The organism is Nocardia pseudovaccinii NBRC 100343 (assembly GCF_001613225.1).
GTDB lineage: Bacteria > Actinomycetota > Actinomycetes > Mycobacteriales > Mycobacteriaceae > Nocardia > Nocardia pseudovaccinii.
In genome coordinates this window covers 1-55004 of sequence record NZ_BDBY01000100.1, presented here as the reverse complement: position 1 = coordinate 55004, position 55004 = coordinate 1, and the positions used below count along the sequence as shown (strand labels likewise).

The 55004-nt window shown below is 66.2% G+C and carries 48 protein-coding genes, 1 tRNA gene and 1 pseudogene; 30 read left to right on the top strand and 20 right to left on the bottom strand.

Annotation, left to right across the window (positions count from 1 at the left end; translation table 11 throughout):
• Window positions 1–221 precede the first annotated feature (221 nt).
• From NP3_RS11455 to NP3_RS11450, 3 genes are all read left to right on the top strand, one after another.
• Window positions 222–2024 carry a serine/threonine-protein kinase PknD gene (locus NP3_RS11455; protein ID WP_063040476.1) on the top strand — a complete coding sequence of 601 codons (1803 nt, stop codon included), beginning with the start codon at window positions 222–224 and terminating at the stop codon, window positions 2022–2024.
• A 98-nt stretch (window positions 2025–2122) separates the two neighbouring features.
• On the top strand, window positions 2123–2368 hold the full coding sequence (locus NP3_RS47835) for a hypothetical protein (RefSeq protein ID WP_157124261.1): 246 nt from the start codon (window positions 2123–2125) through the stop codon (window positions 2366–2368).
• 234 nt (window positions 2369–2602) lie between these two features.
• Entirely contained in the window at window positions 2603–3034 is a 432-nt protein-coding gene (locus NP3_RS11450) for a hypothetical protein (RefSeq protein ID WP_063040474.1), read from the top strand.
• A 55-nt stretch (window positions 3035–3089) separates the two neighbouring features.
• Here the strand turns inward: NP3_RS11450 and NP3_RS11445 are convergent.
• The 4 genes from NP3_RS11445 to NP3_RS11430 all read right to left on the bottom strand — a co-directional run bounded on the left by NP3_RS11445 (window position 3090) and on the right by NP3_RS11430 (window position 4884).
• A tRNA-Val gene (locus tag NP3_RS11445) sits at window positions 3090–3161 on the bottom strand.
• A 32-nt stretch (window positions 3162–3193) separates the two neighbouring features.
• Window positions 3194–3673 (bottom strand): peroxiredoxin, encoded by a 480-nt coding sequence (locus tag NP3_RS11440; RefSeq protein WP_063040472.1) that lies wholly within the window; start codon window positions 3671–3673, stop codon window positions 3194–3196.
• Between the two features lie 71 nt (window positions 3674–3744).
• Window positions 3745–4167, bottom strand: coding sequence for a DUF3052 domain-containing protein (locus NP3_RS11435; protein WP_040688342.1), 423 nt, complete (start codon window positions 4165–4167; stop codon window positions 3745–3747).
• A gap of 159 nt (window positions 4168–4326) precedes the next feature.
• Complete coding sequence (locus tag NP3_RS11430; RefSeq protein WP_063040470.1) at window positions 4327–4884, bottom strand: Rv2240c family protein; 558 nt, start codon at window positions 4882–4884, stop codon at window positions 4327–4329.
• Between the two features lie 297 nt (window positions 4885–5181).
• On the opposite strand from NP3_RS11430, the gene aceE reads away from it, so the two are divergent.
• From aceE to NP3_RS11390, 8 genes are all read left to right on the top strand, one after another.
• On the top strand, window positions 5182–8001 hold the full coding sequence (aceE, locus tag NP3_RS11425) for a pyruvate dehydrogenase (acetyl-transferring), homodimeric type (RefSeq protein WP_373864741.1): 2820 nt from the start codon (window positions 5182–5184) through the stop codon (window positions 7999–8001).
• An 11-nt stretch (window positions 8002–8012) separates the two neighbouring features.
• Window positions 8013–9347, top strand: a complete 1335-nt coding sequence (locus NP3_RS11420) for a PucR family transcriptional regulator (RefSeq protein ID WP_063040466.1) — start codon at window positions 8013–8015, stop codon at window positions 9345–9347.
• A 128-nt stretch (window positions 9348–9475) separates the two neighbouring features.
• Window positions 9476–10390 (top strand): ACP S-malonyltransferase, encoded by a 915-nt coding sequence (locus tag NP3_RS11415; protein WP_063040464.1) that lies wholly within the window; start codon window positions 9476–9478, stop codon window positions 10388–10390.
• 123 nt (window positions 10391–10513) lie between these two features.
• Entirely contained in the window at window positions 10514–10813 is a 300-nt protein-coding gene (gene acpM, locus NP3_RS11410) for a meromycolate extension acyl carrier protein AcpM (protein WP_063040462.1), read from the top strand.
• A 10-nt stretch (window positions 10814–10823) separates the two neighbouring features.
• The gene (locus tag NP3_RS11405; protein ID WP_063040460.1) at window positions 10824–12074 is read left to right on the top strand and encodes a KasA/KasB family beta-ketoacyl-ACP synthase; all 1251 of its coding nucleotides are present in this window, start codon (window positions 10824–10826) and stop codon (window positions 12072–12074) included.
• A gap of 126 nt (window positions 12075–12200) precedes the next feature.
• Window positions 12201–13634: an acyl-CoA carboxylase subunit beta gene (locus NP3_RS11400; protein ID WP_063040458.1), complete on the top strand. Its 1434-nt coding sequence runs from the start codon at window positions 12201–12203 to the stop codon at window positions 13632–13634.
• A gap of 159 nt (window positions 13635–13793) precedes the next feature.
• Window positions 13794–15203, top strand: coding sequence for a C4-dicarboxylate transporter DctA (dctA, locus tag NP3_RS11395; RefSeq protein WP_063040456.1), 1410 nt, complete (start codon window positions 13794–13796; stop codon window positions 15201–15203).
• Window positions 15204–15262: 59 nt separating this feature from the next.
• Window positions 15263–15733 (top strand): winged helix-turn-helix transcriptional regulator, encoded by a 471-nt coding sequence (locus NP3_RS11390; RefSeq protein ID WP_063040454.1) that lies wholly within the window; start codon window positions 15263–15265, stop codon window positions 15731–15733.
• Window positions 15734–15748: 15 nt separating this feature from the next.
• Here the strand turns inward: NP3_RS11390 and NP3_RS49040 are convergent, their stop codons facing one another.
• Both NP3_RS49040 and NP3_RS11380 read right to left on the bottom strand, forming a co-directional pair.
• Window positions 15749–16231 carry a hypothetical protein gene (locus tag NP3_RS49040; RefSeq protein WP_063040452.1) on the bottom strand — a complete coding sequence of 161 codons (483 nt, stop codon included), beginning with the start codon at window positions 16229–16231 and terminating at the stop codon, window positions 15749–15751.
• A gap of 222 nt (window positions 16232–16453) precedes the next feature.
• Window positions 16454–17149, bottom strand: coding sequence for a nitroreductase (locus NP3_RS11380; protein ID WP_063040448.1), 696 nt, complete (start codon window positions 17147–17149; stop codon window positions 16454–16456).
• A 447-nt stretch (window positions 17150–17596) separates the two neighbouring features.
• Between NP3_RS11380 and NP3_RS47830 the strand changes: the two genes are divergently transcribed.
• Genes NP3_RS47830 through NP3_RS46635 form a run of 4 tightly spaced genes read left to right on the top strand, consistent with a single transcriptional unit; the run spans window position 17597 to window position 22038 of the window.
• The gene (locus NP3_RS47830; RefSeq protein WP_157124260.1) at window positions 17597–17824 is read left to right on the top strand and encodes a hypothetical protein; all 228 of its coding nucleotides are present in this window, start codon (window positions 17597–17599) and stop codon (window positions 17822–17824) included.
• A gap of 15 nt (window positions 17825–17839) precedes the next feature.
• A complete protein-coding gene (locus NP3_RS46640; RefSeq protein WP_084508455.1) occupies window positions 17840–18760 on the top strand; it encodes an SGNH/GDSL hydrolase family protein in 921 nt (306 codons plus the stop codon).
• On the top strand, window positions 18757–20019 hold the full coding sequence (locus tag NP3_RS11370; protein WP_245720895.1) for an acyltransferase family protein: 1263 nt from the start codon (window positions 18757–18759) through the stop codon (window positions 20017–20019). Before NP3_RS46640 ends, NP3_RS11370 begins: the two co-directional genes overlap by 4 nt.
• 18 nt (window positions 20020–20037) lie before the next feature.
• A complete protein-coding gene (locus NP3_RS46635; protein WP_063040445.1) occupies window positions 20038–22038 on the top strand; it encodes an Eco57I restriction-modification methylase domain-containing protein in 2001 nt (666 codons plus the stop codon).
• A 1-nt stretch (window position 22039) separates the two neighbouring features.
• Here the strand turns inward: NP3_RS46635 and NP3_RS11360 are convergent, their stop codons facing one another.
• The 4 genes from NP3_RS11360 to NP3_RS11345 form a co-directional block, all read right to left on the bottom strand.
• The gene (locus tag NP3_RS11360; RefSeq protein ID WP_063040440.1) at window positions 22040–22660 is read right to left on the bottom strand and encodes a TetR/AcrR family transcriptional regulator; all 621 of its coding nucleotides are present in this window, start codon (window positions 22658–22660) and stop codon (window positions 22040–22042) included.
• A gap of 148 nt (window positions 22661–22808) precedes the next feature.
• Window positions 22809–22985, bottom strand: coding sequence for a hypothetical protein (locus NP3_RS11355; RefSeq protein ID WP_245720894.1), 177 nt, complete (start codon window positions 22983–22985; stop codon window positions 22809–22811).
• A gap of 174 nt (window positions 22986–23159) precedes the next feature.
• Window positions 23160–23675: a gamma carbonic anhydrase family protein gene (locus tag NP3_RS11350; RefSeq protein WP_063040438.1), complete on the bottom strand. Its 516-nt coding sequence runs from the start codon at window positions 23673–23675 to the stop codon at window positions 23160–23162.
• 66 nt (window positions 23676–23741) lie between these two features.
• The gene (locus NP3_RS11345; protein ID WP_063040436.1) at window positions 23742–24701 is read right to left on the bottom strand and encodes a GlxA family transcriptional regulator; all 960 of its coding nucleotides are present in this window, start codon (window positions 24699–24701) and stop codon (window positions 23742–23744) included.
• A gap of 154 nt (window positions 24702–24855) precedes the next feature.
• Between NP3_RS11345 and NP3_RS11340 the strand changes: the two genes are divergently transcribed.
• The 3 genes from NP3_RS11340 to NP3_RS11330 all read left to right on the top strand — a co-directional run bounded on the left by NP3_RS11340 (window position 24856) and on the right by NP3_RS11330 (window position 28293).
• Window positions 24856–25539, top strand: a complete 684-nt coding sequence (locus NP3_RS11340; protein ID WP_245720893.1) for an MBL fold metallo-hydrolase — start codon at window positions 24856–24858, stop codon at window positions 25537–25539.
• Window positions 25540–25616: 77 nt separating this feature from the next.
• Window positions 25617–26732: an alanine dehydrogenase gene (ald, locus tag NP3_RS11335; RefSeq protein WP_063040484.1), complete on the top strand. Its 1116-nt coding sequence runs from the start codon at window positions 25617–25619 to the stop codon at window positions 26730–26732.
• Window positions 26733–26763: 31 nt separating this feature from the next.
• Window positions 26764–28293 carry a serine hydrolase domain-containing protein gene (locus tag NP3_RS11330; RefSeq protein WP_063824743.1) on the top strand — a complete coding sequence of 510 codons (1530 nt, stop codon included), beginning with the start codon at window positions 26764–26766 and terminating at the stop codon, window positions 28291–28293.
• Window positions 28294–28334: 41 nt separating this feature from the next.
• Here NP3_RS11330 and sigJ read toward each other — a convergent pair whose 3' ends face one another.
• Complete coding sequence (gene sigJ, locus NP3_RS11325; RefSeq protein WP_063040435.1) at window positions 28335–29282, bottom strand: RNA polymerase sigma factor SigJ; 948 nt, start codon at window positions 29280–29282, stop codon at window positions 28335–28337.
• 301 nt (window positions 29283–29583) lie between these two features.
• Between sigJ and NP3_RS11320 the strand changes: the two genes are divergently transcribed.
• Window positions 29584–30495: a cobalamin biosynthesis protein gene (locus NP3_RS11320; RefSeq protein ID WP_063040434.1), complete on the top strand. Its 912-nt coding sequence runs from the start codon at window positions 29584–29586 to the stop codon at window positions 30493–30495.
• A gap of 153 nt (window positions 30496–30648) precedes the next feature.
• Here NP3_RS11320 and NP3_RS11315 read toward each other — a convergent pair whose 3' ends face one another.
• Together NP3_RS11315 and NP3_RS11310 are read right to left on the bottom strand one after the other, a co-directional pair.
• On the bottom strand, window positions 30649–31509 hold the full coding sequence (locus NP3_RS11315; protein ID WP_063040433.1) for an SURF1 family cytochrome oxidase biogenesis protein: 861 nt from the start codon (window positions 31507–31509) through the stop codon (window positions 30649–30651).
• Between the two features lie 215 nt (window positions 31510–31724).
• A pseudogene (locus NP3_RS11310) lies at window positions 31725–32186 on the bottom strand (low molecular weight protein-tyrosine-phosphatase); the annotation flags it as partial.
• Window positions 32187–32230: 44 nt separating this feature from the next.
• Here NP3_RS11310 and cobC point away from each other — a divergent pair.
• The 8 genes from cobC to NP3_RS11270 all read left to right on the top strand — a co-directional run bounded on the left by cobC (window position 32231) and on the right by NP3_RS11270 (window position 48880).
• Window positions 32231–33268: an Rv2231c family histidinol phosphate aminotransferase CobC gene (cobC, locus tag NP3_RS11305; RefSeq protein ID WP_063040432.1), complete on the top strand. Its 1038-nt coding sequence runs from the start codon at window positions 32231–32233 to the stop codon at window positions 33266–33268.
• A gap of 142 nt (window positions 33269–33410) precedes the next feature.
• The gene (locus NP3_RS11300; protein ID WP_063040431.1) at window positions 33411–34532 is read left to right on the top strand and encodes a Nif3-like dinuclear metal center hexameric protein; all 1122 of its coding nucleotides are present in this window, start codon (window positions 33411–33413) and stop codon (window positions 34530–34532) included.
• 104 nt (window positions 34533–34636) lie between these two features.
• The gene (locus NP3_RS11295; protein WP_063040430.1) at window positions 34637–35281 is read left to right on the top strand and encodes a hypothetical protein; all 645 of its coding nucleotides are present in this window, start codon (window positions 34637–34639) and stop codon (window positions 35279–35281) included.
• Between the two features lie 416 nt (window positions 35282–35697).
• The gene (locus NP3_RS11290; RefSeq protein ID WP_063040482.1) at window positions 35698–36435 is read left to right on the top strand and encodes a zinc ribbon domain-containing protein; all 738 of its coding nucleotides are present in this window, start codon (window positions 35698–35700) and stop codon (window positions 36433–36435) included.
• Between the two features lie 82 nt (window positions 36436–36517).
• Complete coding sequence (locus NP3_RS11285) at window positions 36518–37783, top strand: bifunctional RNase H/acid phosphatase (protein WP_063040429.1); 1266 nt, start codon at window positions 36518–36520, stop codon at window positions 37781–37783.
• A gap of 315 nt (window positions 37784–38098) precedes the next feature.
• Window positions 38099–40573, top strand: coding sequence for an FAD-dependent monooxygenase (locus NP3_RS46155; RefSeq protein WP_084508451.1), 2475 nt, complete (start codon window positions 38099–38101; stop codon window positions 40571–40573).
• Window positions 40574–40801: 228 nt separating this feature from the next.
• A complete protein-coding gene (locus NP3_RS11275; RefSeq protein WP_245720892.1) occupies window positions 40802–47977 on the top strand; it encodes a non-ribosomal peptide synthetase in 7176 nt (2391 codons plus the stop codon).
• A gap of 204 nt (window positions 47978–48181) precedes the next feature.
• Window positions 48182–48880, top strand: coding sequence for a S1 family peptidase (locus tag NP3_RS11270; RefSeq protein ID WP_063824741.1), 699 nt, complete (start codon window positions 48182–48184; stop codon window positions 48878–48880).
• Here the strand turns inward: NP3_RS11270 and NP3_RS11265 are convergent.
• Window positions 48829–49701 carry a helix-turn-helix domain-containing protein gene (locus tag NP3_RS11265; protein WP_063040427.1) on the bottom strand — a complete coding sequence of 291 codons (873 nt, stop codon included), beginning with the start codon at window positions 49699–49701 and terminating at the stop codon, window positions 48829–48831. The two genes, NP3_RS11270 and NP3_RS11265, sit on opposite strands and share 52 nt — an antisense overlap.
• A 127-nt stretch (window positions 49702–49828) precedes the next feature.
• On the opposite strand from NP3_RS11265, the gene NP3_RS11260 reads away from it, so the two are divergent.
• Window positions 49829–50212 (top strand): hypothetical protein, encoded by a 384-nt coding sequence (locus tag NP3_RS11260; protein WP_063040478.1) that lies wholly within the window; start codon window positions 49829–49831, stop codon window positions 50210–50212.
• Between the two features lie 20 nt (window positions 50213–50232).
• On the opposite strand, the gene NP3_RS49035 is transcribed toward NP3_RS11260, so the two are convergent.
• Entirely contained in the window at window positions 50233–50730 is a 498-nt protein-coding gene (locus tag NP3_RS49035) for a GNAT family N-acetyltransferase (RefSeq protein WP_169814481.1), read from the bottom strand.
• A gap of 234 nt (window positions 50731–50964) precedes the next feature.
• Between NP3_RS49035 and NP3_RS49030 the strand changes: the two genes are divergently transcribed.
• A complete protein-coding gene (locus tag NP3_RS49030; protein ID WP_169814480.1) occupies window positions 50965–51312 on the top strand; it encodes a hypothetical protein in 348 nt (115 codons plus the stop codon).
• 9 nt (window positions 51313–51321) lie between these two features.
• Here NP3_RS49030 and NP3_RS11245 read toward each other — a convergent pair whose 3' ends face one another.
• Window positions 51322–51729, bottom strand: a complete 408-nt coding sequence (locus NP3_RS11245) for a hypothetical protein (protein ID WP_063040422.1) — start codon at window positions 51727–51729, stop codon at window positions 51322–51324.
• Between the two features lie 232 nt (window positions 51730–51961).
• Between NP3_RS11245 and NP3_RS11240 the strand changes: the two genes are divergently transcribed.
• Window positions 51962–52381 carry a pyridoxamine 5'-phosphate oxidase family protein gene (locus NP3_RS11240; RefSeq protein WP_063040418.1) on the top strand — a complete coding sequence of 140 codons (420 nt, stop codon included), beginning with the start codon at window positions 51962–51964 and terminating at the stop codon, window positions 52379–52381.
• 4 nt (window positions 52382–52385) lie between these two features.
• On the opposite strand, the gene NP3_RS11235 is transcribed toward NP3_RS11240, so the two are convergent.
• The 4 genes from NP3_RS11235 to NP3_RS11220 are packed head-to-tail and all read right to left on the bottom strand — an operon-like array spanning window position 52386 to window position 54861.
• Complete coding sequence (locus NP3_RS11235; RefSeq protein WP_063040415.1) at window positions 52386–52964, bottom strand: NUDIX domain-containing protein; 579 nt, start codon at window positions 52962–52964, stop codon at window positions 52386–52388.
• 36 nt (window positions 52965–53000) lie between these two features.
• Window positions 53001–53285, bottom strand: coding sequence for a hypothetical protein (locus NP3_RS11230; protein WP_063040413.1), 285 nt, complete (start codon window positions 53283–53285; stop codon window positions 53001–53003).
• Window positions 53286–53327: 42 nt separating this feature from the next.
• Complete coding sequence (locus tag NP3_RS11225) at window positions 53328–54320, bottom strand: YncE family protein (RefSeq protein ID WP_063040411.1); 993 nt, start codon at window positions 54318–54320, stop codon at window positions 53328–53330.
• 37 nt (window positions 54321–54357) lie between these two features.
• Window positions 54358–54861: a TrmH family RNA methyltransferase gene (locus tag NP3_RS11220; protein WP_281197370.1), complete on the bottom strand. Its 504-nt coding sequence runs from the start codon at window positions 54859–54861 to the stop codon at window positions 54358–54360.
• Window positions 54862–55004 lie beyond the last annotated feature (143 nt).

Sequence of the window (55004 nt, the reverse complement as noted above, 5' to 3'; positions counted from 1 at the left end):
GATGTTGTAGCGGTTCGACCACTCGCGGGCGTAGTCGAGGACTCCGTTCACGACGTCTTGTCGGTGGTCGGGACCATGCTGGTTGTGCACCGACGATAGCGCCTGACTATTGAGCATCTGGCTGGCTGAATCAACTAGGGTGGACCTACCTGCTCGCGGGCGCGGGTTGGATGCAAGCGAGTACGGCCGTTAGCCAGACAAGTGGTCACGGGATGGCACCAATGGATGACATACCAGTGCACGGCGGGGACACCGTCCGGGGGTCGGCGAATGCGTTCGGGCGTTATCGACTGTTGTCGCTGCTCGGTCAGGGTGGCATGGGCCAGGTGTGGCGGGCGCATGATTCGCTGACCGACCGGGTGGTGGCGCTTAAAGTGTTGCCCGAGCGCTTCGCCGATGACGAAGAGCTGCGCGAGCGGTTCCGCCGGGAGTGCCGGGCGGTGGCGCATTTGACCGAGCCGCATGTGATCCCCATCCACGACTTCGGCGACATCGACGGTCGGCTCTATCTGAATATGCGCTTGATCGAGGGCACCGACCTGCGCAAGGTGATCACGCGAGAAGGTGCCTTGTCGCCGCGGCGGGCAGTGGCGATCATCGCGCAGGTGGCCGGCGCGCTGCAGGCGGCCCACGACGCCGGGCTGGTTCATCGCGATGTCAAACCCACCAACATCCTGCTAGGGGCCGATGAGTTCGCCTACCTGATCGACTTCGGGATCGCCCACGCCGCCGACGACCGTACGCTGACCACGACCGGCGAGACCATTGGCACCGTCGCCTACATGGCGCCGGAGGAGATCGGCTCGGAGGTCAAGGCCGATGCCCGAGTGGACGTGTACGCGTTGACGTGCGTGCTGCATGAGTGCCTGACCGGCCGACCGCCGTTTGCGAGCACCTTGGGGATGCAGGGTGTGATGGCCCATCACCTGCACACCCCGCCGCCGCGTCCCAGCACGACTACACCCGATGTACCGACTGCGTTCGATGCGGTCATCGCCAAGGGAATGGCCAAAGATCCCGACGATCGTTACCAGACCGTGCGCGAGCTGGCCGCGGCGGTCTCCGCCGCGGTGGGCGATTCCGTGGTCAGCACCACCGGGGGCGTGGCTGCGCGCCTTGGGCGTCGAATCAGATTGTCGCCCAAGACCGCCGGGCTCCTCGCCGCCGCAGTCGTGGTCGCGGTCGTGTCCGCTGTAGCTGTGGTCGTTGGTGTCCAACGGGAATCCGGCGGCGGTGGCAACGCGCCCACACCTATCACCGGGGCCTATTCGCGACAGACTCCTCTGCCGTTCACCGACGTACCCCTACCCACTGGTGTGGCGGTCGACACGGCAGGCAACGTCTACGTCACCGACATGGGTAACGATCAAGTGATGAAGTTGGCGGCAGGCGCGTCGGCGCCGACCCCGCTGCCGTTCACCGGCCTGAAGAATCCCCAGGATGTGGCGGTCGACAGTGCGGGCAACGTATACGTCAGCGACACGAGTAACGATCGGGTGCTGAAGTTGGCGGCGGGCGCGTCGGTGCCGACCCCGCTGCCGTTCACCGGGCTGAAGGATCCCCATGGTGTGGCGGTCGACGGTGCGGGAGACGTATACGTCGCTGACCGGGGTAACGATCGAGTGTTGAAACTCGCGGCGGGCGCGGCGGCGCCGACGGCGCTGCCGTTGGCAGGGCTCCAAGGTCCCGATGGTGTGGCGGTCGACAGTGCAGGCAACGTATACGTCACCGAATTGGGTACCGAGCAGGTGACGAGGTTGGCGGTGGGCGCGTCGGCGCCGACCCCGCTGCCGTTCACCGGGCTCAAAGATCCCCAGGCTTTGGCGGTCGACAAAGCGGGAGACGTGTACGTCGTCGACTGGGGTAACAAATGGGTGGTGATGTTGGCGACGGGCGCGTCGACGCCGACCCCGCTGCCGTTCACCGGCCTGAAGAATCCCCAGGGTGTGGCGGTTGACACGGCGGGAGACGTGTACGTCACCGACCTGGGCCCCAATCCGGTGGTGAAACTCCCGGTCGGCTGAACGACCCGGACCGGCCTATTCATCGACGAGTACCGCCGGGTCTGCAGTGTCGAGTCGATCTGCCGTGCACTGTCGGCGTACGGGATTCGGATCGCGCCATGACCTGCCGCAAAGCCCGCCACCTGTCGGCCTCGCAACGAGACATTGCAGATGCCTACGCGGAGAACAATCTACGCAGAACCTGCGGCCGCCAAGGCCATGAGGTCGCGTTCTGCACCGTGGACCGGACCACGCGGGAACTCGGCATGAACGGCGTTGCCAGAGGTCGAAGGCTGCGCACCACTATTCCGGCCAAGGCCGGGCGGGCGCCGGTAGCAAGCTCAACCGCGACTTCAGCGCCGTGACGTTCGTGCCGTCTGCTCCCGCGCGATCGTCGGCTGGAACGCAGCCAGCTCGAAAAACGACCGCGCTGGTGTCAAAGGCACTCAGCACGGCCGTGTGGCGCCTGTTGTCGTGCATCGAAGGGCGACCCATGGGTAGGCGATGCTCACCCATGGGTTGCTATCGCCGACCGCGCACGTGACCGAATCTATTCAGGCAAGCCGACGAACTCTCACGTGAGGAATAGACAGCACCCAATGCAGCTCATCCCGTTCATTGTGATCATTTCAATCATTTCGATCATCGCCGTGCTCGTGGTGGCGCTCGTTCGGTATATGCGCCCTGTCCGAGAGTTCGAATCGGCCGAAAAACGTTCGAACCGCGAAATCAGCCGCGCATTGAAAGCCCGCGAGCTACCCGCAGACGCGACCGCCGAATCATGGATCCCGCGTCTCGAACAGGCGCAGAATGCAGCCTCGCGTCAGCGCGTGACTTTCTCCGGGCTCACCGCGCTGTTCACCGTGTTGCTCGCCGTCCGTCTCGGAGACGGTCTGCACCCGACAGAGTGGTGGCCGTACACATATACCGCGTCGATCGTCTGTTGGGCATGGATCGCGTATGTCGCACACCGCAATACACGCACCGCCGATCGACTGTTGCACCAACTAGGTGCCCTCCGTCTGACGTAGCGGCGGGGGCAAACGGAGTTGGCAGCTATGCCACTGTCTACCTGTACTTCTTCGGTGGGCGCAGAGGGGTTCGAACCCCCGACCGCTGGTGTGTAAAACCAGAGCTCTACCACTGAGCTATACGCCCGGGATCCGTCGGTGGGTGACCGACGGGCCGGTCTAGGACTCTAGCGCGGCGAGCGCTTTCTCCCAAGCCGCCTGGTCACGGGGCTCTCCGGGGCCGTTCATTTCGGCGAAGCGGATGACGCCGTCGCGGTCCACGACGAAGGTACCGCGGTTGGGGTAGCCGGATTTCTGGTTGAAGACGCCGAAGGATTGGGCGACGGCGCCGTGCGGCCAGAAGTCGGACAGCAGCGGGAAGACGTAGCCCTGTTCGGCGGCCCAGATCTTGTGGGTGGGCGGCGGGCCGACCGAGATGGCGATGATTTCCGCGGCGTCGTTCTGGAATTTGGGTAACTCGTCGCGGACCTTGCACAGCTCGCCCTGGCAGATGCCGGTGAAGGCGAGCGGATAGAACACGATCAGCACGTTCTTCTTACCGCGGTAATCCGAGAGCGTGACGTCCTGGTTGTTCTGATCCTTGAGTGTGAAATCCGGCGCGAGCGTGCCGACTTCCAGCGGGCCAACCTCGACTGGCATCACTGATCCTCCATCGTGTCGGGCTACACCGGGCGGTGAAACACCGCCCGGCGAAACCATAGCGAAAGCGGTCAGCGCTGTTTCGAGGGTGCCTTGGGCTGCACGAGGCGGCTGCCGGACCAGGCACCGAGGCTGATCGCCGAGGTTTGCGTCAAACCCGCGGTGGGTGCCGCTTCGGCGATATCGCTCGGATCGACATGACCAGGTTGCCCGGTCTTGGGAGTGAGCACCCAGATGAAGCCTTCGTCGGCCAGCGGACTGATGACTTCCATCAGTTCATCCGCCAGATCGCCGTCGCCTTCTCGCCACCACAGTAGGACAGCGTCGACAACCTCGTCGGAGTCTTCGTCGACCATCTCCCCACCGCTGGCCTCTTCGACATCGGCCCGCAGGTCGTCGTCGGTGTCCTCGTCCCAGCCCAGCTCCTGGACAACCATGCCGTGTGTAATGCCAAGCTTCTGAGCGTAGTTCTGCGCGTCCGCCGCGGCGACCACGGTGGTGTCCTCCTCAACTCCAGACAATAGGTAGTTGCAAGCGAACATGGTTATCGCCTCGAGCGCAAGCTGATCGGACGAAATACCCATGGAATGTCGCATTGCAACCTCGTGTCATTGGCCGATTTTCGCCACCCGACCCCGGTTCATGGGACGAATTCAGCGTTTCGGGCAAGCGTCCTTCACCGCATTGCGCGCGTCGTTGACCCGCTTGCTCGCCTCGTTGAGTGCGCCGACCGGGGCGGTGTAGGTCATCTTGCGGGTCTCCGCGGCGAGCTGGCGTGCGGCGGCGACGTATTCGGCGAACTTGGCCTGCAGATCGGTGGGCAGTGCGCCGTTGGCGTTGTTCACTCCGGTCTCGACCTTGGTCGCCGCGTCCTCGAGCGTCTTGGCGGCGGTATCGCGCTTGGCGTTGTAGTCCGCGGCGTTCGCGTCGTGCGCGTCTACGAATTCGTTGTACTTCGAAACGCCGACGCCTGTAGTCGTGGGGAATTGACCGCAGTTGTCGCTGATCGCCTGCGCCTGGGCCGCGGCCTTGCGCGAGGAGGTCGCCGCGGCGGAGGAAGCGGCCGCCTCGGTCTTGTAGGCGGCTAGCTCCGAGGCATTCGGATTGGCAACGCCGTCAACGTGTTTCGCGCATCCCGCGATGGTCAGCCCGACCACGACCGCCGCTGCCGCGCACACCGCTCCGAACCCGCGTGGGTCCAGCACCTTCATCGTCCTCCGTGCCTCTCTGTGTCATCGGCGGTCCTCGACTCACGTTCCCTGCGGAACCGTACTGCAGATGCCCCTGACATGATGACCTGGGCCACAACTTCCGCAAGGATGGAGGTGCGCCCGAACCTTTCGTAAAACGGGTGGTCCGCCAACCAAGTGTGCCGCCCGGGGAAACAGACGCCTATCAGCTTGTCCACCCCTGTACGAGGAGCAGATTTGACCGACCTGATCCACTCTTCCGCGCCAGCGAAATCCGCCGGCACCGATTCCGCGCCGCGTGATCCGAACGGATCACAGGTGCCGCCTACGGGCGGGCGGGTGCGGGTTATCCGCGAAGGGGTGGCGTCCTATCTACCGGACATCGACCCGGAGGAAACCTCCGAATGGCTCGAATCGTTCGATAACATGCTCGACCGGGAAGGTCCGGGCCGCGCGCGTTACCTCATGCTCCGGCTGTTGGAACGCGCCGGTGAGCGTAGGGTCGCCATTCCATCCCTGACTTCCACCGACTACGTCAACACCATCCCCACCGAGAACGAGCCGTGGTTCCCCGGCGACGAAGAGGTGGAGCGGCGCTTCCGGGCCTGGATCCGCTGGAACGCGGCGATCATGGTGCACCGGGCGCAGCGTCCCGGCATCGGTGTCGGCGGCCATATCTCGACCTACGCGTCCTCTGCGGCGCTCTACGAGGTCGGCTTCAACCACTTCTTCCGCGGTAAGGACCATTCCGGCGGCGGCGATTCGATCTTCATCCAGGGTCACGCCTCGCCCGGCATCTACGCCCGCGCCTTCCTCGAGGGCCGGTTGAGCACCGACCGGATGGACGGTTTCCGGCAGGAGTACAGCCATGGCGGTCCGGGCCACGGCCTGCCCTCGTATCCGCATCCGCGGTTGATGAACGACTTCTGGGAATTCCCGACGGTGTCCATGGGCCTGGGCCCGATGAACGCCATCTACCAGGCGCGGTTCAACCACTACCTGCACGATCGCGGTATCAAGGACACCTCCGATCAGCACGTCTGGGCGTTCCTGGGCGACGGTGAGATGGACGAGCCGGAATCGCGCGGCCTGATCCAGGTTGCCGCCAACGAGGGGCTGGACAACCTGACCTTCGTGATCAACTGCAACCTGCAGCGTCTCGACGGCCCGGTGCGCGGTAACGGCAAGATCATCCAGGAGTTGGAGTCGTTCTTCCGTGGCGCGGGCTGGAACGTCATCAAGGTGATCTGGGGCCGGGAGTGGGACGCGCTGCTCGGCGCCGACCGCGACGGCGCGCTGGTGAACCTGATGAACACCACCGCTGACGGTGACTACCAGACCTACAAGGCCAATGACGGCGCCTACGTGCGCGACCACTTCTTCGGTCGCGACCCGCGCACCAAGGCCCTGGTTCAGGATCTTTCGGATCAGGAGATCTGGAACCTCAAGCGCGGCGGTCACGACTACCGCAAGGTCTATGCCGCCTACGCGGCCGCGATGGCGCACAAGGGCCAGCCGACGGTGATCCTGGCCAAGACCATCAAGGGCTACACCCTCGGCAAGCACTTCGAGGGCCGAAATGCCACGCACCAGATGAAGAAGCTGACCCTGCAGGATCTCAAGGACTTCCGTGACCTGCAGCGGATTCCGATCTCCGACGCCGAACTGGAGAAGGATCCCTACCTGCCCCCGTACTACCACCCGGGCATGCAGGCGCGCGAAATCCAGTACATGCTCGACCGCCGCAAGGCGCTCGGCGGTTTCCTGCCCGAACGGCGCGCCGCGGCAAAGCCGCTGCAACTGCCCGGCGACGAGGCGTACAAGTCGGTGCGCAAGGGTTCGGGCAAGCAGAACGTGGCCACCACCATGGCCCTGGTTCGGCTGATGAAGGAGTTGCTGCGGGACAAGGAGATCGGCAAGCGGATCGTGCCGATCATTCCGGACGAGGCCCGTACCTTCGGTATGGACTCGTGGTTCCCTTCGTTGAAGATCTACAACCGCCTCGGGCAGTTGTACACCTCCGTCGACGCGGAATTGATGCTTGCCTACAAAGAGAGTGCCGTCGGGCAGATTCTGCACGAGGGCATCAACGAGGCCGGATCGACCGCATCGTTCACCGCGGCGGGCACCTCGTACGCCACGCACGGTGAGCCGATGATCCCGCTCTACATCTTCTACTCGATGTTCGGTTTCCAGCGCACCGGCGACGGATTGTGGGCGGCGGCGGACCAATTGGCGCGCGGCTTCGTGCTCGGGGCAACCGCCGGGCGAACCACGCTGACTGGCGAGGGACTGCAGCACAACGACGGCCACTCGCTGCTGCTCGCTTCCACCAACCCGGCCGTGGTCACCTACGATCCGGCGTTCTCCTTCGAGATCGCGCACATCGTGCGGGACGGTCTGCGTCGCATGTACGGCGGCGGCACACCGCAGCCCGGTCCCGGCGCACTGCCCGGCACGCATCCGCACGGATCCGCGGGCGGATTCGGCGGCGAGGACATCTTCTACTACATCACCCTCTACAACGAGCCGTATGTACAGCCCGCCGAGCCCGACGATCTCGATATCGCCGGACTGCTCGAGGGCCTCTATCTGTACAAGCGGGGCGGCGAGGGCAATGTGCGCGCACAGATCCTGGTCTCGGGTGTCACGGTGCCCGACGGTGTGCGGGCCCAGGCGCTGCTCGCCGAGGAGTGGGGCGTGCAGGCCGATGTCTGGTCGGTGACCTCGTGGGGTGAGCTCCGCAAGGAGGCACTCGACAAGGAGGTCGCTCAGCTGCGCAACCCGGGCACCGATGCGGGCGTCCCGTACGTCACCCAGGCGCTGGCCCGGGTCGAGGGTCCGTATGTGGCCGCGACGGACTGGATGCGCGCGGTGCCGGATCAGGTGCGCAAGTGGGTGCCCGGCGACTTCACCACGCTCGGCACGGACGGTTTCGGCTTCTCCGATACCCGGCCTGCCGCGCGCCGCGTCTACAACGTGGACGCGCAGTCGATCGTGGTCGCGGCTCTGGCCGCACTCGGCCGCACCGGCAAGATCGATCCGGCCAAGGCCGTCGAGGCCGCGGCCCGATACCGCATCGATGACGTCGCCGCCGCGCCGAAGTCGGCTCCCGGCACCGAAGATGAACTCGCATAGCGGACGATTGGATGGTGGAACGTAAACCGCCGCGGCCGCGTCGGATCTCCGAAGGCTCCTCCGAGCACGAGGTGTATCTGCCGACGGGCGCGCTCTCCCCGAACCGGCAAACCCGCGACCCGCTGCCGGACACGCTGCTCAAACGCGTGAAGCAGTTCTCCGGACGCCTCTCCACCGAGGCGGTCGGGTCGATGCAGGATCGGTTGCCGTTCTTCGCCGATCTGGACGCCGCGCAGCGCGCGGGCGTGCAGATGCTGGTGCAGACCGCGGTGGTGAACTTCCTGGAGTGGCTACAGGATCCCGATAGCGATATCCGGTTCAGCCTGGATGCCTTCCAAGTGATCCCGCAGGATCTGGCGCGGCGGCTGACGCTGCGCCAGACCGTGGACATGGTCCGCGTGGCCATGGAGTTCTTCGAACAGTGGCTGCCCGCGCTCGCGCGCAATGACCGGCAGCTGGTCGCACTCACCGAGGCGGTGTTGCGCTACGGGCGTGAGCTCGGATTCGCCGCCGCCTCGGTGTACGCGAGCGCCGCGGAATCCCGCGGCGCATGGGATACCCGCCTCGAGGCGCTGGTCGTGGACGCCGTCGTCCGCGGCGACACCGGTCCGGACATGCTGTCGCGGGCCGCGACCCTGAACTGGGACGCCACCGCACCGGCGACGGTGCTGGTCGGCACGCCGCCGGGGGATCAGGGCGTCTCGATGGTCGGCTCGGTGCACACGATCGCCGCGCGGCACGGTCGCGCGGCGCTGGCCGTTGTCCAAGGTTCACGACTGGTGATGGTGGTCAGCGGGAATCTGGGCGATACCTCCTATGCCTCCCCTTTTCTCGCGGATCTACTGGCCGAGGTGTTTTCCGACGGTCCGGTGGTGATCGGCCCGACCATGCGCACCCTCGGCGCGGCGCATGCCAGCGCGGTGGAGGCACTGGCCGGAATGGAGGCCGTTGTCGGCTGGCGCGGGGCCCCGCGACCGGTGCACGCTGCGGAATTGTTACCCGAGCGAGCCCTTTTGGGTGACCGGGCTGCAATCGACGCGTTGAACGAGTACCTTGTCCTACCGTTGGCCGCCGCCGGATCGGCGCTGGCCGACACTCTCGAGGCCTATCTGGATTGCGGTGGCGCGGTCGAGACGTGCGCGCGTCAGCTGTACGTTCATCCAAATACCGTGCGCTATCGCCTCAAACGGATAGCGGAGATAACGGGCCGTGATCCGATGAATCCGCGGGATGCGTACGTGCTCCGGATCGCCGCCACAGTAGGTCGTTTGACACGAACCCGTAACGAATCGTCAACTCCTACCCCAGAAGTCACTCAATTCCCGGTGAGTCACGAGGGCATGTAACGGATCCAGCGAAACGGTCGATCGGCGGAACCCACATGCGCTTTTGTGGGACCCCCACAAAAGCGCTCCGCAAGGTTCATTCGCGTCGACATCTCCTGCGGCGTACCTCACAGTGTTTTCTTAGAGGTGTGATCGCGTTGTTCGCCCCTGGACAGGGGTCCCAGACACCCGGCATGCTCGCGCCTTGGCTCGACCTTCCCGGCGCGACTGATCGCCTCGCCATCTGGTCCAAGGCCTCCGGCCTGGATCTGGTTCGACTCGGCACCACCGCAACGGCGGAGGAGATCACCGATACTGCCGTTACCCAGCCGCTTGTCGTCGCCGCCGCACTGCTGGCCTTCGCGGAAATCGAGCCGGATGCACTTCCGGCCGATACTATCGTGGCCGGACATTCGGTCGGTGAATTCGCCGCCGCCGCGGTCGCCGGAGTCATCTCCGCCGACGATGCGGTGCGGCTGGCCGCCATCCGCGGTGCGGAGATGGCCAAAGCATGTGCTCTCGAGCCGACTGGTATGTCCGCGGTGCTCGGTGGCGATGAGGCCGCCGTGCTCGCCCGGCTCGAAGAGCTCGAACTCGTCCCGGCCAACCGCAATGCCGCGGGTCAGATCGTGGCCGCCGGACGTTTGACCGCCCTGGCGGAACTCGCCGCCGATGCGCCCGAGAAAGCGCGGGTGCGTGCGCTGCCCGTCGCGGGTGCGTTCCACACCGCGTTCATGGCCCCGGCCCAGGACGCTGTGACGGACGCCATATCCAAGATCACACCGAACGAGCCGACCAGGACCCTGCTTTCGAACTTCGACGGCAAGGCGGTTACCTCCGGAGCCGATGCTGTCGCTAAGCTCGCGGCGCAGGTCACCCGGCCCGTCCGGTGGGACCTGTGCACCGAGACCGTCCGGCAAGCGGCGGTCTCGGCAGTGGCGGAGCTGCCGCCGGCGGGCACGCTCGTCGGCATTGCAAAACGGGAACTGAAAGGCACGCCAACACTGGCCCTGAAGACCCCCGAAGACCTCCCCGCGTTGGCCGGGTTCACCACTTCCGGCTAGCTTTCCCCCCGCGACCGTGTAACCCAATACGCGATCGTGACCGAGCGGACGGTAACCATCGGCTCGCTCGATTCGAAAAACAACAGTGAAGCCCTACAAAGTAGATAAGAAGGGAGCCACGAAGTGGCCGCTCTGACCCAGGAACAAATCGTCGAGGAACTCGGCAAGATCATCGAAGAGGTGACCGGTATCGAGCCCTCCGAGGTAACGATCGAGAAGTCCTTTGTCGATGACCTGGACATCGACTCGCTGTCCATGGTCGAGATCGCGGTGCAGACCGAGGACAAGTACGGCGTGAAGATCCCGGATGAGGATCTGGCCAGCCTGAAGACGGTCGGCGACGCTGTCGGCTACATCCAGAAGCTCGAGGCCGAGAACGCTGAGGCGGCCGCGGAGCTCAAGGCCAAGTTCGACGCCGAGTAGGGCCGACACCGTGACCACTCCTTCCACCTTGAATGGGAATTTCCCCAATGTCGTCGTCACGAGTATGGCGGCGACCACGTCGATCGCTGGTGATGTCGATGCGACGTGGAAGGGACTCCTCAACGGCGAGAGCGGAATCGACGTTCTCGAGGACCCCTTCGTCGAGGAGTACGACCTTCCGGTCCGCATCGGCGGTCACCTGAAGGTCCGGCCAGAGACCCTGCTGAGCCGTGTCGAATGTCGGCGCATGGCCTACGTCGAGCAGCTCGCGACCGTACTCGGTCGCGAGGTCTGGCAGAACGCGGGCAGCCCCGAGGTCGACCCGGAGCGTCTGGGTGTGGCGATCGGTACCGGGCTCGGTGGCGGTGATGCGCTCATCGACTCGGTCGACAAGCTGAAGAACGGTGGCTATCGCAAGATTTCGCCGCTGGCTGTTCAGATGGTCATGCCGAATGGTCCGTCGGCCGTCGTCGGTCTCGAATTGAAGGCCAGGGCAGGAGTGGTCACTCCGGTCTCGGCATGCTCATCGGGCTCCGAGGCCATCGCCAATGCGTGGCGAATGATCGTCATGGGTGACGCCGATATGGTCGTCACCGGTGGCGTCGAGGGTTTCATCGACGCGGTGCCGATCGCGGCATTCACCATGATGCGCGCGATGAGTACCCGCAATGACAATCCGAAGGGCGCCTCGCGTCCCTTCGACAAGGATCGTGACGGTTTCGTCTTCGGTGAGGCCGGTGCGCTGATGGTCCTCGAGACAGAGGAGCACGCCAAGGCTCGTGGCGCGACGATCCACGCGCGCCTGCTCGGCGCCGGTATCACCTCCGATGGCTTCCACCTGGTCGCACCAGATCCCACGGGTGACGGTGCCGCCCGGGCGATGACCAGGGCGATGCAGACCGCGGGTCTGACGCCCAAGGACATCACCCACATCAACGCGCACGCGACCGCGACCCCCATCGGCGACACCGCCGAGGCGAACGCGATCAACAAGGCCGTGGGCAACCACGCTTCGGTGTACGCGCCGAAGTCGGCACTCGGTCACTCGATCGGCGCCGTCGGTGCGCTCGAATCGGTGCTCACCGTGCTCAGCATCCGCGACGGCCTCGTCCCGCCGACGCTGAACCTGGAGAACCAGGATCCGGAGATCGATCTGGATGTGGTGCACGGCGAGGCCCGCCGCCAGGAGATCGAGTACGCCATCAACAACTCGTTCGGTTTCGGTGGGCACAATGTCGCGCTCGCCTTCGGTCGGGCATAGCCGCCTTATCGACTGCACAACGATCACCGGTGGGGTCGACCAACGCCAAAGTCGGTCGACCCCACCGGTGTTCGACATACGCAGCCGCAGTAGCGGCGCACTTCCTTGAGGTGAGGAGAAAACGCGATGACGATTGTGGCTCCCGCGTTCCGACCAGAAACTGCCACCGATCCGCGTGACCCGCTCGGGCGGCTCCAGCGCTTCTTCGATCCCGGAACCGTGCTACCGCTGCACCCGCGCGACAAGTCCGGTGTGCTCGCCGCGATCGGTGAGGTGGACGGTGTCCGCACGGTTGCCTACTGCTCCGACGCCACCGTCATGGGTGGCGCGATGGGTGTGGAGGGTTGCAAGCACATCGTCGACGCGATCGACACCGCCATCGATTCCGCGATTCCGGTGGTCGGCATCTGGCATTCCGGCGGCGCTCGCCTGGCCGAGGGTGTCGAGGCGCTGCACGCGGTCGGTCTGGTCTTCGAGGCCATGGTTCGCGCGTCCGGCCTGGTGCCGCAGATTTCGGTGGTGCTCGGCTTCGCGGCCGGTGGCGCCGCCTACGGTCCGGCGCTGACCGACATCGTGATCATGGCGCCGGAGGGGCGGGTCTTCGTGACCGGTCCCGATGTGGTGCGCAGTGTGACCGGTGAGCAGGTCGATATGGCCACCCTGGGCGGTCCGGAGACACACGGCAAGAAGTCCGGTGTCACCCACATCGTCGCCAATGACGAGGCCGATGCGCTGCACCGTGGTCGGCGCCTGGTGTCGATGTTCGCCGAGCAGGGCGAATTCGATCTGGTCGCGGCCGCGCACGGTGATGTCGATCTGAAGGCGATGATGCCGGAATCGGCCAAGCGCGCCTATGACGTGAAGCCGATCGTCCACGAGTTGCTCGACAACGTCGACGGCGAGTCCTCGTTCGAGGAGCTGCAGGGCGGTTACGCGCGCAGCATCGTCACCGGTCTCGGACGGCTCGGCGGGCGCACCGTGGGCGTGCTCGCCAACAATCCGATCCGCCTCGGTGGCTGCCTGAACTCCGAAAGTGCCGAGAAGGCCGCGCGTTTCGTGCGGTTGTGCGACGCGTTCGGCATTCCGCTCGTGGTGCTCACCGATGTGCCCGGGTACCTGCCCGGTGTCAGCATGGAGTGGGAGGGTGTGGTGCGGCGCGGCGCGAAGCTGCTGCACGCATTCGCCGAGGCCCGGGTGCCGCGGGTCACGCTGGTCACCCGCAAGATCTACGGTGGCGCCTACATCGCGATGAATGCCCGTTCGCTCGGTGCGACCGCGGTGTACGCCTGGCCCGGTTCCGAGGTCGCCGTGATGGGCGCCAAGGCCGCGGTTGGCATCCTGCACAAGAAGGCCCTCGCGGCCGCGCCGGAGGAAGAGCGTGAGGCGCTGCACGAGCGTTTGACGGTCGAGCACGAGCGCATCGCCGGTGGTGTCGAGCGGGCCATCGCGATCGGTGTCGTCGACGAGGTCATCGATCCGGCCAAGACCCGCAGCACCATTGCCGCGGCATTGGCGGCGGCGCCGGTGCGCAAGAGTCACCACAAGAACATTCCGCTGTAAATCCAGCGGCGAAAGCGGGCTTCGGGATTTCCCGGGGCCCGCTTTTGGTTCGTATTGTTCTCGATATCGGACCTGGGGTGACGGGCATATATCGATCGGGTTTCCGCGCGGCAATGTAGTTGAAACTTTGGTGATACGAATAACTCGTACGTTGCGCGCATGAGCGTGACGATCGAATCCACCGCAGCAACCGACCTGGTGCGCAAACCGCCCTGGTATCGATCGCTATTCCTGCAACTGCTGGTGGCGATCGTGGCCGGAATTCTGGTCGGCAAGCTGTGGCCCGACTTCGGGGCGGATCTCAAACCGCTGGCCGACGGATTCATCAAGCTGATCAAAATGGTGATCGCGCCGATCATCTTCTGCACGGTGGTGCTGGGCATCGCCCATGTCGGCGATATGAAGTCGGTGGGCCGGATCGGTGTGAAGGCGCTGATCTACTTCGAGGTGATCACCACCTTCGCACTGCTCTTCGGTTTGCTGGTCGGCAACCTGGTGCGACCGGGTGCGGGCTTTCATGTCGACGCGCAGACCCTGGCGACCGGTGCCGAGAAGATCGCCAAGTCCACCAAGAACGGCGAGCTGCCGCATACCGTCGACTTCTTGCTGAATATCATTCCGGCATCGGTGATTTCGGCATTCGCGGAGAATGCGCTGCTACAGGTTTTGTTCTTCGCGGTGCTGTTCGGCTTGGCGTTGGCGAAGTTCGGCGAACACCGGGGGACGGCAGCCGGCGGAGCCGGTGGGGTGGGTAAGAATAGCCCGCCGGTCATTCTGGAGGCGGTCGATCACATCGGGAAGATCTTCTTCACGATCATCGGCTGGATCATGAAATTGGCGCCCCTTGGTGCGTTCGGCGCGATGGCCTACATCGTTGGGCAGTACGGACTTTCCGCGCTCAGCAGCTATGGCAAGCTGATCGCCTGTTGCTATGGGGCGGCCGTGTTGTTCCTGCTGGTGCTCGCGGTGGTCGTGCGGGTTTTCGCGGGGGTGAGCCTGTGGAAGCTCCTCAGATACATCAAGGACGAACTGTTTCTCGCGCTCGGCACCGCGTCGACCGAGGTGGTGCTGCCGCGGATCATGATCAAGCTGACCGAAGCCGGTTGCTCACGAGCCACTACCGGGCTGGTGATACCGACCGGATATTCGTTCAATCTCGACGGTGCGACGCTGTATCTGTCCATCTGCGTGCTGTTCTTGGCGCAGGCGCTCGGGGTGGATCTGAGTCTCGGCGAGCAGATCACGGCCGTCGGCGTGCTGATGTTGACCTCGAAAGGTATGGCGGGCGTGCCGGGTTCGTCATTCCTGGCGCTGTCGGCGACGATCACCGCGATCGGGCACGGATCGATTCCGGTGGCTGCGGTCGCACTGCTGCTCGGGGCGGATCGGCTGATGGATTCGATGCGGGTCACGGTGAATCTGCTCGGCAATTGCGTCGCGACATTTGTGGTCGCGAAGTGGGAGGGGCAGTTGGATTCGGAGCGGATGCGCAAGGTGCTGGACGGGGAGGAGGTGCCGCCGTTGGAAGACAAGGATCCGATGGTCGCCTACACCGCTGAAGAAGCTTGACCTCGGTGCCCGGCGGGCAAAGCCGCCGCCGGGCGCCGCGGGCTCGGTAGCATCGACAGGTGCGCTACGAGGAACTTGCCGATGAGCCGTGTTCGATCACACGGCCGCTGGTGATCCTGGGCGATCGCTGGACCCTGGTGATCCTGAAATATTCGTTCGCGGGCGTCCGGCGGTTCAACGCGTTCCAGAGCGCGCTCGGCATCTCCCGGAGCCGGTTGCAGGATCGGCTCGATCGGCTGATCGAGCACGGGATTCTGGTCAAACAGAAGGCGTCCGTCGGCACGCACGAGGAGTACCGGCTGACGCCGAAGGGACACGATATCTACCCGATCCTGATGGCGATCCGGGATTGGGGCGATACCTACATGGCACCCGACGGTCCGCCGGTGCACTACCGTCATTCGGACTGCACCGGCGAAGGACATATCAAACTCGAATGTGACTCCTGCGGAACCGAACTCACCGCACGCGACATCTCCGCCGAGCCGGGTCCCGGCTTTACCTCCGAAGACGGACGTCAGGCTGGCTGACCGGCGGCGGCCCGATTATGAACCGAGGCGGGCCTTTTCGGAGGGGTTGTCGCGGCTGACGCACTCCTGGTACGGGTTCGGGGTGCCGATGTGCTCCTGGCAGTCCCAGGTGCTGGTGCCGACCGTGATGGGGATGACGAAGCCGACGTCCCACAGATCCGATTGCACGGCATAGGCATTGGTGACCGCGATGGCGGTGGGGCAGGCGGCGTCGCCCCTGGTGGTGACGGCCGAGACGGCCAGGTCGAAGGGGCCCGCGCCGCAGGAGATCGTGGTGGGCTCGGCGACCGGTGGGGTGGTCGGCGGCGAGGTGGTGATTGTGGTCGGCGGCTCGGTGGTCGGGGTTGCCGCATAGGTGGTGGTGGGGTGTGTGGTTGTCGCACGCGCGGTGGTGCTCGTGGCCTTGGCGCTGTTGTTGTTCTCCTTGTCGCAGGCCGCCAGGCCGAGCATGAGAACCGCGGCCGCGATGACTGTCGAGAGTGCACTGATGGAACGCATAAAAGCCGACCTCCTCGTTGTGCAATCAACGGCAGGGGGTTGCCGAACCCACCCCCGATTCGTTCCGCCACCCTAGCGCGGTGGGCAAGCGCACGGGCGATGTTCCGTCGGGGTGCCGATCAGGGGTACAGGTCGGGCGGCCCAGCCCGGTCGGAGGTCTCCGATCGGTGGGTACGTGGGGGATACACGATGTCGGGGGCCTGCGAAACAACGATCGCGGCGTCAGGCGCTGTGCCAGGTTGCGACCTGGTCCAGGTCTTCGCGGGCGGTGCGGAAGGCATTGACCGGGTGGTCCGGGTCCGGATAGCCGAAGGAGATCGCGGCGACCACTCGGCGGTTTTCGGGCAGGTCGAAGTAGGTGCGCAGGAAAGGGGAGTAGGAGGCGAGGGCGGCTTGGGGTGCGGCACCGAGGCCGAGGCTCTGGGCCGCGAGCAGGAAGGTGCCGATGTAGAGGCCGCAGTCGATGGCGCCGTAGACGCCGAGGTCGGCTTCGGTGGTGACGATCGCGACGTGCGGGGCGTCGAAGAGTTCGAAGTTGCGCATGGCTTGGCGCATGGTGCCTGCCTGATCTCCCTTCACGATGCCGACGCTGTCGTAGAGCTGTAGGCCGCATGCGCGTCGACGGTCGCGGTAGGCGCCGGTGTACCGCGCGGGAAAGGCGAAATCCGGTTCCGGTGCGGCGATTGCGACGTGTTCGAGGAGTTCCTTGCGGAATCGGTCGGTGCCCGCGCCCTCGGTGAGGACGATCTGCCAGGGCTGGGTATTGCACCAGGACGGGGTGCGCTGAGCCAGTCGCAGTAGCGCCTCGATGGTGTCGCGGGGGACCCGGTCGGATTTGAACTGACGGCAGGTCGATCTGGTGTCGAGGATGTGGCTCAATGCCGTGAACTCGTCGGTCTGCAGGCTGGTCGGGCTCATGGGCACCCTCTCGAATTGGTCTTATTTCGAGACTGAACGCTAGCATCTGTGGTCTCGTTTTGGAACCGGCGAGGGGGGATCATCGGGCGTATGGTGTTGGCTGCCGAAGTTAATATGGCGGTTACATTCGTGGAACCGGTTGGGGTGCATAAGCATTGACCGGGCTCGAAAGCGAAAATGCTTGGCCCACTTCGGGATACGCGGCGCACCGAGCGCCGGAAGCGAGGTTCGGGCGGTCGGGGTAATTCGGTGAAAGGTGCCACGCGGGTCCGATTCGGCTCGTAGTCTCCCGGCTAGACTGAAAAGCAAATGCTCCTGATTTATACTGGAACGGGGATTGTCTTGAAGGTTCGTCTTGCGGCCGTGTTCGCCTGCGGTGCAGTGCTTCTCGGTGTCACCGGATGCAGCGGGGGTACCCAATCGCATGGCGATCACACCCCAACCAGTGTGCCGGTTGAGACCAGTGCACCGGCGCCGACCAGCGCCGCGCTCCAGTCGACCATCGCATCCGAAGCCCCGGCTCCGCCCGCGCCGGAAGCGACATCGGTAGCGCCGCCGCCCGCCGCGGCACCGGAACCGCAAGCGCCACCGGCTGTGCAGGCGCCGCAGCCCGAACCCGCCAAGCCCGCACCGACATTGACCGCCCCCGGATTCGAACCGCGCGCGGGCTACTGACAGCGGAGGAACACCGTGAACAGCAAGCTCTCTCGTCGTTGTGCCAGATGGCTCGGGGTGGTGACGGCGACCGTGGCGGCTGTGGCCGGATTGCCCGCGGCGGAGGCGGCTCCGCCCGCCGCGCCGGGTAGCGCCCTGGTGGTGCTCGGCGATTCATTCGCCGCCAATGGGTTTCGCTGGGAAGCCGATGCGAAGGAGTGTCTGCGCGGACCGACTTCGTGGCCGACACAGCTGAGCCGATTGATGGGTGTCGCGGGTGGCTCCGACTTCGTGGACGTGTCGTGCTCCGGCGCGGCGATCGAGACCGAGCGGGGTTATTCGCTGGTACAGGAGGCGATCAACGCCGATAAGGCGGGGGCATTCGGGCCGCGAACCAAGTTGATCGCAGTGCAGTTCGGGCTCAACGACACCTGGGGAGCGAATCCGGCCACACTGTGGACCTCGCTGGTTCCGTGCATCTTCAATGTCGCCGAGGGGTGTGGGTTGGAGGCCGCCGCACAGGGGCGGATCACCGACTATCGGGGTGTATCGGGTGCGCAGTATGCCGAACGCATCCGCGCGGTGGTCGAATATCTGCGGTACTACGCGCCGCAGGCGAAGGTCGTGTTGGTCGGCTATCCCGAATTGTTCCCGGCCGGGCAGAGTTTCACCTGCGTCAGCGTGCTCGGCGTCGGGCAGTACGTGCAGCCGCGGGGTGCCGGGCTGGTCGAATATCTGGATCGCATCGATGCGGCGCAGCGGGACGCGGCGACGCAGCTCGGAATCGAATACTTCGACTCCAGGGCGCTGACGGCCGGTCACGGATTGTGTTCGGCGCAGCCATGGTTGAACGGTGTGCTCGATCCGCGCGCGGATCCGGTCGGGATTCCGTTTCATCCATCGGCGCACGGGGATTCGGTGATCGCTGGAGCGCTGTACGAGCGGTACGGCAAGTGAGGACCGAGCCCACGGCGGACCCCGCCGAGGCACGGCCCGCACTCCCTTCGCTGACCGGTGCGCGATGGTGGGCCGCGTTCGCGGTATTCCTGTTGCACGCCTTGGTTTTTCTGCCGGTCTATCCATTTCAGAAGTCCGAGTTGTTCCGGCAGATCCACCAGGTGATGCCGATGCAGCTGGGCGCGGCCGGGGTCACGTTCTTCTTCGTGCTGTCCGGGTTCATCATCTATTGGTCGTTCCGGCCCGGAAATTCGGTGCCGCGCTTCTATTGGCGGCGGGTGCTGAAGATCTATCCGACGCATCTGGTTGCGACGGTGGCCTTCATCGTGGTCGCGAGTGTGCCACTGTCGCGGCTGGTGGTGTGGGCACCGAATGTGCTGCTGATCCACACCTGGGTGCCGAAGTGGACGACGGTGGGCGGGCTCAATGTGCCGTCCTGGTCGCTGGGTGCGGAAATGCTTTTCTACCTGAGCTTTCCGCTCGCCTTGCCGCTGGTGCGGCGCATTCGCGGGGAGCGCGTGTGGTGGGTGATCGCCGGTTTGCTCGTGCTGATCCTCGCGCTGCATACGGCGTACTTCCTGTGGGTACCGGGTCCGAAGGGCATCGCGAATGCCTTTGCGCCACGGCTCGTTCCGGGAGACGTGTCCCCGTACTTCGAGTTGCACGCGTCACCGGCCTGGTTCGCGCAGCCGGATATCCCGGTGGCGCCGTCCTATTGGCTCAGCTACACATTTCCGGCGTCGCGGCTGCCCGAATTCTTCCTCGGGGTACTCGCCGCGCGGCTGGTGCTGGAGGGGCGCTGGCGCAACACCCGTCTGGATCGGCCGCTGCTGGCCTTGGCCGTCGCCTTCGCGGCCACCTGGGTGGTGCCGGTGAACTACAAGATGTCGGCCCTGCTGCTGGCACCGATGACCGCGGTGGTAGCGACGCTCGCGGCACGGGATCTGGCTGGTCTGCGCGGCCTGAACGCCTCGCCCAGGATGGTGTGGCTCGGCAATATTTCCTTCGCCTTCTATCTGATCCAGTTCCCGGTCATGGTGCTGATCACCCGGCTGTTCATCGGCGGACGACAGTTCGGCCCACTCGGCTGGCTCGGGTTCGCCGGGCTGAGCCTGATCGTCGCGATAGCGGCTGCGGCCGCGATCTACCGCTGGGTAGACGAACCGCTGATGCGTCGCTTCGCTGGCCGCCGCGCGGTGCGTCTGCCCGCGACGCCGCGAGATCCGGTCGACCGCGTTACCGCCTCGGTTCGGCCGTGACGAGGCAGAATCCCAGGCATGACTCCCGGCGAGCCCGCCGCGCGCGACCGCAAACGGCACGGTAGGCACTACACGCCACCCGCCCTGGCGCGCTTTCTCGCGCAGCGGCTGCTCGCACATGCGCCGCCGCCACTTGACGTCGGGACGTCGGGAGCCGCTCATGTTGTGGCGCCGGACGTGCGGGCGGCAGTGCCGGGACCTCATCAGCAGGCGCGACGGGCCGCGTTGTCCGGGGCCGGGACGTCCGATGGAGAGGTGCGGGACACGACAGCCCTCGGCGCTGGAGTGTCGGCCCCGAGCGCAGGGGTGCTACGGGTGCTCGATCCGGCCTGCGGGGACGGCGAGCTGCTGCTGGCGCTGGATCAGGTTGCGCGGGAGTTGGTGCCGGGGGTGCGGGTGGAATTGGTGGGGTATGACCTGGATGCGGCCGGGGTGGCGGTGGCCCGGGAACGGGCGGCGGCCGCGGGGGTCGCGATCGAGTGGCATATCGGGGATTTCCTGACCGAATCGGCGGGGATCGCGGCGGGGTCGTTCGATGCGATCATCACCAATCCGCCTTATGTGCGGACTCAGCAGTTGGGTGGGCCGACCGCGCAGCTGCTCAGCAAGCAGTTCGGGTTGCAGGGGCGGATCGATCTCACGCACCCGTTCGTCGCGGTCGCGCCGCGGCTGCTGCGGTCGGGTGGGGTGCTCGGGTTGCTGTGTGCCAATCGGTTTCTCACCACAAAGGCCGGTGCGAATATTCGGAGTCTGCTGCGCACCGAGTTGGCTCCGGTCGAGCTGTACGACCTCGGTGATACGAAGTTGTTCGAGGCGGCGGTGCTGCCCGCGGTCACCATCGCCACCCGGACGGCAGCCCGCGCGGTCTGCCGCTATGTTTCGGCCTACGAGGTCGATGCCGCCGAAATCGTCGGCGGAACAGATCTTTTCGAGGCGCTGGCGGCCGAACACAGTCACTGTGTCGAGCACTGCGGGCGCACTTTCGCGGTCGAGGTCGGTACGTTGGCGACGGGCGATCAGGCGGTGATTCGTTGGGCATCCGGTGATGGGAAAACGGGTGATCGAGCAAACCGAAGCGATCCGGTGGTATCGGGCCCGGTGGTCGCTTGGCGGGTTGCCGATTCCGGTCGTGGTGACGACGTGGACGCGGCGGAATCCGTTGCTCGTGACGCGGACGGGAACAGCGGCGCGTGGCGAATGTCCCGGCCGGAGGTCGACAGGTGGTTGGCCGAGGTGGAGGCGGGGACCTGGCGGACCTTCGGCGCCGTGGGGCGGATTCGGGTGGGGATCAAGACAACTGCGGATCGGGTGTTCATTTCCGATCGGTGGGCGCAGGTGCGGCCGCGGCCGGAGGGGGAGTTGCTATTCGATTTGATCACCCATCAGGATGTCGATCCGTGGCGGATCTCGCGTGCGCGTGACGTACAGGTGCTGTATCCGTACGACCCTGCGCAACCCGCACGGATGCCGGTTGACCTGCGAGAATTTCCCCGGGCCGCGGCATATTTGGAGTCGCATCGGGAGACCTTGGCAGGCCGGAAGTATCTGACCGACAGCGGCAGACAGTGGTTCGAGATCTGGGTGCCGCAGCGACCGCATCTATGGCGGGTGCCGAAGGTGGTCTTTCCCGACATCAGCGAGCGGCCGCGATTCGCCCTGGATCGGTCCGGGGCGGTGGTGAACGGGGATTGCTATTGGATATCGCTGGCCGATCTCGGTGTGGACGGCGCCGCGGAGCGGTTGGCGTATTTGCTGATGGGCGTCGCGAATTCGGCGTTGGGCCTGCGGTTCTACGATGCGGTGTGCGGGAATCGGCTGTATTCGGGTCGGCGGCGGTGGATCACCCAGTATGTGTCGCGGCTGCCGCTGCCGGATCCGACCACGATGCGGGCGGGTGGCGTCGTCGAACTGGTGCGGGAATTCGTCGACGACGGCAGGGAGCCCGACGCGAATTCGCTCCGCCTGCTCGATGAATGGGTGGCGGCGGCCTTCGGCACCCGGATGTTCGAAATGCGTTGAGTTATGCGGTGGCCCGGACACCGACCATCGGCAGCAACGTGCGTCGCGCGAAATCTCGACCCGCCGCCACATCATCGATCGGAATGAGCCCGTCGGGCGTCAATGCCAGCGACAGGGCCAGCCGCGCCATGATCTCGGCGACGAGTTCGAAGTCGAAATCGTCATCCGCACCGCTGCGGAGTTCGCGCAGTTTCTCCGCCAGATAGCTGCGCCCGACTGCGATGATCGGTCCGGCCTCGGTGGTCAGTCGGGGCAGGATGAGATCGGGTTCGGTGCGCAGCAGTCGCCGCAACAACTCGTTGCCCGCGATCTCGGTGATGACCGCGACGAAGATCTCGATCAACTGTTCCTCGACGCCGTCGACCTTCTGCACCCGCTTATCGATCTCGGCGACGAAACGCTGCGCCTCGCGCACGCTGACAGCCTCAACCAGATCGTTCTTCGATTCGAAGCGGCGATACAGGGTGGCCGGGCTGATTCCGGCGCGCCGGGCGATCTCGCCCATGCTGGTGCGTTTGATGCCGAAGTCCAGGAACGCCGACAGCGCGCTCTCCAGCAGCTTCTCACCGTCGCTGACGGGCTTTTCCAGGATGCGCTGCAGGATGGGCGGAACGGTCGGCATCGAAGCTCCAGTCGAATCGGCTCGCCGACGCCGATGGTGTCTGGGCGTCGCGACGGTGCGGGTGCGTGCCGTTCATTATTTCACCGGGTCGCGGCGGTTCGACCGCGGATCGGCACCAGAGCTCGACCGACGACAGGCAGACGCGCGACTATGTGCGCGGCAGATCCAGTTCCGCCATCTCCTTTTCGATCGCATTGGCGGCGAAATCCACCCCGCTGGAGCGCAACTCGTGCACTCGCCGCTGTAGCGCCTCGATCCCACCCGGCTGGGCCGCGATATCGGCCACGCTGATCCGCCCCGACGGCCGGTGCATACTCTGCTGCACGTACGCCACCGTGTTACCTCCTGCCTGCACGCCCTGCGGCCACCATCCCGGTGGGCTCGCCTCCGCGCTACAGGCCACTCGACAGCTGTGTCGGCGGGAGACCCCGGGATACCGGGCACGCTGGCAGAATGCTATCAGCGATTTAGTTTGGTCAATTGATCAGTGTGCTCTGTCTCACACCTGTTTCGCGTCTCGGTGGTTGGCCATGTTGTGTAGGTACACAGCGCTGTTGATTCGGATCCCGTCCTGCTCGGCCTCGCTCAACTCGCGACGCACCTTGCCGGGCACCCCCGCGACCAGCGAGCCGGGCGGAATCTGCGCACCCTCCGGAATCAGGGCATTGGCGGCGATCAGGCTGCCCGCGCCGATGACCGCGCCATTGAGCACCGTGGCGCCCATGCCGACGAGCACATCGTCGCCGACGGTGCAGCCGTGCAGGATCGCATTGTGTCCCACCGAAACTCCGGTGCCGACGGTGAGCGGGAAGCCGGGGTCGGCGTGCAGTACGCACCCGTCCTGAATATTGGTGCGCGCGCCGACGCTGATCGCCTCGAGGTCACCGCGCAGTACCGCGCTGTACCAGATGCTCACCTCGGCGGCGAGTTGCACGCGTCCGATTACGGTGGCGTTCGGTGCGATCCACGCGGTCTCGTCGATTTCGGGCGTATGTCCGCTTACCTCGATCCTCATGCCGAAAACATAAGGGGACCGAAAGCGGCGGACCCGACGGGGGTGGGCGAACGCGGCTGGAGCTGGCTACTCCGCCGGGACCGGTGTGCCCGAGAACAGCGCCCGGTGCGCGGCCGGGCTGGTGCCGAGAATGCGGTGGAAGTGGTGGCGCAGGCTGACCGCGGTGCCGAAGCCGGTCTCGGCGGCAATGCGATCCATGGTGTCGGTGGTGGATTCCAGGAGCAGCCGGGCGCGGTCGGCGCGTTGTTGCAGCAACCATTGCTGCGGGCTGTTGCCGGTGCGTTCGCGGAAGCGGCGGGTGAAGGTGCGTCGCGACATGAGCGCGATGCGAGCCCAATTGTCCAGGTCGATCGGTTCGCCGAGATTCGTTCGCGCCCAGACCATTGCGCGTTCGATCGGATCGTCGTCGGCGGCTTCGGGCACGGCGACCGGTATGTACTGGGCCTGGGAGCCGCTGCGGTGCGGTGCGGTCACGAGCGACCTGGCCAGTTCGGTGGCGGCCCGGCTGCCGAGGTCGTCGCGGACCAGGTGCAGGCAGCAGTCGAGGGCGGCGGCGACGCCCGCGGAGGTGACGATGTCGCCGAGGTCGGTCCAGAGGGTGTCGGCGCGGACTCGGACCTTCGGATAGGTCGCCGCCAAATCGGCGGCCGCGGCCCAGTGCGTGGTGATTTCCCGACCGTCCGCCAGACCGCTCGCCGCCACCGCGAAGGAACCCAGGCACAGGCCGACGATCCGGGCACCCCTGGCGTGAGCTCGATGCAGTGCGTCGCGCAGTTCCGCCGAGATGCCCATATCGCGCTGCCAGCTCGGTATCACCACCATGTCGGCGCGCTCGAAGGCGTCGAGTCCGGTCTGCACGACGATGTCGAAACCGGCCGGGGTCCGCAGGGTGCCGGGATTTTCGGCGCACACCTCGACGCGGTAGTCGGGTGTGCCCTCGGTGCCGACCCGGCCGAAGACCAGCGTCGGTACCGACAGGTGGAAGGGGATAACCCCGTCGAAGGCCAGGGCGGCGACGGAACGCATGGCCCGATCTTATCGCTAAGCGGCTCACGGGCCACTATTGATCGAATATCGGGACGACAAGTATTGATCCCATGACCGAGACGATTGCACGCACCACCATCGAAGCCCTGCACATCGGCGGGCCGACCCTGCGCTTCCGGTACGGCACCCTGACTTGGCTGACCGATCCCACCTTCGACGCCCTGGCGACTACCCCGGCCCGATCACGCTGCACAAGCTCACCGGCCCTGCCGTTTCGGTGGACCAGGTGGGGCCGGTGGACGTCGTGCTGCTGTCGCACGACCAGCACGACGACAATTTGGACCACTCCGGCCGTGAATTCCTCTCGACCGTGCCGACCGTCTTGTCGACGCCGGATGCGGCCGATCGCATCGAAGGTGTTCGGGGACTGGCGAATTGGGAGACCGTCACGTTGGGTGACGTGCGCGTGACGGCTGTGCCCGCACTGCACGGGCCCGAGGGGTGCGAGTCGCAGACCGGCGTGGTGACCGGGTTCGTATTGCAGGCCGAGGGGCTGCCGACCGTGTACGTGTCGGGTGACAATGCCTCGGTCGAGGTCGTCGAGCAGATCGTGGCGCGGATCGGCCGGATCGATATCGCGATCCTGTTCACCGGTGCCGCGAATGTCGGCCGGTTCGGCGATATCGATCTCACGCTGAACGCTCGTACCGCGGTGCAGGCCGCCGAGGCGTTGGGTGATGCGGTGATCGTGCCGGTGCATGCGGAGGGATGGGCGCATTTCAGTGAGACGCTCGAGCGCCTGGAGCGGATTTTCGGATACGCCGGGCGGGGCGCGCAGCTGCGCATTCCGAAGCTGGGTGAGACGTTCGCTGTGTGAGCGTCCTCGGAAAAACCGGCGGTGCGCTCAGCGCGGCGGTCATGGCGCCGGGACCGTCGGTGGTCCACGATGGCGATATGAGGATCGCAGTTCCGCGGGAGGTCAAGGAGCAGGAGTTTCGAGTGGCGCTGACCCCGGCCGGTGCCGGGGAACTGGTGCGGCACGGGCACGAAGTGCTGATCCAGGCCGGTGCGGGGGTGGGGTCCGGATTTTCGGATGCCGATTATGTCGCCGCCGGTGCCCGGACGGTGCCCGCCGCCGAGCAGGTGTGGTGGGAGGGCGAGTTGGTTCTGAAGGTCAAGGAGCCGATGGCCCTGGAGTATCCGAGGCTGCGGCGGGAGCAGGTGCTGTTCACCTATCTGCATCTGGCCGCGTCGCGTGAGTGCACCGATGCGATTCTGCGGTCCGGAATGACCGCGATCGCCTATGAGACGGTGCGGGCGGCGGATGGGTCGCTGCCGCTGCTCGCGCCGATGAGCGAGGTCGCGGGCAAGCTCGGCCCACAGGTCGGCGCGTATCACCTGATGGCGCCGCTCGGCGGCGCCGGGCTGTTGCTCGGCGGAGTACCGGGGGTGCTTCCGGCCGATGTGGTGGTGCTCGGCGGTGGTGTCGCGGGGACGAACGCGGCCACGATCGCGGCCGGGATGGGCGCGAAAGTCACTGTGCTGGATACGAATTTGACGCGACTGCGCGAGCTCGACGCGCGGTTCGAAGGGCGTATCTCGACGGTGGCCTCGAATACGGTCGAGGTCGAACGGGCTGTGCTGGCGGCGGATCTCGTCATCGGTTCGGTGCTGGTGCCCGGCGCGCGGGCACCGAAGCTGGTGTCCGAGGAACTGGTTCGCGGTATGCGGCCGGGGTCGGTGCTGGTGGATATCGCCATCGATCAGGGCGGGTGCTTCGCCGGTTCACATGCGACGACGCATGCGAATCCCACTTTCCGCGTGGCTGATTCGCTGTACTACTGTGTGGCGAATATGCCGGGTGCGGTGCCGCATACCGCGACCGTGGCGCTCACCAATGCCACCCTGCCGTATGTGCGGGCGATCGCCGACCACGGGTGGCGGGAGGCGTGCGCGGTGCACCCCGATCTCGCACACGGGGTCACCGCGGATAACGGGCGGCTGTTGTCGGCGGAGGTTGCGGCGGCGCATGGATATTCGATGCCCGAGCCGGTTGGGTTGGCGGGCTGACGTGGTGCGATGGCGGTTCCGCGGACGCGCGATGAGAAGGGCGAACGCGGTGGCTGCGGAATACCTGCGGCGGGTCGTAGTGATCGCATTGCTGCTGGCGCTGTTGCCGTCGGTCGGCACCGCGGTCGCGGCACCGGCGGCGGAGGGCGTCGATCCGGCGGCGGTGGATCGGTATATGTCCGAATACCTTTCCCGGACACGGTTGCCGGGGGCTTCGATCGCCATTACCCATGGGGATCGGGTGGTGTACGTCGCGGGGTACGGTCACGATTCGAGCGGTGCGGCGATCGGTGCGACGTCGCGCATGCCGATCGCCTCGGTGAGCAAGTCCATGACGGCGCTGGCCGTGATGCAGTTGGTCGATGCGGGGAAGGTGCGGCTCGACGCACCGGTGCGTGAGTACCTCAGCGACTTCCTGTTGGCCGATTCGCGCGGTGATCGGATCACCGTGCGGGAGTTGTTGAATCAGACGTCGGGAATGTCGGATACCGCTTTTCCCGATCTGCGGCGGCCGCAGGCGGATTCACTGGCCGGGGCGGTCGAGCGACTACACGCGGCGAAACTGGCCGCCGATCCGGGGACGGAATTCCACTATCACAACCCGAACTACCAGGTGGCCGCTCGGCTGGTGGAGGTGGTCAGCGGGGAACCGTTCGCGGACTACATGCGGCGAAATGTATTCGGTCCCATCGGGATGCGCGACAGCACGACGGTGAATTCGCCGCGCGAGGCCGAGGATGTGACACACGGATACATTCGGGCATACGGCTTCGCGATACCGGTTGCCGAGCCCGATTGGTTCGTCGGAGGTAGCCACGGTGTGATCACCACGGCCGCCGATCTGGCCGCGTGGCTGATCACCCAGAACAATGGTGGCGTGGCACCGGACGGGCACCGGGTGGTGTCCGCGGCGGCGGTGACCGAGATGCACACACCCTCGGGAGTCGGCGACGACGAGTACGGAATGGGTTGGCAGCGCGAACAATCCGATCAGATCGTGCACTACGGTGACTGGTTCACCTACACCGCCGCGCAGGTCCTGGTGCCCGACACCGGATACGGGATCGCTGTCATAGCCGATACCGGCTTGGCGCTCGAGGACGATCCCAGGATCATCGCGCAGGGCTTGGTCGAGCTGACCCGGGGCGAGTCACCGGATGTGCACCGCCCGTGGGGCATCTACGCCGACTGGGGCATCGCACTGCTGACCCTCGCGACTCTCGCTCTCGGTGTGCTCTGCCTGGTGCGATCGCGCCGCTGGGCCGATCGGCAGACCACCCGGCCCAGCTGGCTGATCGCCCTGCGCCAATTGCCCTATCTCGCCCCGATCCCGATCCTCATCGCGCTACCACAGCTCGCCGGTCTGGTCTTCCGCGGCCGAGCACCGACTTTTCTCCAGGTGACCTACGTCTGGCCTGGTCTCGTGGTATTTCTCGGCATTGCCGCGTTGGCGGGCGCGGGTGTTCTTCTCGCTCGCGGTGTCCGGCTCATCATGCTGCGGCGCAATCGATCCGGGCCCGATATCGAGCGAGAAGCGCCCGTGGACCGAGCACCCGCCTAGCCGACAGCGGCCCGCACATCGAAATGTGCGGGCCGCGTGGGTTATTCGGCGTTCGGGCCGAGGTACCAGTCGGGGGCGCCTTCGGTGGGGAGGTCGTGCAGCTTGTCCGGATTGCGGACGACATTGATGGCGACGATGCGGCCGCCGTCGATGGTGAAGGAGAAGACGCCGGTGTGGGTGCCGTCGAAGACGACCAGACCGGGCGCGCCGTTGACCAGGACCGCGCGGCCCCACGCGCCCGCCGCGGACGGTGCGTGGTACCAGCCGAGCAGCATTTTCGCGATGAGTTCGGCGCCGCGCACGGCCTGGCGAATAGCGGGGACCTTGCCGCCGCCGTCGGCGGTCAGGCTGACATTGGCGTCGAGCACGCCGAGCAGCGCGCTCAGGTCACCCGAGCGCCAGGCGACCGCGAAGGCCGAGACGACCTTCTCCTGTTCGTCGGGTGAGGCGGGGAAGCGGGGTGTGCCGTCCTCGACGCGCTTGCGTGCGCGCGAGGCGAGCTGCCGCACGGCCGCAGGCGTGCGCCCGACGACCTCGGCGACCTCGGGACCGCTCATACCGAACACGTCCTGCAGTACGAAGGCGGTGCGCTCGGCGGGGGAGAGGGATTCCAGTACGACCAGCAGCGCCGTGGTGACGCGCTCGTCCTGGGTGATCCGGTCGGCCGGATCGTCCCAGGTCGTAACCTCGGGTTCCGGCAACCATTCACCGACGTACTGCTCGCGCCGGGCGCGGGCCGAACCGAGCTGATCGAGGGCCAGCCGCCCGGTGACCGTGGAGAGCCAGGCCCGCAGATTCTCGATCTCGCCCGCGGTCCCGGCCTCGTACTGGCGCTGCAGTCGCAGCCACGCCTCCTGCACCACGTCGTCGGCATCGGTGAGACTGCCGAGCGTGCTGTAGGCGAGCCTGCGCAGATACGGACGGTGCTCCTCGAAACGCCGAGCCAACTCGGCCTGGTCGATGGGTTCGCCGGAGTGGTCTGCAGTCACTGGTCTCGCCGTTCGGTCGTACGGCCCCGTCAGGGGCGAGCTTATGCGTCCGTCACCCTGATGACGACGCAGGGCTAGCGAGTGTGACATCACGGCCCTCCGAGCGAGTAGGCGGGTCGAGCAGCGATCGGCAGCGCAGCGCTATCTGGACAATTCCGCGCTCGGCACCGAGGGGGCACAGGGCATCGGTCGTATTCGCGGTACGTATCGGTTGAGGATGCGAGCCCCCGTGGGGGCGGACTCGTGCACCGGGCGCGGGCGTGGTCGGGAGGGGGCGACCGGCTACCCTCGCCGGGTGCAGATGGGGACTTCCACGGCGGCCGGGTTGGTGCTCGGGTTCGCCCTCGACCGGGTATTCGGTGATCCACGCCGATGGCATCCGGTGGCCGGATTCGGTACGGCGGCAACTGCGCTGGAGCGGGTTACCTATGCCGATCGGCGTTCGGCGGGGGTCGTGCACGAACTGGTGTTGGTCAGTGCGACAACGGCGCTCGGGCTCGGGCTACGGCGCGGTGGGGTAGTCGCGACCACGCTGGCGACGTGGACGGTGCTCGGCGGGCGCAGCCTCGTGCGCGCTGGACGGGAGATGGCCGACCGGCTCGAGTCCGGTGATGTGGCGGGTGCGCGAGCGCTGCTGCCGTCGCTGTGCGGGCGGGATCCCGAGGTGCTCGATGCGGACGGATTGGCCCGTGCCGCACTGGAATCCATTGCCGAGAACACCTCGGACGCGACGGTCGCGCCGCTGGTGTGGGGTGCGATCGCCGGGACGCCGGGGTTGCTCGGGTATCGCGCGATCAACACCTTGGATGCGATGATCGGCTACCGCAACGAGCGATACCTCCGCTTCGGTTGGGCCGCCGCTCGTGTCGACGATTTGGCGAATCTGTTGCCCGCGCGCGTCACCGGCATGCTCACCGTCGTCCTGGCCGCTGCCGTGGGCGGTCATCCGGCCGACGCGCTGCACGCGTGGCGACGAGACGCGGCCGAACACCCCAGCCCCAACGCCGGGGTCGTCGAGGCCGCGATGGCAGGTGCGCTCGGTGTCCGCCTCGGCGGGCGGACTCAGTACCGCCATGGCGTCGAACTGCGTCCCAGTCTCGGCGACGGCCCTGCGCCCCAGGTGGCAGATCTTCGTCGCGCTGTGCGCATGTCGGAGGCTATCCAGGTCGGGGCGGTCCTGACCGCTGCGCTCTGGGCAATTCTGCGTCGCTGACCCGCTCGCGGACCCGCTATCGGATCGTCCGGTGAGAATCCATGCCGATGTTCACGCTGCGGCGGCGAGGGCGGTTCCTTTGTCCCGAGCCCACCGTCCAGCAGTCCGAGGATCCGCTCCCGGGACCTCGCCTCAAACGTGCGCGGCCAGTGCTCAGCGAGAACCGCCGTAGCGGTCGGCAAGGCGTTGCTCGTTGCTGGATGCCGGTGCGGGGGTTGGGGTTTCGGCCGGGGCGGGTTGCGTGGTAGCGGTGGACTTTCCCTTGCGGCGCTCGCGGATCTCGGCGTAGACGAAGTAGCCGAGGCCGAGGGGAGCCATGATGCCGAAGGCCAGCCATTGCAGGCCGTAGGAGAGATAGGGGCCCGCATCGAGTTGCGGGAGGGGCGTGGGGGTGAAGGCGCCGGGCTGGTTTTCGCTGAGCTGCAGGTAGCCACCGCGTTCGCCGGTGGCGATGACGGTAAGGGGCGCCTGCAGGACGGTCATCTCCTGTGTGGTGTCCACCGAATACACCTGGCGGTAGCCGTCCTGGACCATCGGGTCCTTACCGGGGGTGACGCCCTCGGACATCCGGATGCGCGCCTCGATCTTCCGCGGTCCGGCGGGCGCGTCCGGAATCTGCGGTGGGCGGGAGCCGTCCACGGCCGCGACGAGACCGCGATCGACGAGCAGGATCCGGCCGTCGTCGAGTTTGAAGGTGGCCAGCACCGAGTAGCCGGGCGCGCCGTCGAGGTGGCGCAGGCGGACCAGCACGGTCGAGTTCGGCATGTAGCTGCCGGTCGCCGTGACCCGTCGCCATTCGGCATGCGAATCGGTGCCCTGGTCGTCCAGGACGGTGGCGATATCGATCGGGGCGGCGTCCACCGAATCGGCGATCAGTTGGTTGCGGTGCGAGGTGGTGGTGTTCTTGCCGAGCTGCCACGGTGCGAGCACGGTGAAGCAGAGGTAGGCGAAGGCCGCGACGAGGACGGCCAGGATCAGCCAGCTCGGGCGTAGCAGGAAGGTCAGTCGGCGCATCACAGGCTTCCGTCGGGGACGGGTTCGTAAGAGACTGATTGGTCCGATTTTTGGCTGGGCACTTCGACAGCTAGGGAGCCGTCCGTGTAAGCGACGACGTCTCGGGATGCGTCGACTGTCCGGTCGCGGGCGGATGGGTCGGTGTGGGCCGAGCGAATGGCATCGCCCGGCTCCGTGGCTTGGTCCGTGTCGCCGGTGCGTGCGGCGAGGGCGGCACGAACCCAGTCCAACAGCCCAGGGATGGCGGCCGCGATCTGATCGTGGACCAGGTCGAAGTCGGCGGTGTCGCCGTAGTACGGGTCGGGGACGTCGAGGGCGTCGGCAGCGGGGTCGAAGCTGCGGAGTAGGCGGCGGCGATCCGATGGGATGCCGAGGGTGGCGAGGCGGCGTTCGTGGCCGGAGTCGAGGGCGACCAGCAGGTCGGCGTCGCGGTGCTGGTTGCCGAATTTCGCGGCGACGTGGCCGGTGGGATAGCCGTGGCGGCGCAGGGTGGCATTGGTGCGGGTGTCGGCGTCCTCCCCGGCATGCCAGCCGTCGGTGCCCGCGCTGCTGACCCGCACGCGGTCGGCCAGCCCCTCGCGGTACAGCTGTACCGCGAACATCTTCTCCGCCATCGGCGATCGACAAATGTTGCCGGTACAGACGAACGACACGTGCAACTCACCCACGACAGCCATTCTGGCCGGTCGTCCCGATGGACCGCCACGTAGGGTGTTTTCTCGTGTCAGCGGAGAGTGTCGAGCACGCGAAATTGCGTCATCACGGTGACGTCGATGCGCGCCCCGGCATGCTCGATTTCGCGGTGAATGTGCAGGGCAGTGCGCCGCCGACCTGGTTGCGCAACCGTCTGGCCGCGCGACTCGACGACCTCGGCCGATATCCGAGCGCGGCCGACGAACTCGGCGCACGCACCGCGGTCGCGGCTCGCCACGGACGCGGCACCGACGAAGTGTTGCTGCTGGCGGGCGCGGCCGAGGGTTTCGCGATGCTGCCCCGACTCGCGCCGCGACTGGCCGCGGTGCTGCACCCCTCGTTCACCGAACCCGAACTGGCGCTGCGCGAGGCCGATATCCCGGTGACCCGCGTCGTGCTCGAGCCGCCGTACGCCCTCGACCCGGCGCTCATCCCGACCGCGGCCGACCTGGTAGTGCTCGGCAACCCGACCAACCCCACCTCGGTCCTGCACCCCGCCGACACCATCCGTGCGCTGCGCCGACCGGGTCGGATCATCGTGGTCGACGAGGCCTTCGCCGATGCGATTCCCGGCGAACCGCAGTCACTGGCCGCTGCCGCCGGACCGGACATCCTCGTTCTGCGCAGCCTCACCAAAACCTGGGCCCTGGCGGGTCTGCGCTGCGGCTACTTCCTCGGCGCACCCGAACTGCTGGCTCCCTTGAATCACGGCCGCGCGCACTGGCCGCTCGGCACACTGCAACTGGAAGCGATCATCGCGACCGCCGAGCCGGATGCGGTCGCCGCGGCACAACAGCGAGCACACACGATCGCCGTCGAACGCGACTCGATGATCGAACGACTGACCGCGCTGGGCATACACGTCCACACCCCCGCCGCCGGGCCATTCGTGCTGCTGCGCGTGCCGGACGGTGAACTCCTGCGAAAGCATCTGGCAGACCAGGGAATCGCGGTCCGCCGCGCAGACACCTTCCCGGGTCTCGGAGTGGATTACCTGCGCGTCGCGGTCCGCGGTCCCGCCGAGGTCGATCGGTTGGTAGCCGGAATCCGTGCGGCAGGACTTTGATGTCGGACCTGACGGGTTGTCCTTCGGTATGTCCGCCTCGTGCGGGCGGTGCGAGCGAACCGGATCGGGCGCTGGTCCCGGGCCGTCAGGTGTCGGCAGGTGATCTTGGTGCGGGCGGAAATCGGGATATGGAGGTGGGCGGATGGTGACGACGCTGGCGGATCTCATCGAGGTGCTCGACGCGGCATATCCGCCGAGGTTGGCGGAGTCGTGGGATTCGGTGGGGTTGGTGTGCGGCGACCCGGGTGATGAGGTGACTCGGGTGCTGTTCGCGGTGGATGCCACTGCCGCCGTCGTGGATGAGGCGATCGATTGGCGGGCACAGGCTTTGGTGGTGCACCATCCGCTGCTGTTGCGCGGGGTCGACACCGTCGCCGCCGATACGCCCAAAGGCGCTCTGCTGCATCGGCTCATCCGGTCCGGGTGTGCGTTGTTCGCGGCGCATACCAATGCGGACTCCGCTGATCCGGGAGTTTCCGATGCGCTGGCCGAGACGATCGGTCTCACCGTCACCGGGCCTTTGGATTCGAAACCGCGAGCCGCCGTCGACAATTGGGTGGTCCAGGTGCCGCGTTCGCATGCGGATGCGGTGCTGGCGGCGCTGTTCGCGGCCGGTGCCGGTGGCAGCGGAACCTATCGGGACTGTGCTTTGCGGGTGCCGGGAGTCGGGCAGTTTCGTCCGGTGGCAGGGGCGAATCCGGCGATCGGCGCGATCGGGGAGTTGCAGCAGGTCGACGAGGATCGCCTCGAAGTGATCGCACCGCCCTCGGCGCGCACCGCAGTGCTGGCGGCGCTGCGTTCGGCCCATCCCTACGAGGATCCCGCCTATCACGTCACCGAGCGCGCGGCGTTGCCATCGCGGCTCGGCATCGGTCGAGTAGGCGCCCTGCCCGAACCGGAGTCCTTGCGCGAGTTCACCGCTCGGGTCGCCGCCGCGTTGCCAGCCACCACCTGGGGCGTTCGTGCGGCCGGTGACCCGGACCGCATGATCAAGACCGTCGCGGTGTGCGGCGGCGCGGGCGACTCCTATCTGAATACGGTCGCACGCCTCGGTGTCGACGCCTACGTCACCTCCGACCTGCGCCACCATCCGGTCGACGAACACCTGCGCGGCGGCGGCCCCGCCGTGATCGATGCCGCGCACTGGGCCACCGAATTCCCTTGGTGCGCACAGGCGCAGACAGCGGTCCGAACCGCCCTGCCCGACCTCGAAACCCGCATCTGCACCCTGCGCACCGACCCCTGGACGATCGCCGCCCCGTAATCCGATACCGAACCATCCAGTGCCCCGGCGTGTTCGGGGCGTGTTGCCGGACTTGGTATGTGGTTCAGGTGAGTTGACGCGCCCGCTCGGGGTACAACTACCGCATGAACTACCCGGTGGACTTCGGGATCGTGCAGATCGGTCTGATGCTGATCATCCTGGTCGCGGTCGCGTTGCTGATATCGGCGCTCGTCATGGTGCGCAAGGTCGGATTGCGGGTTTTGCTCGGGCGCGGCGCGGGCGGACTAGCGCTGCTGGTCGTCGCGGTACTGCTGCTGTGGGTGATCACGCTCGTGCAGACATTCCTCGGACTGAGCGGGGAGGTCAAGGCCGCGCACGTGGTGGTGAATCAGGTTGCGGGCCAAGACCACCGGCTCGAGGTCGACCTCACCCTCTACGGCGACGAGCATCATCCCGACAAGCACGAGAAATATCAGGTCGAGGGTGACCTGTGGGTGCTGCAGGCCAATATCGTCGAATTGAAGCCCTGGGTGAACGCCCTCGGCTTCCACTCCGGCTACAAGGTCACCCGCCTCTACGGCCAACGTCTGGACGGCGTCGCAACCACCCAGAACCAGATCTTCGTCAACGGCGACGACCAGGACTTCTTCAACGATATGCGCAACCACAAATGGTGGACCGACCCCTTCGTCCGCTCCGCCTACGGCAACGCCGTAATCGCCACCCCCGGCACCTACGACGTCTTCATCTCCCGCGACGCCATCAAAACCCGCGCCCCCGGCAGCTGACTGTACGAGCCACCATCGTGATCGGCTGATCGCTGCGAGATGGCCTCTCGCCCGCACCCGGCTCGCCAAGAGCGCGCATGACGCGGGCCGTGGCATGTTCACCCGCATGCCGGTGGAGAGAGCGGGCAGGTTGGGGCGCAGCTTCGCGGGGTGGACCGCTTCTCTCCGGTCGGCCAGCCGTGTTCGGTATGTGGCCGGGCCGATGGCACGAAACCGCTGTCCGTCCGGCCGGTAGGAACCCATCGAGACAGCGATACGGCTGTGGTAGGAATCCCCGCCCCGCCTCTGTTCCACGCACTTCTCCGCCACTAGTCGTGGCCCGGACCGGATCACCCACCATCCGGGGTACGGTTGAAGACTGGCATCGCCACCTCGCGTGCCTCCATCCGTCCACAGCGTCCAGGAGTTTGTCCGCGTTGAATGTCGAACCACCTGTCCAGGCCAAGCTGCTCCAGCTCGCCGCCGTCGACGCCGAACTGACGCGGATCGCGCATCGGCGCACCGTGCTGCCCGAGCAGCAGGAGGTGGCGCGGCTCGAGGGCGAGCGGAATGCGCACAAGGATGCGGCGGTGGCGGTCGAGATCATGCTCGACGATCTCGACCGCGATATCCGCAAGCTGGAGGGCGAGGTCGACGCGGTGCGCAAACGCGAGGAGCGCGACCGCGGCATGCTGACCGCCGGTTCGGTGAACGCCAAACAGCTGTCGGAAATCCAGCACGAGCTGGGCAGCTTGGAGCGACGCCGTTCGGTGCTCGAGGACGAGTTGCTCGAGGTGATGGAGCGTCGCGAGGCGTCGGCATCTGATCACGATCACGCGGGTGCACGCCTCAGCAAGACCGAGCAGGAACTCGCCGACGCACAGCGCCTGCGCGACGAGGCGCTGGCGGATCTCGATGTGGCGCAGGGCCGTTGCGATTCCGACCGCAAGGATCTGGTCGCGCTGTTCCCGGACGAACTGCTGAGCATCTATGACCGGCAGCGCACCCAGCACGGCGTCGGCGCCGCGCTGCTGCAGGCCCGCCGGTGCGGCGCGTGCCGGATCGAACTGGACCGCGGTGAGATCGCGCGGATCGCCAAGACCGCGCCGGATGTGATCATGCGGTGTCCGGAATGCGGTGCGATCCTGGTGCGCACCAAAGAGTCGGGTTTGTGAGGTTTCCGGTGCGGGTATCAGTACTCGCGTCGGTCCGCTCCCAGCGACGGATGGTCGGCTGTCGAAGAGGACGAGGGAAACAATGACCGAGCACGAGGTGATCGTCGAGGCCGATGGCGGTTCCCGGGGCAATCCGGGCCCGGCCGGTTACGGCGCGGTCGTCTTCAGTGCCGATCACATCCGAATTCTCGCCGAGCGCAGAGAATACGTCGGTATCGCCACCAATAACGTCGCCGAATACCGCGGGCTCATCGCGGGTTTGGAGGCGGCGGCGGAGTTGGGCGCGCGCGTGGTGTCGGTGCGGATGGATTCCAAGCTGGTGGTCGAGCAGATGTCCGGCCGCTGGAAGGTCAAGCACGCGTCCATGATTCCGCTGGCCGACCGGGCACGCAGGCTCGTCGCCGGGTTCGACAGCGTGACGTTCACCTGGATTCCACGCGCCGAGAACTCCCATGCCGACCGGCTGGCGAACGAGGCGATGGATGACGCCACGCTGATCGGCGAGGTACACGCCGCCGAGCGGCAGTTACTCGATGCGGGCGCGGCCGCTGCCACCATGGCGGAAGAGGTGCGCGAGGCCGAAGAACAGCTGCTCAGCTGGACCGACGAGCCGCAGAGCTCCGCGCGCGGCGTCGAAGAGCGCTTGCCGAGTTGGATCGATGCGGCCCGGGATGCGCAGTCGACCGCATCGAATACCCGAGCCGCCGAAAACTCGCCCGCCTGGACCGGCGCGACGGGCCGCCCGACCCGGCTCCTCCTGCTGCGCCACGGCCAAACCGCCCTCTCGATAGAGCGCCGCTACTCCGGCCGCGGCAACCCACCGCTCACCGACCTCGGCCGTGAACAGGCCGCCCGCGCCGCGAAAATGCTCGCCGCGAAGGGTGGCATCGCCGCCGTGGTCACCTCACCGCTCGGCCGGGCCCGTGAGACCGCCGAAGCCGCCGCGACCGCACTCGATATCCCGGTGCGCGTCCTCGACGGCCTCACCGAAACCGACTTCGGCGACTGGGAGGGGCTCACCTTCCAGGAAGCGGCACAACGAGATCCGCAATTACACGCCCGCTGGCTCGGCGATCCCTCGACTCCCGCGCCGAACGGCGAGAGTTTCGACCAGGTGCGCGAACGAGTCGAGGCGGCGCGCCGCGATCTGCTCGCCCTGTATCCCGGCCAGAACATCGTGGTGGTCAGCCACGTGACCCCCATCAAGACGTTGCTGCAGTTGGCGCTCGGGGTCGGTCCGTCGCTGCTGTATCGCCTGCACTTGGACCTGGCGTCGCTCTCGATCGCGGAGTTCTATCCGGACGGCGGTTCGTCGGTTCGGTTGGTCAACGACACGTCCTACCTCTGAGGAAGTTGGGCATCGGACCAAACTCGAATCTTTTCGCGAACCGTGAATTATGGCGCATCGCAATGGATTCGGCCTGTCGAAACGACCCCTTTGGGTTGAATCTCACACGGTAACGTTTCAGACACGGTTATAGCGGTAGGCTTCGGTCGGTCAGGCACAGGCATCCCGCCCCGCCTGTCTGGTCGGGGATAACGAAGGTCTTCGAACAGTGCTGCTCGGGGGGATGAGAGCTGACGAGCAGCGTTGCTCGGTGGTCGCTTCGAACGATGAAGTAGTCCTGTGCGGTCGAGTGATTCGATGGAAGCGCAGGTTCGAATGAGTAGTCCGATCAAGGTTATCGTGCTCGGTGCGGGGATCGGAGGGCTCACCACCGCCGCCGCATTGCGACAGGCGGGCCTCGCGGTCGAACTCTATGAGGCCGCTCCCGAACTGCGTGGCCAGGGATTCGGACTTTCGGTGCAGGCCAATGGGATCAAGGCGCTGCGCGCAATCGGCCTCGGTATCGAGGAGGAGCTGTTCGAGCGCGGTGGCAAGGTCGAGACCTTCCGCTTCAACAACCCGGACGGCACGCCCATCCGAGTACTTCCGGTACACCGCCAGGACGACCGGCTCGGCGCATCGAGCGTCGCCCTGCACCGCAAGGATCTGCACGCGATCCTGCTGCGCGCGATCGGCGACACCCCGACTCATGTTGGCGCACAAGCAACTCGGTTCATCGATGACGGCGACCACGTGCGTGTCGAATTCGCCGACGGCCGCGTCGCCGAGGGCGATCTGCTGATCGGCGCCGACGGCATCCACTCCGTGGTGCGCGCCCAATTGCACGGCCGCGCCGAACCGCGCCCCGGCAATTTCGTCGCCTGGTTGGCCTGCATCCCGTTCGAACATCCCGCCGTGCCACGCGGCTACTCCGCCCACTACTGGGGCACCGGAATGCGTTTCGGCATCCACGACATCGGCCACGGCCGAGTGTACTGGTGGGGCACCATGACCATGCCGGGCGACGAGGCCGCCGATTGGCAGGGCACCAAGGAAGATCTGCGGCGGCTCTATGCCGACTGGGCGCCGGAGGTGCGTGCCTGCATCGATCAGACCGAATGGGCCGATGTGCTCGCCGTGCCCTGCCAGGACCGTCCGCCGCTGGACGGCTGGGGCCGCGGCCGGGTCACCCTGCTCGGTGATGCCGCCCATCCCATGCTGCCCAGCCTGGGCCAGGGCGCCAACTCGGCCATCGAGGACGCGGTCGTGCTCGCCCACACACTGAAGTCCTCGCTGGATCCTGTTGCGGGCCTGCGCCGTTACGAGCAGGTGCGTGCCGAGCGCACCGCCATGTTCGTCAACGGCTCGTGGTCGCTCGGCAAGATCGAGCAGACGACCGACCCCAAGCTGGTAAAGGTGCGCGACACCTACTTCCGGCACGCACCCACCGAATTCTTCCTGCGCGAATTGGGCAAGCCGATGTCGTTCCCGCCGCTGGAGGGACCGACCGTGCGGCTGCCGCGCCAGCTGTCCCCGGTGGAGCGCTGGCACTGGATCGCGGATCAGCTTGCGCCGCTGCATATTCTGGCCCGCGTGCGGGTGCACGGCTCGATTACCGCCGAGCAGGTGCGAACCGGTCTCGATGAAGCGCAGCACCGACATCCGCTGCTCCGTGTCGCGGTGGCGGCCGAACCCGACGGCACCGCACCGCGTTTCGTGCCGGTGCCCACGCCGATTCCGCTGCGTGTGGTCGAATCCGCCGATCCGGATGCCTGGTCGACCGAGGTCGACGAGGTCGAATTGCGCGAACCCTTCGACTGGCACTCCGGTCCGCTCGCGCGCGCCGTGCTCATCACGGATGCGACTGGTGAGACCAGTGATCTGATCGTCACCCTGCACTATGCGATCGCCGACGGCGAGAGCGCGATGTCGGTGGCCAAGCAGGTTCTGCAGATCGCTGCGGGCGATGACGTCGATCTCGAGCCCGCACCGGTCCGGCCGGGTCCGGAGGAACTGTTCCCGGCGAAGTTCCAGGGCGCCAAGGGCTTCGGTCGCACCGTGGGATCGCTGCTGCGCGACCAGAAGTCGCAGCTGAAGCGGCCGCGCCGACTCGAACCGACCGAACTCGCGCCGCCGTCGCTGCGACGCAGCAGGGTCGTGCACCGCAGCCTGGATGCCGATCAACTCGACGCATTGTCCGCAGGTTGTGAGCGCAAAGGCGTCGGCCTGCAGGCCGCACTCTCGGCGGCGCTACTCATCGCGGCGGCCCGCGAGTCGGGCACCTACACCGAATCCTGGTACACCGTAGGCAGTTCGGTGAACTTCCGCGGCCACCTCGACGGCGCGGTCGCCGATACCGAGGTCGGGACCTATCAGGGCATGATCGCGACCCCGGCGAAGTACGCGCCATGGTCCTCGCTGTGGCAGATCGCCGGGGCGATCGAGCGCGAGTACGGCGCAAGAATGGACCGTCGCGACCATCTCGCGGCATTGAGCCTGCTGAAGGTCGCCGCACCGAAATCGGTGGCCGCCAGTGCATCCACGGTCAAGCTGATGGACACCCGCGGTCCAGGTCACCTGTGTATGACATATCTGGGGCGCTACGCGTTCCCGGACAAGATCGGCGCGTGGCAGCTCTCGGGCGCGCAATTCGTCTCGGGCATGTCGGTGAGCGGCTTCATCATGGCCACCGCCAATGCCACGCACGGCGAATTGTCGTTCAACATCGGCTATGTCGAGCCCGCGGTGTCGCGCGAGCGTGCCGAACGTCTTGCCGATGAGAGTGTGCGCGCACTGCTGTCGGTGATCTGACAGGGCTCGCACACCCGTAAACGAGGGCGAATCCCGGCATCTATGTCGATGCCGGTAATTCGCGCTATCTGAAAACTGGATACAAGTGGTAACAGCTATGCGTTTCGGCGTCGTCAGGGGTGGGTCCTGGACAGTTCGCGCACGGTCTGTGCCGCGACTGTCGCGATAGGAGTGACTGTGACGTCGGAAACCAGCGCAAACCCCGAAAGACCAATCGAAGCATGGCCGGTGAGCGCATATCAGCGCGACGTACTCGGCCTGGCATTCCGGCTGGCACCGGAACCCGTTGCGCAGCAGACCTATAGCCTGCGCATGGATGAGCCGCTGGATATCGAGCGGCTGCAGGCGTGCTGGCAGCGCGCCCTGATGAGCGATGACGCATTGCGACTGCGCTTCGCCTTCGAGAACGGCGAATTCCGCCAATGGATTTCGAATGAGATTCCGCCGGTCGAGGTCGTCGACTTGACCGGAGCACCGGACCCCGAGGTGGCCGCCCAGGAGTGGCTGTGGCACGAGGTCGGCGCATCGGAGCGGCCGGATCGGCCCGCACGACTTGCCGCGGTGGTGGATCGGCCGGACCGGTTCTTCCTGTTCATGTCGTTCCATCACGCACTGGCCGACGGCTACGGCATGAATCCGGTCATCGCCACGCTCGATACCAGCTACAAGATGAAAGACGTTCCGCTCGACCAGCTTGCTGTGCCAGAGCCCGCCAACGAGCACACCGACCGTTCGGTGGCCACCTATCGGCGGATCATCGAGGACGACGAGACGTACCGGACCTCCGAGCAGTACACGGCGGACCGCGACGGCCTGCTCGCCGCGCTCGACGGCGTCGAACCCGCGCTGTTCCCCAACCGGACCAGCTCGCCGAGAATCGCCCGCGGACACTACAACACGATGATCTCGGGGGAGTACCTCGACCGCGTCCGTGCCACCGGTGTCACCGTCTTCGCCTATCTGACCGCCGCGGTGGCAACGTACCTCGCCACGATTCACCGGACCGATCGGGTGGTGGTCGGCGTCCCGATGCTGAACCGGCACTCGGCGGAGACCTATCGTACGCAGGGCCACCGCGCCAATGTCGTTCCGCTGCCGGTGCGCGTCGATCGCGACGCGCCGCTCTTGCGGATCGCCGAGCAGGTGACCCAGCAGATTCGAAAGCTCAAGAAGCATCAGCGCTTTCCCTACGGCGAGCTGACCCGCGCGCTGAATCCGGATCCGGCCGCGCCGCCGCTGTACGACGTCGCCTTCTCCCATACGAAGCTGCCGGATGCCGATTACGTCCACGAGCTGATCTCGAAATGGACGGTGCACAATCCGGGTTCGGTGACCAACGCGCTCACCATCGTCACTGCCGAAAACGGCCGGGACGGCTCGTTCAGCCTCCAGCTGTTCTACGACAAAGACATTTTCGACGCGAGCTTCCCGATCGAATCGGCGCTGCGCAGCGTCGGCGAAATGGTCACCGCGTCGCTGGACGATCCGGCGACCCCGGTGGGTGCGCTGCCGCTGCTTTCGGAGCGGGCGAGTGCCGAAGTCGCGGCCTTCGAGGCCGGTCCCCGTATCGAATTCCCCTACACCACCATCGATCGGCTTTTCACCGAAACGGCCGCCGATCATCCGGGCCGCGTGGCGGTCGTATCCGCGGACTCCCGCGAACTGACCTACGCCCGACTGTCCGGTCTGGTCGACGGTTTCGCCGCCCGGCTGCATGAGCTCGGTGCCACCGGCAACGAGTGCATTCCGGTGGTGCTGCCCCGTTCGACCGACATGCTCATCGCGGTGCTCGGCATCCTGCGTGCCGGATGCGCGTACGTGCCGCTCGATCCGGACTACCCGGCGGCGCGTATCGAAACGGTTCTCGCGGACTGCGAAGCGCGGTTCGTGGTCGCCGGAAGCGAGCATGCGCGGGTCTACCGAGACCTCGGCATCACCCGTATCACGGTGGCCGACACCGTGCCCGGCACCGTCGAAAACGTCTCGCATCCACATGATTTGAGCTATCTCATCTACACCTCGGGCTCCACCGGTGTGCCCAAGGGCGTGATGGTCGAGCACCGCTCGGTGGTCAACCGGCTGACCTGGATGCAGCGGCGCTACCCGCTGAGCGCCGATGACGTGATCCTGCAGAAGACGCCCGTCACCTTCGACGTTTCGGTGTGGGAGTTGTTCTGGTGGGCCATCACCGGCGCCAAGGTCGCGCTGCTCGAGGTCGGCGGCGAGCGCGATCCGCGCCGCATCGCCGAGGCCATCGAGGCGAATGCGGTGACGGTCGTGCACTTCGTGCCGTCCATGCTGGCGGCCTTCGTCGACGAACTGGAGGCCGATCGCACGATCGTGCCGCGCATCGCGAGCCTGCGCCGGGTGTTCTGCAGCGGTGAGGCGCTGCCGCCCGCGCTGGTCCGCCGCTTCCACGCCGCCTTCGCCGCGGTCGCTCAACGGCCACCTCAGTTGGTGAACCTCTACGGTCCCACCGAGGCCACCGTGGACGTCTCGTATTTCGATTGCCCGCAAAGCGATTCGCTCGATCTGGTGCCCATCGGCCGTCCCATCGACAATATCGACCTGCTGGTGCTCGACGAATCCGGTCGTCGCATGCCCATCGGTGTTCCCGGTGAACTGAATATCGCCGGAGTCGGCCTCGCGCGCGGCTACCGCGGCCGCCCCGACCTGACCGCGGCCGCATTCGTCGACGATCTGACCGTGCCCGACCGTCGCCGCTACCGCACCGGTGACCTGGCGCGCTGGCTGGCCGACGGCACCCTGGAGTACCTGGGCCGTTTCGATGATCAGGTCAAGATCCGCGGTAACCGGATCACCCTCGGCGAGGTACAGAACGCCATCCTGGACTGTGCGGGTGTGCGCGCCGCGGTCGTCGTCGACGAGCAGTCCGAAACACATGGACTGCATCTGGTCGGATATTTCGTCGGCGATGCGGTGACCGGTGACGAGATCGCCGAACAGATCGCGCTTCGCCTGCCCCGGTACATGATTCCGACCCGGCTGCTGCGCGTCGACCGGATTCCGTTGACGCCCAACGGCAAGACCGATCGCAAGGCGCTGGCACGGGCGGCGGCGGTTTCCGAGCATGCCGAGTTCGTCGGCGTGCCGATCGAACCGCGGACACCGGTCGAGGCCGAGCTGGCACTCCTCTGGCGGACCGTGCTCGGTATCGACTCCATCGGTGTACACGACAACTTCTTTACCCACGGCGGCGACTCCATACTCGCGTTATCGGTACGCACCGCAGCCGAACGCGCCGGACTGTTCTTCGATGTGGATGCCTTCTACGAGCATCCGACCATTGCCGAATTGGCTCGGATCGTCTCGGATGGCCCGGACGGCAACCGGATTCGCATCGCCGATCCATTGGCGACCGTGCCGCTGATCGACCGCGCCGCACTACATCAGGCCGAGGACGCCTTCCCGGCCACCGCGCTGCAGCTCGGCATGCTCTTCCACAGCATCGAGCGCACGGATTCGGTGACCTACAAGGACGTATTCCGCTATCGGTTCGAAATGCCGTGGGACGCCGCGCAATTCCGCGCCGCATTCGACCGCCTGGTCCGTCGTCAGCCCGCACTGCGCTCCTCGTTCGAGCTGAGCAGGTATTCGGTCCCGCTGCAGGTCGTGCACACCGCGATCGAGTACGAGATGGACATCGTCGATCTCTCCGATCTCGATCCGGTGCTGGCCGATCAGGATGTCGAGGACTACACGCAGGAACGCAGGCGCGCCCGGTACGACCTCGCACGCGCACCGCTACATGCCGTCCGGGTATTCCTGCAGCCGTCCGAGGGCACCCGCCAGACCGTGGATCTGGTGCTCAGCTTCCACCACGCCATCCTCGACGGATGGAGTGTCGCGACCTCGGTGCTCGAGCTGCTGGTCGACTACCTGAACAAGCTGGGATTGATCGAAACCGGTATCGATGACACGCCGCATGTGGCCACTGTCCTGGCCGAGTACGCCCAATCCGAAATCGCCGCGGTGCACGATGATTCGGCCCGCGAGTTCTGGCGCGAGGCGCTGGCCGGAGCCGAGCCGACCGCGCTGACCGCGCTCGGTGTCCACGAGGGTGCGGGTGCGCAGGACCCGCAGGCCGCCGCCCTGGTGCCGCGTCGGCTCGCCGAGCGGGTCACCGCCTTCGCCGCCCGGCATCAGGTGCCCGAGAAGGCGGTCTACCTGGCGGCGCACTGCCTGACCTTGCGCACGGTGACCGGCCGCGCCGATATCACCACCGGCGTGGTCAGCCACGGCCGACCGGATCGGGCGGGTGCGGAGAGTGTCGCGGGCCTGTTCCTGAACACGCTGCCGATGCGGCTGGACGATAACGCGACCACCTGGCGTGCGGCCGTAGAGCAAGTAGCGCGCCGGGATCGCGACGCCTACCCGCACCGACGCTATCCACTGCGGTCGATCCTGGCCGACGGCGGGCCCGCGTTCGAGACGGCATTCAACTTCATCAACTACCACGTCTTCGCACCGATCCTCGGTACCGACCGAGTCGTCCTGCGCGACTTCGACGTTCGCGAGGACACCAATTTCCAGCTGCTGGTGACGGTGGCCCATGATCCGCGCGACGGCCGAATGTGGGTGCGGGTCAATGGTGATCACACACTGACCAAGGATCAATGCGAGACCGTCGCGGTGACTCAGCTGCGCATGCTGGCGGCGATCGTCGCGGATCCGGATGCGGCGATCGATCGCGGCACCGGTCCGGCGACCGCGCGCGATGCGGGCACACTTGTCGCCGACGCGGCCGCGCTCAATCCGCACACCATCGCTGTTCAGGGCGACGAATCCAGCCTCACCTACGACGAACTGATCGAACGCAGCGAACGGCTCGCCCGGTGGCTCAACGGTTTGGGGGTCGGACCGGGCGACCGGATCGGCATCCTGATGAGCCGCCGCCCGGAATTGGTGCTGCTGGTGCTGGCACTCATGCGAATGGGCGCGGCCTGCGTGCCGCTCGATGTCAGCTACCCGCGGGCCCGGCTGAATCTCATGATCGACCGCGCCCGCCCGCACCGGGTGATCGCCGACGCCGCCTATGCCGAGATCGTCGACAATGTTCGACTGGTGCTGGACACGGCGGAGGTGTTCGATCCGACGGCTGACAGTGACCTAGATTTCGCTGTCCCCGACTATATTTCGCCTGACGAACTCGCCTACGTGCTGTTCACCTCCGGGTCCACCGGCGAGCCCAAGGGCGTCGCCATGCCGCACCGCGGCCTGAGCACGCTGGTGGACTGGCAGAACCGCAGCCCATCGGGCATGCATCTGGCCAGCACATTGCAGTTGGCGCCGTTGAGCTTCGATGTGTCGTTCCAGGAGATCTTCACGACCCTGGCCGCGGGTTCCACGCTGCGGGTGAGTTCGGCGGATTTGCGCTCCAATGTCGAAGAATTGCTGAATACCGTTGTCGCCGAGGGCATCGAGCGACTGTTCCTGCCCTATGTCGCACTGCAGGCCTTCGCGGAGGCCGTTGTCGCCCGGCGCAAGTTCCCGGTCGAGCTCAAAGTGCTCGCGTCCTCCGGTGAGCAGTTACGCATCACCGACGAGATCCGTGCGCTGTGCAAAGTGGTGCCGGGGCTATTGCTGGAAAACCAGTACGGCCCAACGGAATCTCACGTCGCGACGGTATTTACGCTGGCTGGCTCACCCGACGACTACCCGGCGCTGCCGCCGATCGGACGCCCGGTCGACGGCGATACCGTCGAATTGCTCGACAGCGCACTGCGTCCGGTGACCGACGGTGTGATCGGTGAGATCTACCTCGGCGGACGTTCTCTCGCCCGCGGTTACCAGGGCCGGGCGGCACTGACCGCACAGCGGTTCGTGGCCACCCACGGCGGTGGAATCCTCTATCGCACGGGTGATCTCGGCGTGCGGCTGGCCTCCGGCGATCTCGTCTGCCTCGGGCGCAGTGACAGCCAGGTGAAGATCCGCGGTTTCCGGGTGGAGCCCGCCGAGGTGGAACTGTGCATCCTCGGACTGGTCGAGAAGTATCCGACCATCACCGAGGCGGCCGTGGTGGCACGGGGATTCGGCGGCATCGACGGCGCGCTGATCGCCTTCCTGGCCGGTGCGGCCGAGCAGACCGATCTGGCCGCGTTGCGCCACGATCTACGCGGTGTACTTCCCGCGCATATGGTGCCGTCGCGATTCGTCTTCCTCGACGAACTGCCCCGCACCCCCAGCGGCAAACGCGACGACGGCGCATTGCGCTCGATTGTGGATTCCGCGCCGGAATCGGTTGCCGCACAACGGGAACCGGCCGACGAATACGAGCACTCCGCAGTCGAGCTTCTCGCCGAATACGCGGGTCTACGATCCATCGGCCTCGACGACGACTTCTTCGCCGCGGGCGGCACCTCCATCGGCGCCATGCGCGTGGTGATGGGGTTGTCCCGGCGCTTCGGCGCCGAAATACCGCTGGATTTGTTCATCGGTGCGCCGACGGCCGCCCAACTCGCGGCGCTGATCCGGTCCGGAAATACCCGGCGCACCTTCGACCCGCTGGTGCCGATCACCGTCGGCGGGCACAAGCCGCCGCTGTTCCTGGTGCATCCGATCGGCGGAAATGTGCTCTGCTACTTGACGCTTGCCCGCTATCTCGATCCGGATCGCGCGATCTACGGCCTGCAGGCCGCGGGCGCGGATGCGGGTAGTACGCCGGAGAAGACGATCGTCGCGATGGCCGAGTCCTATCTGGCGGCGGTGCGTCGTGTGCATCCGGAGGGCCCCTACCACCTGGCCGGCTGGTCCTTCGGTGGGAATGTCGCGCTCGAGATGGCGCGGCAGCTGCCCGAGTGGGAGGTGGCCAGTGTGACGCTGCTGGACACCATGGCATTGCGTCAGCAGGCCCGCGAACCCATCGCCGAAGAACAGCTCATTCGCTGGTTCTTCCTCGAATTGCTGTGGTACGCCCGCGGAAATCAGGCCGCGCTCGTCGATTTCGAACCCGGCGTACACGGATCCGAGGAGCTCTTCGATGCGATGCTCGCCGAGGCGATCCGTTCGGGAATTCTGCCCGCCGACAGTTCACCGCAGGCGATCCGGCGGCTCTACGAGGTGTTCTACGCAAACTACACGGCGTTGCTGGAGTACCAGCTCGAACCCTACGACCGCGATATCACCCTGCTGCGCGCCGAGGAGGGCCTGCCACCGGGTGTCGATCTCGCGCACCAGGCCGTCGGTAGCATGTTCGACAGCGCGAACAACGGATGGCAGCAGTACGCGGCCCGGCGCTTCACCCTGGTCCCGGTGCCCGGCGACCATCTGCACATGATGACCGAACCACACGTTCGCGAGGTCGCGGTGCAGCTGGACTCGGCGCTCGCGGCGGCCGATCCGGATCCGGACCGGGAGCTCGGCGCCGAAATGCTCGACGCCTGAGCGGTGTGGCCCAACCGCTATGCCGGTAACGGTTGGGCCGAGGTGCTGTGGCGCGGCACACAGGTAGTTGTTCACGAAGTGTGAACTAGAGTTCCGGGGTGGCCGCAGTGTTCGGGGGCGGCTCTCCATCGTGTGTGCGGGATGGCCAATGCCTGAGTCGATTGCGATGTCGGCCAGCGCTTTTCGAGAAGGAGAGTAGTTGCCGTGAGATTCGCGACGATCGCGCTGTGCTCGGCGGCTGTGGCCGCCACGGGATTCGCAGGTGCCGGTACCGCGCAGGCTGCCGGAAATGCGGTGATCGGCGGCAGTTCCGGTCTGGTGTTCGATAACAACGCCGCGTGCTCGCTGACCACGATCGGCTACGACAGCGACGGGCGCCTGGTCGGGCTGACCGCGGGGCACTGCGCCCCGACCGGTGCGCGATTCGGCGCCGAGCGCTTCCTGGATGCCGGTGTGATCGGGACGGTCGCGTACTCCGATGAGGGTGAAGGCCTCGATTTCGCTGTGCTGCAATTCGATCCGGCCAAGGTCACGCCCGTGCGCAACGTCGGGCCGACCACTATCGCCGGATTCGGTGCGGCGCCCGCACCCGGTGAACCGGTGTGCACGAGTGGACGCAGCAACGGATTCGACTGCGGTGTGGTCTGGGGTTCGCTCGAGGGCACCACCATCAACCAATCCTGCTCCAAGCCGGGCGATTCCGGTGGTCCGGTCACCGTCGGTGATCGACTGGTCGGCATGAATCAAGGGCGGCTGACCGGAATCGGCGGCGTCGGATTCAATATCCCGTGCATCTTCCCCGCGAATCCCATTCACTCACCGGCATTCTTCGCACCGATCGACCAGATACTTCAGGCCGTCGACGCCACCGGCGGTGTCGGCAGCGGATTCCAACCCCTCTGATCCGTCGACGGATTGTGCGCCGCGAGTCCGCGCAGGGCTGCGGCGGTGAATTCGTCGAGTGGGTAGAATAATTCGATCGCGAGCTCGGACAGCGTGACATCGGCCGGTGCGCCGAATGTGGCCATGGTGCTGAACATGCGGAGTTCACCGAACGGAGTTCTGATGCGCAGCGGGACCTCGAACGGATTGGGTTGTGCCGCATCGTCATCGGGTTCGTCGATGAAATCAGGCGGTAAGGGATAGGCGGCGACCTCGTCGTACAGTGTCCGGAGCTCGGCGTCGCCAGTGGCATTGACCTGGCGAGACAGTCGCTCCAGGAACAACTCTCGTACCTGGGTCAGGTTGGCGAGACGGGCCGCGAGGCCGTCCGGGTGCAGCACCAGCCGGTAGACATTCGGTTCCGGCAGCATCAGCGCTTCGGGTATATCGGCCATGAACAGGCCCATGGCGTTGTTGCCGGTGACCACATTCCACAGCCGATCCACCACGACCGCCGGACAGGGCTCGTGCGCGGTCAGCATGATGTCGAGTGCGGAGCGGACCGAGGCCAGGCTCGCGTCGTCGAGACGGCTCTCCCGGTAGGCGGGTGCGTAGTCGGCGGCCAGCAGCAGGGTGTTGCGCTCGCGCAGCGGCACCTCCAGCGCATCGCAGAGCCGCAGAATCATGGCTCGGCTGGGTTTGGCCCGTCCGGTCTCCACATAGGAGATGTGGCGTGAGGAGCTGTCCGCGGCCAGCGCCAGATCGAGCTGGCTGAGCCTGCGCCGCTGCCGCCAGTCGCGCAGCAGGGCGCCGACCCGCGATCCCGTCTGATCTACCGCCACCTGGGCAGGTTAATCAGCGCCGTGTGCGCTCGGCCATGACCTCAGGGGTTATTGAGACCTTCACCTCAGGTCCGGCATGGTCGGTTTCGGAAGCCGATCGGCTGCCGAATCGACAAAGGAGAAGAAGATGAGCACACTCGTCGCACGCACCGATTACCTGCGTACCGTACTGCGCTTGGACGGCTGGGGCACCGGAGTGTTCGGCGTCGTCATGCTGGCAGGGGCGGCTGCGCTGAGCGGGCCGTTGGGGCTGCCGACCGCCTGGTCCATTCCGTTCGGCGTCGCAATGGTCGGCGGCGGACTGGCGCTGCTGCTCATTGCCGGGTATCCAGATCTCGTGCCGAGCCACTCGGTCGCTGTTATCGGGGTCAATGTGGTCTCGGCGTTGGCGCTTCTGGTGCTGCCGTTCTCGGGTCTGCTCGACTTGACCGGGTTCATGCTGATCGGCGCGGTGTGGGTTGCGGTATTCGCGGCGCTGGAGGTGAGTGGGATGCGGCGGGGCGGGTTGTGACGATCGGTGCCGTCGGAAGGTCAAGTCGGCACGATATCGGACATCACCGCAATGAACATTTCACTTTCGAGTCGAGGATCATCCTCTGCGCACCGCTGTTTGCATCCGGTGAAGTCGAAACCTGTTCGCAGGTACAAAGACTCGGCGTGGTGATTGCCTTCGACAACCCAGAGCCGAAGTTCCTCGTGACCATGTGCCCTGGTCCAGTCGATGGTGGCGGCCAGCAGTAGATCCGATGCGCCGGTGCCGCGTGCGCTCGGATTGACCCAGACCGAAACCACGACCGGCGGTCTGTCATCCGACTTGGTGACGATGCCCGCCGAGCCGACTACCCTGCCGTCGCGCTCGGCGACGAACAGCAGCCGCGTTCCCATCCATTGCCGCCACTGCGGCTCGTCCCACCGCGATGCCACCTCGAATGTCGAGGCGAACGTCCCTGGTGGCGATCCCGCCAGGGCATCGAGCCGGATCTCCCGGGCGACCAGCCATTCGTTCCCGCCCAACTGTCGCACTCTCATCCGGCGATCGTGTACCGACACCGCCGCAGCATGCAAACGAACATCTTTTCGGACTTGACGGTCGGTATCGTATATTGCCGAAATATGCGCTCCAGCAACATGATTGCGATGCTCGTATGTTACGGCCGCGTATGCTGGTGTCAGTCTCGGCGCGTTTCGTCCGAGGCGACCGCAATGGCGTCGTTGGCGATGGGGAGTTCGGTAGCACCATCGATTCCGGCGGGGAGGAAGTGGATGAGCGGCAACGGGTTGCGATTGTGGATGGTCACGGCGGCCCGGATCGATGCCGATCGTATCGAGGCATTGCCCGCCGGGGTGGCCGTCGCCGCGGATCTGGAATTGGCCGCGGAGCAGGTATGCGCGCATCTGCCCACGGGTGATCCTGATGCCAGCGGCTATTACCTGATCGCCTCCGCCGCCCATGCGACGACTGCGAGCCGCACCTGGGTCAGTCGGGTGCACCGGCAGAACGAAAGCGCACATTGGATACTGGGTCCATGGACGTCTGCCGCGGAGGCCGCGACTCTGCATGGATGTCCGGCCGTATTGGACGCCGTGCCGATCCGGAAGGATATGCGCTGAGTCGTCGGCTCAGCGTAGTCGCCCGCGACGATTCGTCAGGCGCCCGTCGTGTGCGGCTTGGTTGCGCAGCGATTCGATCGTCTCGGTATCCCGTTCGTGGGCGAGATCCAGCATGGCGAGTCCGGTTTCGCGGATCAGCCCATCCAGGTCGTCCAGCATCGCGGCGATCGCATCGCTGGCCGTCCGCAATTCGGCGGCGCTCGGATCCGGCCGGTCGAAGACCATGCGGAGTTTGTGCAGCCGCAGCCCGGTGTCGAAGAGGCGGCGCACCAGCCGATCGCTGGTATCGGCGAACGCGGTGGCGGTTCCGGATAGCTCCTTGGCGGGGCCGAATGATCGTCGCGGCCTGCGCCACGTGCCTCGGCTGCTGCCCACGCGGGCGCCGGTCCGGGAGCTCGACCGCACATCGTCGGGCATCGAAATCCTCCTGAGTCGTTGCTTCGTATTTTGTGGCCACGTTTCGGGACCCGGAGACGTGGCCATTCTGCTGCGCCCGATTTCGGCGGCGACGAACGGCTCCTTCGGAAAACCGATACCTGTCTATCCTTCGTACCGTGTAATTGCTTGGTAGGCAACATGATCACCGCCTGTCCGAAGTGAGGTGATCGATACGGGCTGCTTCGCATCGCGAACTGGTGGACAATAGGGTATGGCAGTACACGGTGTGCGGGAGTCACGCGAACTGTCGGTCGATACCGCGCTGCACCTGCTGGGCACGATCGGATTCGGGCGTGTCGCGTTCTCGCGCTACGCCTTACCCGCGATTCGCCCGGTCAGCCATGCGTTGGTCGAGGACCATTTGGTCATCTATGCCGACGCTGCGACGACCGGTTCGCTCGATCGTCAAGTCGTGGCCTATGAGGTGGACGCGATCGACCACCGGACCTCGCTCGGCTGGTGCGTGATCGTGACCGGCATCGCCGACACCGTGCGCGACCAACACGAAATCGTGCACTACCAGCAGTTCTTGCCCGCCCGCACGGTCGGTTCCGGTGATCGAGTGACCAGAATCCTGCCCGACATTGTCACCGGAATCGAGTACGTAGGGCCGGACGAGGCCGATCGATAGGCGTTCAAGGTTTCGGAATCCTTTCGGGGAGTAGCGGTTCGAGTTTCGTGAGGAAGCGCGCGAAATGTGGATCGGCGTCGGTGCGGTCGAAGGTGTCGATATCCCACCAGCGTGCTTGCGCGAATTCGCCCGGGTCCAAGGTGTATTCGCGGGTGCGGTCGCCGCGGATGACATACCAGAGGCTGACATCCTGGTGTCCGCTGTGCATGCCGACCGTGGTCGTGACGGTGAGGAACAGAGGTTCGGTCCCGACGACGGTGAATTCGGGATCGATGCCCAACTCCTCGGCGGCCTCGCGTCCGGCGGCGGCCATCGGATGTTCTCCCGGCGAGATGTGGCCGCCGGTCGGCAGCCACAGTCCGGCGAGCAGATGACGGCCGAGCAACACGCTGCGGGCTCGCGGGTCGACGAGCACCACATAAGAGACCAGATGTCGTGGGGGAGTATCGGGTTTGACGCGACGGAACACATCGTCGGTCGAGGCCAGCCAGGCCCTGGTGTCCTCGATGTGCTCCCGCTCGAGTGCATCGAGCGGCGTGATCGCGTCGACGAGATCGGCGACGGTCGCGGTCGCGAGGTTCATGGCAGGTGACTGTAGCCGCAGGCACCGACAGGTTTACTACTCGAGGACGACCGGGCGCAGCCGGGTGGTGTACACCCCGGCGCGATCGAGCGCATCGGCGGCGGCATCGAGTTCGATCATGGTCTCCTCGAAGACTTCTCGCGCCCCGGCAATGCAGTAGGCCGGGGTGGTGAGCGCCCCGATCCCTTCGGTATCGATCAATATTCCCGAGGCCTGCAACGAACCGTAATCGGCATCGAGCCCGGCCAGCTCCCCACGCAGTTCCCGCAGCCGATGAAACAACTGCTGCCGCCGAACCTCCAGTGCCAACGGATCGGTCATCGCACGCTCCCACTTCCGAATTCCCCCGCAATCTACCGCGACCTACCTCGAGGGCTCGAACTCCAGCAGCACCGGTCCCTGCGGAAGAGGGAAGAAGCTGTGATGGGTGTCCGGATCGACGGCAACCCTGTGCGCGCCGTCAGCGAGATGACTCGACCCCAGCGCGTTCGTATGCCCCGCACGCTGCTCGAACAGATTCACCCAGCCGCTCTCGGCGGCCACATACAGCCGCTGCGCCGAGCCGTCGTAGACCAGCACATCGGGAGTCTGGCCGACGCTGTTCTCGCCGACCACGCTCCGACGGGTGAGATCGACCGTGACGAGACGGGCATTGTCCTCACACCCCACGAATATCAGCCGATCGGCCGCATCCAAGGCTTGGCCGTGCGGTCCGGCGCAGCCCGGCACCGGAATCCGATCGGTCACCGCCAGCGTCTCCGGATCGATGACCGCGAGATCGCCGGTGCCCTGCACCGCGACGACCATGCGATCGGCATCGGCGTCGTAGACCACATTGCCGACCTCCCCGCCCAATGGCACTGTGCCACGGACGGTTCCGGTATCCGCGTCGACGACCGTCTCGGTCCCGGCGCGTTGATCCGTGGTCCACACCGTGTCGCGTCGCGAATCGAATGCGAGCCCGTCCGGATAGTCGCCGGTCGGTGTGGTCCACAGGATCGCTCCGGTCTCCGAATCGATGGCCGCGAGCTGGTTGCGTCCTGTCGCGGTCGCGTAGGTCCGCCGCCGCTGCGGGACCGCCAGCACACCGTGCACATCCGGCAGATCCGAGATTGTCCGCACCACCCGATGCGCGCGAATATCGACCTCGACTACCGCGCCCGCACCCATATGCGCCACCCACAGCAGGCCGGATCCGGGATCGAGGCTCATGTAGTCGAATCGGACTGCCGCACCGGGCAAAGCGAGCTGCCCGACCTGACGCAGCGGCAGTGCGTCGGACGGCACGGGAGTACCGCACCCGGTCGCCACCATGACAACCGCGCAGGCCAAGCCCATCCGCCACATCGATCCCATCCGAGCCTCCCGTGGAGGTGGTTTCAGGCTAGTGAATTCAGCACAGACCCGCGAGTTTGTAGAGCACCAGCGATCCGGCGACGGCCACGTTGAGGCTGTGTCCGGTGCCGACCATCGGGATCTCGACGGCCAGATCCAGCAGTTCCAGCCCTTCCGGCGGTATGCCGGTGGACTCGTGGCCGAGCACGATGACAGTGCGTTTGCGGGCGACGGGCAGATCGGCGAGTCGAATGGATTCGTCGGTGAGTTCTACGCCCACGATCGCCGAACCCCCGTCCCGCTGACGCTGCAGCCACCGATCGACCCGCCCATCGATCCAATGCACGCACTGGCGGTGGCGCAGCGTATTGCCGTGGTCGAGCGCATCAGGGACCCAGGGCCGTCGCGGTACCGCCATGCACGCACCGACCGCATCACATGTGCGGAGCAGCGTGCCGAGATTGACACCGTGCTTGGGCCAAAGCGGTGCCGCGAGTAGATGATTCCAACAGCCATGCGAACGCGGACGGCGCTGACGGCGGATTTCGGGGCGGGTGCGCACTCGCGCGGCCGTCACGGGCGCGCGGGAATACCCTTCCCGAGGAGGCGGAAGTCTTGGCGGACAATGAATTCCATCATGATGATGCTTCGCGGCGCATCGGGGCCATCGACGTGGCCGGTCAATCTGACGACCGGCCGTATCGT

What these genes read in the sequence shown, in the direction of transcription:
- dctA (WP_063040456.1), top strand. Translation starts at nt 13,794, where the DNA reads ATGAGCGTGACGATCGAATCCACCGCAGCAACCGACCTGGTGCGCAAA.
- NP3_RS11245 (WP_063040422.1), bottom strand. Translation starts at nt 51,729, where the DNA reads ATGCCCGACGATGTGCGGTCGAGCTCCCGGACCGGCGCCCGCGTGGGC.
- NP3_RS11400 (WP_063040458.1), top strand. Translation starts at nt 12,201, where the DNA reads ATGACGATTGTGGCTCCCGCGTTCCGACCAGAAACTGCCACCGATCCG.
- NP3_RS46635 (WP_063040445.1), top strand. Translation starts at nt 20,038, where the DNA reads ATGACTCCCGGCGAGCCCGCCGCGCGCGACCGCAAACGGCACGGTAGG.
- NP3_RS11320 (WP_063040434.1), top strand. Translation starts at nt 29,584, where the DNA reads ATGGGGACTTCCACGGCGGCCGGGTTGGTGCTCGGGTTCGCCCTCGAC.
- NP3_RS11345 (WP_063040436.1), bottom strand. Translation starts at nt 24,701, where the DNA reads ATGCGTTCCGTCGCCGCCCTGGCCTTCGACGGGGTTATCCCCTTCCAC.
- NP3_RS11300 (WP_063040431.1), top strand. Translation starts at nt 33,411, where the DNA reads ATGGTGACGACGCTGGCGGATCTCATCGAGGTGCTCGACGCGGCATAT.
- NP3_RS11315 (WP_063040433.1), bottom strand. Translation starts at nt 31,509, where the DNA reads ATGCGCCGACTGACCTTCCTGCTACGCCCGAGCTGGCTGATCCTGGCC.
- NP3_RS11420 (WP_063040466.1), top strand. Translation starts at nt 8,013, where the DNA reads ATGGTGGAACGTAAACCGCCGCGGCCGCGTCGGATCTCCGAAGGCTCC.
- NP3_RS11440 (WP_063040472.1), bottom strand. Translation starts at nt 3,673, where the DNA reads ATGCCAGTCGAGGTTGGCCCGCTGGAAGTCGGCACGCTCGCGCCGGAT.
- NP3_RS11225 (WP_063040411.1), bottom strand. Translation starts at nt 54,320, where the DNA reads ATGGGATCGATGTGGCGGATGGGCTTGGCCTGCGCGGTTGTCATGGTG.
- NP3_RS11260 (WP_063040478.1), top strand. Translation starts at nt 49,829, where the DNA reads ATGAGCACACTCGTCGCACGCACCGATTACCTGCGTACCGTACTGCGC.
- NP3_RS49030 (WP_169814480.1), top strand. Translation starts at nt 50,965, where the DNA reads ATGAGCGGCAACGGGTTGCGATTGTGGATGGTCACGGCGGCCCGGATC.
- NP3_RS11430 (WP_063040470.1), bottom strand. Translation starts at nt 4,884, where the DNA reads ATGAAGGTGCTGGACCCACGCGGGTTCGGAGCGGTGTGCGCGGCAGCG.
- NP3_RS11235 (WP_063040415.1), bottom strand. Translation starts at nt 52,964, where the DNA reads ATGAACCTCGCGACCGCGACCGTCGCCGATCTCGTCGACGCGATCACG.
- ald (WP_063040484.1), top strand. Translation starts at nt 25,617, where the DNA reads ATGAGGATCGCAGTTCCGCGGGAGGTCAAGGAGCAGGAGTTTCGAGTG.
- NP3_RS11330 (WP_063824743.1), top strand. Translation starts at nt 26,764, where the DNA reads ATGAGAAGGGCGAACGCGGTGGCTGCGGAATACCTGCGGCGGGTCGTA.
- NP3_RS11230 (WP_063040413.1), bottom strand. Translation starts at nt 53,285, where the DNA reads ATGACCGATCCGTTGGCACTGGAGGTTCGGCGGCAGCAGTTGTTTCAT.
- NP3_RS11285 (WP_063040429.1), top strand. Translation starts at nt 36,518, where the DNA reads ATGACCGAGCACGAGGTGATCGTCGAGGCCGATGGCGGTTCCCGGGGC.
- NP3_RS11455 (WP_063040476.1), top strand. Translation starts at nt 222, where the DNA reads ATGGATGACATACCAGTGCACGGCGGGGACACCGTCCGGGGGTCGGCG.
- NP3_RS11380 (WP_063040448.1), bottom strand. Translation starts at nt 17,149, where the DNA reads ATGAGCCCGACCAGCCTGCAGACCGACGAGTTCACGGCATTGAGCCAC.
- NP3_RS49035 (WP_169814481.1), bottom strand. Translation starts at nt 50,730, where the DNA reads ATGAGAGTGCGACAGTTGGGCGGGAACGAATGGCTGGTCGCCCGGGAG.
- NP3_RS11240 (WP_063040418.1), top strand. Translation starts at nt 51,962, where the DNA reads ATGGCAGTACACGGTGTGCGGGAGTCACGCGAACTGTCGGTCGATACC.
- NP3_RS47835 (WP_157124261.1), top strand. Translation starts at nt 2,123, where the DNA reads ATGACCTGCCGCAAAGCCCGCCACCTGTCGGCCTCGCAACGAGACATT.
- NP3_RS49040 (WP_063040452.1), bottom strand. Translation starts at nt 16,231, where the DNA reads ATGCGTTCCATCAGTGCACTCTCGACAGTCATCGCGGCCGCGGTTCTC.
- NP3_RS11360 (WP_063040440.1), bottom strand. Translation starts at nt 22,660, where the DNA reads ATGCCGACCGTTCCGCCCATCCTGCAGCGCATCCTGGAAAAGCCCGTC.
- NP3_RS11295 (WP_063040430.1), top strand. Translation starts at nt 34,637, where the DNA reads ATGAACTACCCGGTGGACTTCGGGATCGTGCAGATCGGTCTGATGCTG.
- NP3_RS11450 (WP_063040474.1), top strand. Translation starts at nt 2,603, where the DNA reads ATGCAGCTCATCCCGTTCATTGTGATCATTTCAATCATTTCGATCATC.
- NP3_RS11350 (WP_063040438.1), bottom strand. Translation starts at nt 23,675, where the DNA reads ATGAGGATCGAGGTAAGCGGACATACGCCCGAAATCGACGAGACCGCG.
- NP3_RS46155 (WP_084508451.1), top strand. Translation starts at nt 38,099, where the DNA reads ATGAGTAGTCCGATCAAGGTTATCGTGCTCGGTGCGGGGATCGGAGGG.